The 56,747-nt window shown below is 71.3% G+C and carries 46 protein-coding genes, 2 tRNA genes, 1 other RNA gene and 1 pseudogene (1 of these 50 running past the window's edge); 6 read left to right on the top strand and 44 right to left on the bottom strand.

Going from position 1 to position 56,747, the window contains the following annotated elements:
• From IT347_05430 to IT347_05380, 11 genes are all read right to left on the bottom strand, one after another.
• A protein-coding gene (locus IT347_05430; protein ID MCC6349016.1) for a leucine--tRNA ligase crosses the window boundary here: on the bottom strand, window positions 1-2,362 show its 5' portion. Its footprint begins 80 nt before the window's first position; only the first 2,362 of its 2,442 coding nucleotides appear in the window; it begins with the start codon at window positions 2,360-2,362; its stop codon lies beyond the left edge, outside the window.
• Between the two features lie 150 nt (window positions 2,363-2,512).
• A complete protein-coding gene (locus IT347_05425; protein MCC6349015.1) occupies window positions 2,513-3,463 on the bottom strand; it encodes a hypothetical protein in 951 nt (316 codons plus the stop codon).
• Window positions 3,464-3,521: 58 nt separating this feature from the next.
• Window positions 3,522-3,986, bottom strand: coding sequence for an LptE family protein (locus IT347_05420; GenBank protein MCC6349014.1), 465 nt, complete (start codon window positions 3,984-3,986; stop codon window positions 3,522-3,524).
• 58 nt (window positions 3,987-4,044) lie between these two features.
• Window positions 4,045-5,481 carry a sigma-54-dependent Fis family transcriptional regulator gene (locus IT347_05415; protein ID MCC6349013.1) on the bottom strand — a complete coding sequence of 479 codons (1,437 nt, stop codon included), beginning with the start codon at window positions 5,479-5,481 and terminating at the stop codon, window positions 4,045-4,047.
• Window positions 5,478-7,388, bottom strand: a complete 1,911-nt coding sequence (locus IT347_05410) for a PAS domain S-box protein (protein MCC6349012.1) — start codon at window positions 7,386-7,388, stop codon at window positions 5,478-5,480. The genes IT347_05415 and IT347_05410 overlap by 4 nt, the downstream gene beginning before the upstream one ends.
• A gap of 134 nt (window positions 7,389-7,522) precedes the next feature.
• On the bottom strand, window positions 7,523-8,644 hold the full coding sequence (locus IT347_05405) for a DegT/DnrJ/EryC1/StrS family aminotransferase (protein ID MCC6349011.1): 1,122 nt from the start codon (window positions 8,642-8,644) through the stop codon (window positions 7,523-7,525).
• A 35-nt stretch (window positions 8,645-8,679) separates the two neighbouring features.
• Complete coding sequence (locus tag IT347_05400) at window positions 8,680-9,438, bottom strand: N-acetyltransferase (protein ID MCC6349010.1); 759 nt, start codon at window positions 9,436-9,438, stop codon at window positions 8,680-8,682.
• Window positions 9,435-10,490, bottom strand: a complete 1,056-nt coding sequence (locus tag IT347_05395; protein MCC6349009.1) for a Gfo/Idh/MocA family oxidoreductase — start codon at window positions 10,488-10,490, stop codon at window positions 9,435-9,437. Before IT347_05395 ends, IT347_05400 begins: the two co-directional genes overlap by 4 nt.
• Before the next feature lie 80 nt (window positions 10,491-10,570).
• Window positions 10,571-11,581 (bottom strand): sensor domain-containing diguanylate cyclase, encoded by a 1,011-nt coding sequence (locus IT347_05390; protein ID MCC6349008.1) that lies wholly within the window; start codon window positions 11,579-11,581, stop codon window positions 10,571-10,573.
• A gap of 70 nt (window positions 11,582-11,651) precedes the next feature.
• Window positions 11,652-12,680 carry a ubiquinone/menaquinone biosynthesis methyltransferase gene (locus tag IT347_05385; protein MCC6349007.1) on the bottom strand — a complete coding sequence of 343 codons (1,029 nt, stop codon included), beginning with the start codon at window positions 12,678-12,680 and terminating at the stop codon, window positions 11,652-11,654.
• A 26-nt stretch (window positions 12,681-12,706) separates the two neighbouring features.
• Window positions 12,707-12,783: transfer RNA gene (locus IT347_05380), tRNA-Arg, on the bottom strand.
• Window positions 12,784-13,044: 261 nt separating this feature from the next.
• On the opposite strand from IT347_05380, the gene IT347_05375 reads away from it, so the two are divergent.
• Entirely contained in the window at window positions 13,045-14,454 is a 1,410-nt protein-coding gene (locus IT347_05375) for a nitronate monooxygenase (GenBank protein MCC6349006.1), read from the top strand.
• Between the two features lie 30 nt (window positions 14,455-14,484).
• On the opposite strand, the gene trpB is transcribed toward IT347_05375, so the two are convergent.
• From trpB to IT347_05320, 11 genes are all read right to left on the bottom strand, one after another.
• The gene (trpB, locus tag IT347_05370) at window positions 14,485-15,693 is read right to left on the bottom strand and encodes a tryptophan synthase subunit beta (GenBank protein MCC6349005.1); all 1,209 of its coding nucleotides are present in this window, start codon (window positions 15,691-15,693) and stop codon (window positions 14,485-14,487) included.
• Entirely contained in the window at window positions 15,668-16,324 is a 657-nt protein-coding gene (locus IT347_05365; GenBank protein MCC6349004.1) for a phosphoribosylanthranilate isomerase, read from the bottom strand. Before IT347_05365 ends, trpB begins: the two co-directional genes overlap by 26 nt.
• Window positions 16,321-17,151 carry an indole-3-glycerol-phosphate synthase gene (locus tag IT347_05360; protein MCC6349003.1) on the bottom strand — a complete coding sequence of 277 codons (831 nt, stop codon included), beginning with the start codon at window positions 17,149-17,151 and terminating at the stop codon, window positions 16,321-16,323. The genes IT347_05365 and IT347_05360 overlap by 4 nt, the downstream gene beginning before the upstream one ends.
• On the bottom strand, window positions 17,148-17,756 hold the full coding sequence (locus IT347_05355) for an RDD family protein (protein ID MCC6349002.1): 609 nt from the start codon (window positions 17,754-17,756) through the stop codon (window positions 17,148-17,150). Before IT347_05355 ends, IT347_05360 begins: the two co-directional genes overlap by 4 nt.
• A 14-nt stretch (window positions 17,757-17,770) precedes the next feature.
• Window positions 17,771-18,778 carry an anthranilate phosphoribosyltransferase gene (trpD, locus tag IT347_05350; GenBank protein ID MCC6349001.1) on the bottom strand — a complete coding sequence of 336 codons (1,008 nt, stop codon included), beginning with the start codon at window positions 18,776-18,778 and terminating at the stop codon, window positions 17,771-17,773.
• Window positions 18,775-19,365 (bottom strand): aminodeoxychorismate/anthranilate synthase component II, encoded by a 591-nt coding sequence (locus IT347_05345; protein MCC6349000.1) that lies wholly within the window; start codon window positions 19,363-19,365, stop codon window positions 18,775-18,777. Before IT347_05345 ends, trpD begins: the two co-directional genes overlap by 4 nt.
• Window positions 19,362-20,828, bottom strand: a complete 1,467-nt coding sequence (gene trpE / locus IT347_05340; GenBank protein ID MCC6348999.1) for an anthranilate synthase component I — start codon at window positions 20,826-20,828, stop codon at window positions 19,362-19,364. Before trpE ends, IT347_05345 begins: the two co-directional genes overlap by 4 nt.
• Window positions 20,829-20,900: 72 nt before the next feature.
• On the bottom strand, window positions 20,901-22,586 hold the full coding sequence (recN, locus tag IT347_05335) for a DNA repair protein RecN (protein MCC6348998.1): 1,686 nt from the start codon (window positions 22,584-22,586) through the stop codon (window positions 20,901-20,903).
• Window positions 22,587-22,621: 35 nt separating this feature from the next.
• Window positions 22,622-23,503, bottom strand: coding sequence for an NAD(+)/NADH kinase (locus tag IT347_05330; protein MCC6348997.1), 882 nt, complete (start codon window positions 23,501-23,503; stop codon window positions 22,622-22,624).
• A complete protein-coding gene (locus tag IT347_05325; protein MCC6348996.1) occupies window positions 23,500-25,392 on the bottom strand; it encodes a 1-deoxy-D-xylulose-5-phosphate synthase in 1,893 nt (630 codons plus the stop codon). The genes IT347_05330 and IT347_05325 overlap by 4 nt, the downstream gene beginning before the upstream one ends.
• On the bottom strand, window positions 25,389-25,841 hold the full coding sequence (locus tag IT347_05320) for a divergent PAP2 family protein (protein MCC6348995.1): 453 nt from the start codon (window positions 25,839-25,841) through the stop codon (window positions 25,389-25,391). The genes IT347_05325 and IT347_05320 overlap by 4 nt, the downstream gene beginning before the upstream one ends.
• A 185-nt stretch (window positions 25,842-26,026) precedes the next feature.
• Between IT347_05320 and IT347_05315 the strand changes: the two genes are divergently transcribed.
• Window positions 26,027-28,549, top strand: a complete 2,523-nt coding sequence (locus IT347_05315; protein MCC6348994.1) for a hypothetical protein — start codon at window positions 26,027-26,029, stop codon at window positions 28,547-28,549.
• A gap of 59 nt (window positions 28,550-28,608) precedes the next feature.
• Here the strand turns inward: IT347_05315 and IT347_05310 are convergent, their stop codons facing one another.
• The 14 genes and pseudogenes from IT347_05310 to IT347_05245 form a co-directional block, all read right to left on the bottom strand.
• On the bottom strand, window positions 28,609-29,526 hold the full coding sequence (locus tag IT347_05310; protein ID MCC6348993.1) for a polyprenyl synthetase family protein: 918 nt from the start codon (window positions 29,524-29,526) through the stop codon (window positions 28,609-28,611).
• Window positions 29,526-29,813, bottom strand: a complete 288-nt coding sequence (locus tag IT347_05305) for an exodeoxyribonuclease VII small subunit (protein ID MCC6348992.1) — start codon at window positions 29,811-29,813, stop codon at window positions 29,526-29,528. Before IT347_05305 ends, IT347_05310 begins: the two co-directional genes overlap by 1 nt.
• On the bottom strand, window positions 29,788-31,173 hold the full coding sequence (gene xseA / locus IT347_05300) for an exodeoxyribonuclease VII large subunit (protein MCC6348991.1): 1,386 nt from the start codon (window positions 31,171-31,173) through the stop codon (window positions 29,788-29,790). Before xseA ends, IT347_05305 begins: the two co-directional genes overlap by 26 nt.
• A 17-nt stretch (window positions 31,174-31,190) precedes the next feature.
• Window positions 31,191-32,111 carry a bifunctional 5,10-methylenetetrahydrofolate dehydrogenase/5,10-methenyltetrahydrofolate cyclohydrolase gene (locus tag IT347_05295; GenBank protein MCC6348990.1) on the bottom strand — a complete coding sequence of 307 codons (921 nt, stop codon included), beginning with the start codon at window positions 32,109-32,111 and terminating at the stop codon, window positions 31,191-31,193.
• A pseudogene (locus IT347_05290) lies at window positions 32,106-32,882 on the bottom strand (TIGR00282 family metallophosphoesterase). The gene IT347_05295 and the pseudogene IT347_05290 overlap by 6 nt, the downstream one beginning before the upstream one ends.
• Window positions 32,883-32,894: 12 nt before the next feature.
• The gene (rny, locus tag IT347_05285) at window positions 32,895-34,445 is read right to left on the bottom strand and encodes a ribonuclease Y (protein ID MCC6348989.1); all 1,551 of its coding nucleotides are present in this window, start codon (window positions 34,443-34,445) and stop codon (window positions 32,895-32,897) included.
• A gap of 57 nt (window positions 34,446-34,502) precedes the next feature.
• Window positions 34,503-34,687: non-coding RNA, 6S RNA (gene ssrS / locus IT347_05280), on the bottom strand.
• 35 nt (window positions 34,688-34,722) lie between these two features.
• Complete coding sequence (locus IT347_05275) at window positions 34,723-35,070, bottom strand: cell division protein ZapA (GenBank protein MCC6348988.1); 348 nt, start codon at window positions 35,068-35,070, stop codon at window positions 34,723-34,725.
• A gap of 112 nt (window positions 35,071-35,182) precedes the next feature.
• Window positions 35,183-35,482 carry a hypothetical protein gene (locus tag IT347_05270; GenBank protein ID MCC6348987.1) on the bottom strand — a complete coding sequence of 100 codons (300 nt, stop codon included), beginning with the start codon at window positions 35,480-35,482 and terminating at the stop codon, window positions 35,183-35,185.
• Window positions 35,479-37,920: a phenylalanine--tRNA ligase subunit beta gene (locus IT347_05265; protein ID MCC6348986.1), complete on the bottom strand. Its 2,442-nt coding sequence runs from the start codon at window positions 37,918-37,920 to the stop codon at window positions 35,479-35,481. Before IT347_05265 ends, IT347_05270 begins: the two co-directional genes overlap by 4 nt.
• Window positions 37,921-37,938: 18 nt before the next feature.
• Window positions 37,939-39,081: a phenylalanine--tRNA ligase subunit alpha gene (gene pheS / locus IT347_05260; GenBank protein ID MCC6348985.1), complete on the bottom strand. Its 1,143-nt coding sequence runs from the start codon at window positions 39,079-39,081 to the stop codon at window positions 37,939-37,941.
• 12 nt (window positions 39,082-39,093) lie between these two features.
• Entirely contained in the window at window positions 39,094-39,450 is a 357-nt protein-coding gene (gene rplT, locus IT347_05255; protein MCC6348984.1) for a 50S ribosomal protein L20, read from the bottom strand.
• Window positions 39,451-39,531: 81 nt separating this feature from the next.
• Complete coding sequence (gene rpmI / locus IT347_05250) at window positions 39,532-39,729, bottom strand: 50S ribosomal protein L35 (protein ID MCC6348983.1); 198 nt, start codon at window positions 39,727-39,729, stop codon at window positions 39,532-39,534.
• Window positions 39,730-39,752: 23 nt separating this feature from the next.
• Complete coding sequence (locus tag IT347_05245) at window positions 39,753-40,394, bottom strand: translation initiation factor IF-3 (GenBank protein MCC6348982.1); 642 nt, start codon at window positions 40,392-40,394, stop codon at window positions 39,753-39,755.
• A gap of 356 nt (window positions 40,395-40,750) precedes the next feature.
• Between IT347_05245 and IT347_05240 the strand changes: the two genes are divergently transcribed.
• Complete coding sequence (locus tag IT347_05240; GenBank protein MCC6348981.1) at window positions 40,751-41,440, top strand: hypothetical protein; 690 nt, start codon at window positions 40,751-40,753, stop codon at window positions 41,438-41,440.
• 58 nt (window positions 41,441-41,498) lie between these two features.
• Here IT347_05240 and IT347_05235 read toward each other — a convergent pair whose 3' ends face one another.
• Both IT347_05235 and IT347_05230 read right to left on the bottom strand, forming a co-directional pair.
• The gene (locus IT347_05235; protein MCC6348980.1) at window positions 41,499-43,274 is read right to left on the bottom strand and encodes a threonine--tRNA ligase; all 1,776 of its coding nucleotides are present in this window, start codon (window positions 43,272-43,274) and stop codon (window positions 41,499-41,501) included.
• 92 nt (window positions 43,275-43,366) lie between these two features.
• Window positions 43,367-43,442 (bottom strand) — tRNA-Val (locus IT347_05230).
• A 130-nt stretch (window positions 43,443-43,572) separates the two neighbouring features.
• Between IT347_05230 and IT347_05225 the strand changes: the two genes are divergently transcribed.
• The gene (locus IT347_05225; protein ID MCC6348979.1) at window positions 43,573-45,111 is read left to right on the top strand and encodes a glycosyltransferase family 39 protein; all 1,539 of its coding nucleotides are present in this window, start codon (window positions 43,573-43,575) and stop codon (window positions 45,109-45,111) included.
• A gap of 7 nt (window positions 45,112-45,118) precedes the next feature.
• On the opposite strand, the gene IT347_05220 is transcribed toward IT347_05225, so the two are convergent.
• From IT347_05220 to IT347_05195, 6 genes are all read right to left on the bottom strand, one after another.
• A complete protein-coding gene (locus IT347_05220; GenBank protein MCC6348978.1) occupies window positions 45,119-46,210 on the bottom strand; it encodes a hypothetical protein in 1,092 nt (363 codons plus the stop codon).
• Window positions 46,207-47,220: a 3-deoxy-7-phosphoheptulonate synthase gene (aroF, locus tag IT347_05215; GenBank protein MCC6348977.1), complete on the bottom strand. Its 1,014-nt coding sequence runs from the start codon at window positions 47,218-47,220 to the stop codon at window positions 46,207-46,209. The genes IT347_05220 and aroF overlap by 4 nt, the downstream gene beginning before the upstream one ends.
• 222 nt (window positions 47,221-47,442) lie before the next feature.
• Window positions 47,443-48,765 carry a hypothetical protein gene (locus tag IT347_05210; GenBank protein MCC6348976.1) on the bottom strand — a complete coding sequence of 441 codons (1,323 nt, stop codon included), beginning with the start codon at window positions 48,763-48,765 and terminating at the stop codon, window positions 47,443-47,445.
• 123 nt (window positions 48,766-48,888) lie between these two features.
• Window positions 48,889-49,950, bottom strand: a complete 1,062-nt coding sequence (gene aroC / locus IT347_05205) for a chorismate synthase (GenBank protein MCC6348975.1) — start codon at window positions 49,948-49,950, stop codon at window positions 48,889-48,891.
• A gap of 1 nt (window position 49,951) precedes the next feature.
• On the bottom strand, window positions 49,952-50,392 hold the full coding sequence (locus IT347_05200) for a hypothetical protein (protein ID MCC6348974.1): 441 nt from the start codon (window positions 50,390-50,392) through the stop codon (window positions 49,952-49,954).
• 124 nt (window positions 50,393-50,516) lie between these two features.
• The gene (locus IT347_05195) at window positions 50,517-53,813 is read right to left on the bottom strand and encodes a glycosyl hydrolase (protein ID MCC6348973.1); all 3,297 of its coding nucleotides are present in this window, start codon (window positions 53,811-53,813) and stop codon (window positions 50,517-50,519) included.
• A 203-nt stretch (window positions 53,814-54,016) separates the two neighbouring features.
• Here IT347_05195 and IT347_05190 point away from each other — a divergent pair, with 203 nt between their 5' ends.
• Complete coding sequence (locus IT347_05190) at window positions 54,017-55,435, top strand: APC family permease (protein ID MCC6348972.1); 1,419 nt, start codon at window positions 54,017-54,019, stop codon at window positions 55,433-55,435.
• A gap of 432 nt (window positions 55,436-55,867) precedes the next feature.
• A partial coding sequence (locus IT347_05185; GenBank protein ID MCC6348971.1) for a lamin tail domain-containing protein occupies window positions 55,868-56,747 on the top strand: 880 nt, incomplete at its 3' end.

Below are 56,747 nucleotides of genomic sequence, written 5' to 3'. Positions count from 1 at the left end.
GCCGGATGCGCTCGTCGGCCAGCGCGGCGGCCTGAACGGCATCCTGCGCCGATCCTCGCGGCAGTTCGAGCGTCGCCCGCAGTCTGCCGTTCACCTGGATGGCGACCGTGACCGTTTCCTCGACGCACAGGGCCGGGTCGTGGGCCGGCCACGGCTCGTAGGCGATCGAGCCCGGATGCCCGAGCCGCGACCAGAGTTCCTCACCCAGGTGAGGCGCGAACGGGGAAATCAGCTTGAGGAACGGTTCGAGCAGCGCCCGCGGCCGCGTGCCGAGCGGGTTGACCTCGTTGACGAACACCATCATCTGCGCGATCGCCGTGTTGAACTTGAGCGCCGCGACGTCGTCGCCGACCTTGCGGATCGTCCGGTGAAGCGTTCGCAACGCCGCCTCGGGCGGCGCATCGTCCGTCAGCGTGAGCGAGCCGTCCTCGTTCAGGTACAGCCGCCAGACGCGGTCCAGGAACCGGGTGATGCCCTCGACGCTCTTCGAGCTCCACGGCTTCATGGCCTCCAGCGGGCCCATGAACATTTCGTAGATGCGCAGCGCGTCGGCGCCGTACTGCTCGATCATGTCGTCGGGGCTGACGACGTTCCCCCAGCTCTTCGACATCTTGCGGTTGTCCTCGCCGAGGATCGTGCCCTGGTGCACCAGCTTCATGAACGGCTCGGGCGTGCTCACGACGCCGATGTCGAACAGGACCTTGTGCCAGAAGCGCGCGTACAACAGGTGCAGCACGGCGTGCTCCGCCCCACCGACGTACAGGTCCACCGGCATCCAGTACTTCTCCTTCGCCGGGTCCACCAGGGCGTCGCGGTTCCCCGGGTCGAGGAAGCGCAGGTAGTACCAGCACGAGCCCGCCCACTGCGGCATGGTGTTCGTCTCGCGCCGGGCCGGCCGGCCGCTGGCCGGGTCGGTCGTCGCGAGCCAGTCGGTCGCGTTCGCGAGCGGGCTCTCCCCCGTACCGGACGGCTTGAAATCCTTGAGCTCGGGCAGTCGAACGGGCAGCTGCTGTTCCGGCAGCGGCCGGTGCTGCCCGTCCACCCAGACGATCGGAAACGGTTCGCCCCAGTAGCGCTGGCGTGAGAACAGCCAGTCCCGGAGCTTGTAGTTGACCGCCCTGCGCCCGACGCCTCGCGCTTCCAGCCAGGCGGTGATCTTGCGCCGCGCCGCCTCGGGCGCCAGCCCGTCGATCGAGAAGGAGCCGTCGGGGGTCGTGGAGTTCACGGCCGTGCCGGACTCGTGGTCGCAGTAGGCCGCCTGCCCGACGTCCCCGCCGGCGACCACCTCGCGAATGGGCAGTCCGAACGCGCGCGCGAACTCCCAGTCGCGCTCGTCGTGGGCGGGCACGGCCATGATGGCGCCGGTCCCGTAGCCCATCAGGACGTAGTCCGCGATCCACACGGGCAGCTTCTCGCCGTTGACCGGATTCACCGCGTGACCGCCGGTGAACTCTCCCGACTTGTCCTTCTCCTCCTGGCGCGCGAGGTCGCTCTTGTGCGCGGCCGCCGCGCGGTAGGCCTGGACCGCCGCGCGGCGGTCCGGCGTCGTCACGGCATCCACGAGCGGGTGCTCGGGCGCGAGCACCATGTAGGTCGCGCCGAACAGCGTGTCCGGCCGGGTCGTGAAGATGCGCAGGCTGCCGGCGGCGCCGTCGATCGGGAAATCCACCTCGGCGCCGATCGAGCGGCCGATCCAGTTCTTCTGCATCTCGAGCGTGCTCGCCGGCCAGTCCACGAGCTTCAGGTCGTCCAGCAGCCGGTCGGCGTACTCGGTGATCTTCAGGACCCATTGCCGCATCGGCCGGCGGACCACCTCGAAGCCGCCGACCTCGCTGCGGCCGTCCACGACCTCCTCGTTCGCGAGCACGGTGCCGAGCTCGGGGCACCAGTTGACCGGGACCTCCGCCACGTAGGCGAGTCCGCGCTCGTACAGCTTGAGAAAGATCCACTGCGTCCAGCGGTAGTAGTCCGGGTCCGTCGTGTCCACTTCGCGGTCCCAGTCGTGGGACAGGCCGGCCCGACGCATCTGCTTGCGGAAGTTGTCGATGTTCTGGCGCGTCGTGATCGCCGGGTGCACGCCGGTCTTGACCGCGTATTGCTCGGCGGGCAGCCCGAAGGCGTCCCAGCCGGTGCAGTGCAGGACACTGAAGCCCTGCATGCGCTTCATCCGGCACAGGATGTCGGTCGCCGTGTAGCCCTCGAGATGTCCGACGTGCAGCCCCGCGCCCGAGGGGTACGGAAACATGTCGATGCAGTAGAACTTCTCGCGGGCGGGATCCTCCACGGCGCGGAAGGTCTTGTTCTCGACCCAGTACCGCTGCCAGCGGGGCTCGACTTCCGAAAATGGATAGCGATTGCTCATGGGGCCCTGATCGTGGGTCCGAAGTGGAAAGCGGGGCCGCAGGATAACGGACCTGCCCGGCGAGCGTCACGCGGCGGCCGGCCGGCCGGCGGGCCGAGGCGGGCGAGCCTGCTCCCGCGAGCGCGGGGGCGGCGCGCGATCGTGCGGCGGCTACCCTCCCGCGACCGCCCGCGTCGCCTGCTCGAGCGCCGCGATCGGGTCGGCGCGACCGCCCTTCCACGCCGCTTCGGCGCGATAGATCTCGTCGAGAGCGTGCGCCAGCTCGCGCGGCGAGCGACGGCGCATGAGCTCGGCCGAAGCCGGCTTCCAGCGCGCCCAGCCGCCGAGCGCGCCGCCGACCAGGTTCGCGAGCGCGAACATCAGTTCGCCCTCGCTCTCGCGGGCGGCGAGCAGCCGGCCGAGCCGCTTGCCGGCGAGGGCCGCGTCGCCCATCGCGACGGCCAGCAGGTACTGCGGCAGCTCCGATCCGAGCACCGGACGGGCGAGGGCCAGCACGTCGGCCCGGGTCACCCTCCCGCCGGGTCCCGCCCAGCCCGCGAGCTTGGAGAGCTCGCTGAAGAAGGAAACCGACTCGGCTTCGCACACGCTGACCAGCGTCTCGAGCGCTTCGGCCTCGACGGCGATGGACTCCGACGCCAGCCGGCGTCTGCCCCATTGCGCGAGGGTGCGCGTGTCCGCGCCCGCGGCCTCCCAGGTGTTCGCGCAGGCCGACTGCAGGGGCGCGAGGGTCTTGCGGGGCTTGTCGGCCGCCGCCTCGATCAACACGATGCGCGACTCCCCCCCGGGCCGGCCGAGCCCCGCTGCCAGCTCGTTCGCGCGCTTCTCGCTGCGCGCCAGCCCCTCGACCCCCATCACCAGCGTCAGCTCGCGCGGCGCGAACAGCGAGACGCTCTGCCAGGCGTTGAGCACCACGTCCACGTCGTCCTCGCCCGGCCACAGCACGCGGGCCGCGGCCGACTCGGGCACCGCCAGCGCCCAGGCGCGGCGGTACTCGCCGAGGAACGCCGCCTTCAGCGCTTCGTCGGGACCGTGGACGTACAGCGACGGCGGGAAATCGCCGGCGAAGGCGCGTTCGAGCAGCGCCGGGCCGTCGGCCGGCACCGCCGCGCGGGCCTTCGTCGCGGCGCCGCGGCGGGCGGGCGCGCGCGCGCCCGCGTCGTCACCAGCCTTCGACCGAGCGGGTGAGGATTTCGTCCGCGATCTTGTCGATGGCTTCCTTGCGTCCATCGCTCTCCGTCTTCGCCGTCTGCCCCGGCACGTCCTGCACGTAGTAGTTCGCGGTGCGGACGATCTCGTCGCTCCACAGCTCGCGATTCTTGACCAGGTCCTTGAACGTCACCTGCACGGCGATCGTGACGCGGTACTCCTGCGCGGTCGAGGCGTCGGTGAAGCCGAAGACCGCGTTCTTGTACTGCGTGATCCTTCCCCGCACGACGCAGTTCGCCGACTTCTCGTCCACGACCTTGAGATGGTTGTCGCGCACGAAACGCTGGACCACGGCCTGCGAGATCTCCTGGTCGAGCGTGTACTCGGTGGTCGCGTTCTCGAACGTCGGGATCGCCACCGACTTGAGGTGCGACGGCAGCAGCGCGGGACTGCTCGTGTAGGCGCAGGAACAAAGCACGAGCCCCGCGGCCGTCAGCGCGGCCGCGAGGGCCGCGCGCGGGGCGCGGGGCTCGGTGTCAGGCAGCCGAAGAATGGTCCTGGGCCTCGTCGTCGCCCTTCGACTGGATGCCGAAGAGCTTCATGCGGTAGCGGAGCTTGTCGCGCTTCAGGTTGAGGAGTTCCGCCGTGCGGCTCTGGTTCCACTTCGTAGCATACGAAGCTCGCAGGATCAAGGCCCGCTCCAGTTCCTCGACGAGCGATTCGAACGGAATGCCGGTGGACGGAATCGGCCCGGTCACGACCTCGTCCACGCGCTGGCCGATCGAGGCGTCGCCGGAGGCGCGGACCCTGCCCGCGAGCTTGAAGTGCGGAGCGTCGAGCACCTCCCCCGACTCCAGAAGCACGGTGCGCTCGAACAGGTTCCGCAACTCGCGGATGTTTCCGGGCCACGGGTAGTCGAGCAGCAGGCGCTGGCCCGCCGTGGACAGGTCGCGGAACGGCTTCTTGAACTGCTTCGCGAAGCGTTCCATGAACAGCCGGGCCAGCGGGACGATGTCCTCCCGTCGTTCGCGAAGCGGCGGCACGTAGAGCGGCACGACCTTGAGACGATAGTAGAGGTCCTCGCGGAACGAACCTTCCTTCACCATCTTCTCCAGGTCCTGGTTGGTCGCCGAGATGATGCGCAGATTGACGGCGATGTCCTTGGTGCCGCCGACACGCTTGAAGGTGCGGCGCTCGAGGACACGCAGCAGCTTGACCTGCAGCATCGGCGACATCTCGCCGATTTCGTCGAGGAACAGGGTGCCGCCGTTCGCCAGCTCCATGAGCCCGAGTTTCTGGGCACGCGCATCGGTGAACGCGCCCTTCTCGTGGCCGAACAGCTCGGATTCGAGCAATTCGCTCGGGATGGCCGCGCAGTTGATTTCGACGAACGGCTGGGAGTGCCGGGCGCTCATGCGGTGGATGAGGTTCGCGAAGTATTCCTTGCCGGTGCCGCTCTCGCCCTCGATCAGGACGCTGGTCGTGTCGCCGCGCGCCACCTGCTCGGCGATCGCGTAGGCCTCCTGCATCGCCGGGCTGGACGAGTGCAGGTAGTCCTCGTCCGCGAACGCCTGGTTGCGCAGGCGGCGCAGCTCGAGCCACAGCTTCTGCGACTCCATCGCCCGCTGGGCCAGCGCCAGCAGCTCCTCGTTCTGGAACGGCTTCTTCACGAACCAGAAGGCGCCGGCGCTCATGGCCTCGACGGCCGTTTCCAGCTCGCCGAAGGCGGTCATGAGCACGACCGGAACCTCGGGCTGGACGCGCTTGATCTCGCGCAGCAGCTCGATCCCGGTGCCGTCGGGAAGTTTGAGGTCGAGAAACGCCAGGTCGGGCATGTCCCGCTCGATGGCCTCGCGGGCCTCGCGCACGGAGGCCGCCGCGAGGACCGTGTAGCCGTCCTCCTCGAGCGCCTGGCTGACGAAGTGTCGGATCGAATCCTGGTCGTCCACGACCAGTACGTTCGCCTTGCTCATGATCGTCCTCCCTGGGCATCCAACGGCAACTCCACGCGGAACGTGGCGCCGTGGCCCGGTTCGCTGTGGACGGACAGGTTTCCGCCGTGTCGCTTGACGATGTCGTGTGAGATGTACAACCCGAGGCCGGTGCCTCCGGGCTTGGTCGTGAAGAACGGCTCGAACAACGTGCGGCAGGTCGCTTCGTCGATTCCGTGGCCCTGGTCGGTGACCGTCGCCACGAGGCTGACGGGCGCGCCGCGCCCGCCGGCCGGCCGCTCGCTGGCGAAGCGCACGGCGATGCGGCTGCCGGCGGGCGACGCCTCGGCCGCGTTCTTGATGAGGTTGATGAACACCTGCTGGAGCTGGTCGGCGTCGTGCGGCGCGTCCGGCAGGCCGTGGGGGGAGTCGAAGAAGACCTCCACGCGCCGCTCGCGAAGCACCGGCTCGAGCGACTGGTGCGCGCGCCGCGCCGTCTCGAGCAGCGGGCGCGGCCGCAGTTCCAGGCGGCGCGGGTGCGTGACGTCGAACAGGTCCTGCACGATGCGGTCGAGGCGCTTGATCTCGCCGAGGATGAAGTCGACGCTGCGCCGCTGCGCCGGATCCTCCCCCAGCGCCCGCGACAGGTGTTGGACGCCCATGCCGATTCCGGTGAGTGGATTGCGGATCTCGTGCGCGACGCTGGAAGTGAACCGCCCGAGCGCGGCCAGGCGGTCGAGGCGCCGGGCGTTCTCCTCGGCGCGCTTGATCGGCGTCAGATCGAGGAAGGTGGCGATCGCCCCGTAGACGACGTCGGAATCGTCACGCAGCCGCGAGGTCGTGAGCTGGACCGGCACGGCCGATCCGTCGCGTGCACGCACCATGGCTTCCTGCCGCTGGGCGTCACGGCCCTGATCGAGCGTGTCGCGCACCAGCAGGTCCACGTCCTCGCCCAGCACCTCGGCGGCCGGCCGCGTGAGCGCCTCGGCCTCGGGCCAGCCCAGGAGATCCTCGGCCGCGCGGTTGAGGCTCAGGACCTCGCCGTCGAGGTTCACGGCCACGAGCGAGCTGACGATGCCGTCGAGCACGTCCTGCTGGAATCGCTCGCTCCGTCGCAGATCCTGCAGGAGCCGGGCGTTTTCGACCATCGGCGCCACCGACAGCGCGATGGATTCGAGCAGCGTGACGTCGCCGGCGGTCAGCGGCGGCGCGCCGGCCGAGCGGGCGGCGGCGATCACGCCGAGGGAGGCGAAGCCGCCGCAGGCGAGGCAGCGCTTCTGAGCGGCCTCGGTCTCGCCGGGCCACCCGTCCGCGGCCGGTCCCGGAGGCGGCACGAGCAGGCGGGCATCTCCGAGCAGGCAGCCCTCGCACGCACCGGCCGCGCCCCCCGAGGGGCTGCGCTGCAGCGGCACGCTCGCCAGCGAGCCGATCTGCTGGAAACGTTCGTAAAGCGGGTGACCTTCGGCGAGGAAGACGGGCGGATGCCGGCGGCCGTCCTGGTGGAGCAGCGCGCGGTTTCGCCACACGGTGCGCGCGAGGGCGCCGCGCTCGCCGATGAGCGGGCATTCCAGCGTCTCGCCGGGGCCGGAGGCGCCGGTCCACGCGCCCGTGAGCCGCCCGCGCTCGCGATCCACGAGCAGCAGGCCCACCTGCTCGAAGCCGAAGGCGTGCTGCAGGTAGCGCGCGACCGTGCGGGTGGTCTCGCCAGTGTCCACGGTGCGGCTCAGGCTGCCGGCCACCTCGCGCAGGGAGACGAGCTGGACGTTCGTCTCGATCAGGCGCCGATGGCTGCGCTCGAGCTCTTCGACCAGCTCCGAGAGCGTGCGCACGAGCGTGTCGGAGTCGTCGAGCCCCGCCGTCGCCGTGGTCGCGGCGCGATCGGAAAGCCCCCGGACTTCGTCCACCCTGCGCAACAGGGTGCGCAGCGCTTCGCTGTTCGCTTCGGTCATGGACCCGCGTCACCGCCGGGCCAGGGGTTGCTCGGCGGGGTTCGTCGAACCGTCGGAAGCGCGCCGCCGTGAGGGCGGGTGGGCGGCGCGCTTCGGTGATCCACGTCCTGCGGGCGCGATCGCGCCCGCTGGTTTCAGCCTTCCACGAACTCGCGCACGGACTGCGCGACGTGGCGAATCATGTCCTCCGTCAGCTCGGGATAGATGGGCAGGGCCAGCGTCTCGTTCGCCGCCGCCTCGGAGACGGGCAGGTCGCCCGGCTTGCCCCCGAGGTGGGCGAAGCACTTCTGCAGGTGCAGCGGCACCGGGTAGTAGACCTCGCAGCCGATGTTCCGCTCGGCCAGATGCTTCTTGAGCTCGTCGCGGCGGGCCACGCGGATCACGTACTGGTTGTAGATGTGGCGCGTGCGCGGGTCGTGGTGGGGCGTGCCGACCTTCGAGCCCTCGAACAGGCGGTTGTAGAGCGCGGCGTTCTTCGCCCGGCCCTCGCTCCAGCGGTCGAGGTGCCGCAGCTTCACGCGCAGGATGGCCGCCTGCAGGGCGTCCAGCCGCGAGTTGGTCCCGACGACCGAGTGGTAGTACTTCGGCCTCGCGCCGTGGTTGCACAGCAGCCGGACCTTGTCCGCCAGCTCGGCGCTCTGGGTGACGATCATCCCGCCGTCACCGGCGCCGCCGAGGTTCTTCGAGGGGAAGAACGAGAACGTGCCGAAGTCGCTCATCGAACCCGAGCGGCGGCCCTCCCACTCCGAGCCGATGGACTGCGCCGCGTCCTCGATCAGGTAGAGCTGGTGCTTGTCGCAGATCGCCTTGAGCGCCGGGATGTCCGCGCACTGGCCGAACAGCGAGACCGCCACGACCGCCTTGGTGCGCGGGGTGATTGCCTTCTCGAGCAGGTGCAGATCGAGGTTGTAGGTCTTCGGGTCCACGTCCACGAACACCGGGGTGGCGCCGTTGTTGGCCACCGTGCCGGCCGTGGCGAAGAACGTGTAGGTCGGGCAGATCACCTCGTCCCCGGGACCGATGTCCAGGGCCCACAGCCCGAGCAGGATCGCGTCCGTGCCCGACGCGCAGGCTACCGCGTGCGAGGTCTGCGAATAGCGTGCGACCTCCTGCTCGAGCCCCGCGATCTCGGGCCCGCCGATGAAATGGCAGCTCTCCAGGACGCCCCGGACGGCGGCGTCGACCTCGGGACGGATCGTGTCGTACTGCGCGCGCAGGTCGAGCAGCGGCACCTTCGCGATGGTGTTGGTCGGCATGGGGCTCTCCCTCGGTCGATTCCGGGCGGCCGCGGCTACGCGTCCGCCCATCCCTGGTTCTCGAGCAACTGTTCGACGGGCACCGGCCGCAGCGGACGCGCCGGCTTGCCCATCACGATCATGCGCGCCTCGACGTCCTTCGTGACCGTCGAGCCGGCGGCGACGAGGGCGTCCTCGCCGATGGTCACGCCCGGCAGCGTCACGCTGCCGGCGCCGACGCGGCCGCCCTTGCGGACCGTGACGCCCTTGAAGTGCTTGAAGCGCTCCTGCGTGCGACCTACGAAGTTGTCGTTCGAGGTGACGACGCCGGGGGCGATGAAGACGCGGTCCTCGAGCGTCGAGTAGGCGGTGATGTAGCACTCGCTCTCGAGCTTGCAGTAGCGGCCGACGGTGCAGAAATTCTCGACCGTGACGCCGCGCCCGACGATCGTGCCGCGCCCGATGGTGACGTTCTCGCGGATGGTCGCGAGGTCGGCCATCAGGACCTTGGCGTCCACGGCGGCGCCGCGATAGAGCACGACGCCCGTGCCGACGATGCTCAGCTCACCGACCGTGAGCGGCGGCAGCTCCTGCTCCTTCGTGGTCGCGGAGTTCGCGGCCTTCATGGGGCGCTTGCCCAGGGAGGCGTGGTCGTCGATGCGGACGGTGCTCCCCACCACCGTGTCCTCGTGGATCACGACGTGATGGCCCAGCCGGCAGCCGGCCCCGAGCACGACGTTCGCCCCGATGACGCAGAACTCGCCGAGCGTCGTGCCCTCGCCGATGCGCGCGGTCGGATGGACGACGCTGGTCACGCGACCTCCTGGGGCAGCGGCTGGATCGCCACCGGAGCGCCGCCGGACCTGAGCGACTTCTGGGCCGCGTCCAGGACCTTGACGACCCGCAGCCCGCCGAGCCCGTCCGTGAGCGGGGTCTTGCGATCGCGGACGCACTCGACGAAGTGCAGACACTCGAGCCGCAGCGGCTCCTGCAGCGAGATCTTCGGGATCAGGATGTCGCCGCTGCGCACCGTGAGCGCGTCGCCGTACGACACGATCTGTCCGGCGCGGTCCACGCCCTTGTCGTAGATCCGGATCTTCTCGCTGGCCTCCATGTCGTCGAACACGACCATCTTCTGCGAGCCCACGACGGTGAACTTGCGCAGCTTGTGGGGATCGAGCCACGAAACGTGCACGTGCGCCAGCTTGCCGCCGGGGAACTTCATGTCCACGAACACGACGTCCTCGACGCCGGACTGCAGGAAGTCGGAGCCGCGGGCGACCACGTCCAGCGGTTCGGCTTCGAGCAGGTGGAGCACGACCGACAGGTCGTGCGGCGCGAAGCTCCACAGCGCGTTCTCGTCCCTGCGGACCTTGCCGAGGTTGACGCGCTGACAGTAGATGTAGAGCAGGTCGCCGATCGATCCGTCCTGCACCATCTTCTTCAGGTACTGGACGCCCGGGTGGTACAGGAGCAGGTGCCCGACCATCAGGACGCGGCCCTTCTGCTTCGCCAGCCGGCAGAGCTCCTCGGCGTGCGCGACCTCGAGCGTCAGCGGCTTCTCGACGTAAACGTCCTTGCCCGCCTCGAGCAGCGACTTGGCGAGCGGATAGTGGCTCACCGCCGACGCCGCGACGACCACGCCCTGGATGTCGGGGTCGGCGGCGACCTGCGCGACGTCGGAATACGCCTTCGTGCCCGCGTACTGCGCGGCCGTCTTCTCGAGTCGCTTCGCGTCGGCGTCGCAGACCGCGACCAGCCGCGCGCCGGGCAGATTCGAGAAGTTACGGACCAGGTTCGCGCCCCAGTCCCCCGTTCCCACGACCGCGATTCCGATCCGATCCGACACCGCTTCCTCCCATTCCATTTCCGCGCGAACATCCGGGATCCCAAGTGCGAACGCGCGAAACTAACCCGCGCGCCGCGAAGGGGTCAACGCACGGCGGCTCAGGCCGCCATCGGCTCGATGCCCTCCACCCGGTTGCGCCCGTTCCGCTTCGCGGTGTAGAGCGCCCGATCGGCCGCCTCGATCAGCGAAGCGACCGTGTCGCCGTCGTCCGGGTAGCAGGAGATGCCCACGCTCACCGTGATGCTGCCGGTCGGCGCCAGCGGGAAGGTGTGCTGGGCGATGCAGGCGCGCAGCCGTTCGGCGACCGAGGCGGCGCCGACGCGTTCCGTCTGCGGAAGGATCACCGTGAACTCGTCGCCGCCGTACTTGGCCACCAGGTCCCACGAGCGCACCTGCCGGGTGAACAGCTGCGCGATCTCCTTGAGCAGGAAGCTGCCGCGCAGGTGCCCGTTGCGGTCGTTGTAGGTCTTGAGGTTGTCCACGTCCACCATGAGCAGCGTCAGGCTCTGGCGGAAGCGCAGCGCGCGCTTGATTTCGCGGCGCAGGGCGGTCTTGAGGTAACGATAGTTGTAGACCTGCGTGAGGTCGTCGGTCACCGCCATCTTCTCGAGGTTCTCGCCGATGCGCAGGTTCTCGAACAGCGCGGCCGCCCACGAGGCGAGCAGCATGAGCGCGCGCGCGTCGCGGAACTGGAAGCGCGGCGACTGCCGGCGGCGGTAGACGGCCACGTGCCCCATCTCGTGTTCCCTCAGCCGCAGCGGCACGAACAGCGCCGGACCCGAGTCGAGTCCGGGGCAGCCGGCCTCCCGTGCCGGCGGGCGCGCCTCGGAAAGGTCGGCGAAGACGCGCGGCCCTCCCCCGGTCAGGAACGAGCGGTCGAAGCTGGTGGGGGCGCACGCCCCTTCGGGGGCGTCGGGGTTCGGTTCGCCCCGCCGCAGCGTGAATCGCTCGAGGTGACGCCCGGTCCCGACGAGCAGCGTCGCACCGTCGGCATCGGTCTGCAGGAGCGCCTGCTGGAGCAGCGCCGCGATCAGTTCGGTCCGCGAGCGCGGGGCCGAGCGGCCGGTCAGGTCCATGAGTGCGGCGAGGAGTTTTCTGCGTCCCAGCATGTTGGCTCCGCGGCGTGTGGGGCAAATCCCACGCAAAGGTGGCAATGCCTGTGCCACGACGCGAATTCGGTCAGCGCCTCCGCGCGCCGGCCAGCAGGCGCAGCACCAGCCAGGCGCTGCGGAGGCCGAAGATCACCGTGCCCGCCACGATCAGCACCCAGCCGAGCGCGCGCTGGGCCTGTGTCAAAGGCAACTCGTGATTGAGTTTGCTCCAGACGATGAGCGCCCAGAGAAGGGCCGCGAAGAGCGACACCGAGAACACGGCCCGGGCCGCGAGCCAGCCCTCGGGCGCGCCCAGCGCCAGGTCGGGGCCCCTGCCGGCATGCGCGATTTCGCCCGAGGGACCGCGTGCGGAATGCACGGGCTCCGGGGGCGCGGTGGGATTTTGACCAACCTCTCCGGCCCGTCGGGCAGCCCACAGCCGCGCGGCCCCGAGCAGGAACGCCCGCCGCGCGCGGACCTCGAAGCCGGCCGCGGCCAGCTCGCGCTCGAACTCGGGCCCGCTGCCGAACTCGAAGATGGACCGACTCAGGTAGCGATAGGCGCTCGGGTCGGGCGACAGCCGGCCGAGCAGCGGGATCCCGTGGCGGACGTAGGTCGCGAGCAGCGGGCGAAGGGGGCCCTCCGCCGGCGCGGTCGCTTCGAGCACGCACAGCACGCCGCCCGGACGCAGCACCCGGGCGATCTCGGCGAGCGCCGCGCCGCGCGGGCGCAGGTTGCGGATGCCGAAGGCGATGGTCACGGCGTCGAGCGAACCGTCGCGCAGCGGCAGCCGGAAGCCGTCCGCGCACGCGAAACGAGGCGCCCAGCCGGTGGCCCCCTGCGCCTCACGCGCCGTCTCCAGCATGCGCGCGCTGACGTCCATGCCGAGCAGCAGCCTTCCCGGCCGGCGCAGCCCGCTCAGCGAGACGCCGCTGCCGGTGCACAGGTCGAGGACCGAACGCGCGTCCGCGGGAACCGCGCGCCACATCGCCTCGCGCCAGGCGCCGTCCTGCCCCAGCGTCATGAGCCGGTTGAGCAGGTCGTAACGCCCCGAGACGTCGTCGAACATCGATGCCATCGCGCGCGAGGCGTGCGGCTCGAATCGGTCGGAGGTCATGCGCAGGGCCCGTGCAGCGCGAAGGGTGGTGCGCCCGACAGGAATCGAACCTGTAACCTTTAGCTCCGGAGGCTAACGCTCTATCCAATTGAGCTACGGGCGCACGGCGGGCGAGGTTTATAGCACAGCGCCCGGTGACTTTCACGCGCGAGGCGTCGCGGTCTCCCTCGCGACTTTTCGGCGCCGGCCCGCAGAAAGCAGGCGCAATCCTCCGCGAGCGATGCTACGTTGAGGCGAATGCGCCGGCGCCCCGCGGTGGTTCACGCGGCGCCCGCGCGCGAAACCCGTTCCCGCAAGGAGTTCCGTGAGCGTTCATGCCGCGCAGGTCATGGGCGGTCCCCTGCCCCCCATCATCCAGGGCGGAATGGGCATCGCGGTGTCCAACTGGCGGCTCGCGCGTGCGGTCGCGAGCCTCGGGCAGATCGGCGTGGTGTCGGGAACCGTGATCGACACCGTGCTCGTGCGGAGGCTGCAGGACGGCGACCCCGGCGGACATGTGCGCCGCGCGATGACGCACTTCCCGATTCCCGGCGTCGCGGCGTCGGTGCTCGAGCGGTTCTTCCTGCCCGAGGGTGCGCGCGGCAGCGCACCCTACGCGCTGCTGCCCATGTACCAGCAGGTCGTGACGGCGGCGCGCGAGCAGCTCGCGATGCTCGCCGCCTTCACCGAAGTCCGGCTCGCCAAGGAAGGCCACGACGGCCTCGTCGGCATCAACCTGCTGACCAAGGTGCAGATGCCGAACCTGGCGCTGCTCTACGGGGCCCTGCTCGCCGGCGTTGACTTCGTGCTCATGGGCGCCGGCATTCCCCGCGACATCCCCGCCGCGCTCGACGCTCTGGCGCTGCACCGCCCGGCGGAGATCCGGCTCGACCTGGAGCAGGCGTCCGCGGGGCGCGTCGAGCTGCTGCGGCTCGACCCCGCGCGCCACTGGTCGGCGCTTCCCGCGCCCCTTGCGCGTCCGCGCTTCCTGCCCATCGTCGGCAGCCATTCGCTCGCGATCATGCTGGCGCGCAAGACGCCCGGCATAGACGGGTTCGTCGTCGAGGGTCCGACCGCGGGCGGCCACAACACGCCTCCGCGCGAAAAGGGCGTCTTCGACGAGAACGGAGAGCCGGTGTACGGACCGCGCGACCTCGCCGACCTGGAGAAGATCCGCGAACTGGGCCTGCCCTTCTGGGTCGCGGGCGGCGGCGGCTCCCCGGCGGCGCTGACCGCGGCCCGCGCCGCGGGCGCGGCCGGCGTGCAGGTCGGGACGCTGTTCGCCTACTGCGAGGAGTCGGGTCTCGACGAACGCATCCGCGGCTCCGTGCTGGCGAGCGCCGCGCGCGGCGAGGTGCGCGTGCGGACCGACTCGCGCGCCTCGCCCACGGGATTTCCGTTCAAGGTCGTGTCGTGGCCGCAGGCGCCGGGGGCGGACGCTCCGCGGAAGCGCATCTGCGATCTCGGCTACCTGCGCGTCGCCTACGAAAAGCCCGAGGGCGGTGTCGGCTACCGCTGCGCGAGCGAGCCGGAACGCGACTACCTCGCCAAGGGAGGCGACGCCGCCGAGCTCGACGGGCGCCGGTGCCTGTGCAACTCGCTGCTCGCCACCATCGGCCTCGCGCAGGTGCGCGAGGAAGGGCTCGAGCCACCGCTGCTGACGAGCGGCGACGACGCGGCCCATCTCGGCGATTTCCTCGCCGGCCGGACGCGCTACGCGGCCGCCGATGTCGTTCGCTGGCTGCTGGGAGGGTCGCGAGTCGCGGCCAACGGCGCGGCCGCGGCGCACGCCTGAGCCACGCGAGCCTCCCGCGTCGCGCGCAGGTCAGCGGGTTTCCGGACGCTTCCCCGTCACCCGCAGCACCTCCGCCACGTCCTTGTCGCCGCGGCCGGAGAGATTGACGACGACGCGGCGGTCGCGTCCGAGCGAGCGCCCCTCGCGCAGCACCCAGGCGAGCGCGTGCGAGGACTCGAGCGCCGGCAGGATGCCTTCGAGCCGGCACAGCGCTTCGAAGGCGGCGAGCGCCTCCTCGTCGGTCGCGCTCGAGTACTCGGCCAGCCCCTGATCGAGCAGCCACGCGTGTTCGGGGCCGAGCGCCGGGTAGTCGAGTCCGGCCGAGACCGAGTGCGTCTCGCGCACCATGCCGTGCTCGTCCTGCAGGATCAGCGTGCGCGTGCCGTGCAGCACGCCGGTCGTGTGCTCGGGCACGCGTGCGGCGTGCTTTCCGCTCGCCAGGCCCAGTCCGCCGGCCTCGACGCCGACCTTGCGCACGGCCGCATCGCCGAGGAACGCGTGGAAGAGCCCGATCGCGTTGCTCCCCCCGCCCACGCAGGCGACCAGCACGTCGGGCAGACCGCCGGCGAGCGCCGCGAACTGCGCGCGCGCCTCGAGCCCGATCACGCGGTGGAAGTCGCGCACGAGCCGCGGGAACGGGTGCGGCCCGAGCACCGAGCCGAGCACGTAGTGCGTGTCGCGCACGCGCGTCACCCAGTCGCGCAGCGCCTCGTTGATCGCGTCCTTGAGCGTCCTCGAGCCGGCGTCCACCTCGCGAACCTCGGCGCCCAGGAGCTTCATGCGCTCGACGTTGAGCTTCTGGCGGCGGGCATCCTCGACGCCCATGTAGACGACGCACGCGAGCCCGAAGCGGGCGGCCGCGGCGGCGGTCGCGACGCCGTGCTGGCCGGCGCCGGTCTCGGCGATGACCCGCGGCTTGCCCATGCGGCGGGCCAGCAGGCACTGGCCGATCGTGTTGTTGATCTTGTGCGCGCCGGTGTGGAGCAGGTCCTCGCGCTTGAGAAAGACGCGGCAGCCGGCCGCCTCCGAAAGGCGAACGGCCTCGATCAGCGGCGTCGGCCGGCCGGCGAAGTCGCGCAGCGTGTCGGCCAGCTCGCGGCGGAAGCCCTCGTCGGCCTGCGCGCGCTCGTACTCGCGCTCGAGCTCGTCCAGCGCGTGCACGAGCGTCTCCGGCACGAACCGCCCGCCGTAGGGGCCGAAGTGCCCGCGGGCGTCAGGCGGAACGGGCGGCGCCGGCATCGCACTCCCTCACGGCGGCGACGAAGCGCCGGACGCGATCAGGGTCCTTGAGTCCAGGGGCGCGCTCGAGCCGCGAGGCCGCGTCCACGCCGAACGGGCGCGCCGCGGCGATCGCGGCGGCGACGTTGTCCGCGGCGAGCCCGCCGGCCAGCATGACCGGCCGGCTCGCGGCGAGTTCGCGCGCCGACGTCCACGGGAACGACTCGCCCGTACCGCCGGCGAGCGTGGCGTGCGCGGTGTCGAGCAGGATCAGGTGCGGTTCCGCGGGCAGCGGGTCGCGGCGCAGGCCGTCCGCGCCCACGCGCGCCGAGAACGCGCACGGCAGCGGAAAATCCACCGGCCAGCGGTCCGGATCCACGCGATGCAGCTGGACGCGCGCCGCGCCGGCCCGCTGCGCCAGCGCGAGCGCCTGTTCGGGGCCGACCCCCGCCATCACCGCGACGGCGACCGCGCCGCCGAGTCCGGCGACGATTTCGCCGGCGAGCGCGGCGTCCACGCGGCGGGGGCTGTCGGCGTGGAGCACGAATCCGAGCCAGTCAGCGCCGGCCGCGAGCGCGACGCGCGCATCCTCGGCGTTCGTCACGCCGCAGACCTTGACGATGGTGTGGCCGCCGGAAGCCACGGTTCTCACCGCCCTTCCCCCGCCGCGGACGCGAGCATCGAGAGCGTCGCCGCGGGGTCGGCGCTGGTCATGAACACCTCGCCCATCAGCACCGCGTCGCAGCGCGTCGCACGCAGGCGCGCGAGATCCTCGGGCCGCGAAAGGCCGCTCTCGGCGACGGCGGTGACGAGCGGGGGAACCCTGGGCAGCAGCGCGAGCGAAACCCCGAGGTCCACCTCGAACGTGCGCAGGTCGCGGTTGTTGATGCCGACCAGGGTCGCGCCCGCGCGCAGGCTGCGGATCAGCTCGGGCTCGTCGTGCACCTCGACCAGCGCGTCCAGCCCGAGCAGCCGGGCCTCGGTGATGTAGCGCTGCAGTTCGGTCTCCGAGAGCAGCGAGGCCAGAAGCAGCACGCCATCGGCCCCGCGCGCGGCCGCGTCGAGGATCTGGTAGGAGTCCACGACGAAGTCCTTGAGCAGCAGCGGCAGCGCGACGGTGGGGCGCACGGCGTCCAGCCATGCGAGGTCGCCGCCGAAGTGGTCGGGCTCGGTCACGAGCGAAACGGCGGCAGCGCCGCCGGCGGCGTACAGCCCGGCCATCGCGACGGGGTCCACGTCCCCGCGCAGCACCCCGCGCGAGGGCGAGGCGCGCTTGACCTCGCACAGCAGCCGCAGCGGGTTTCCGGCCGGGCCGCGGCGCAGGGCGCGCTCGAGCCTGCCGGCGGGCTCGGTCCGCGGCAATCGCGCGCGCAGGACGTGCGGCGGGACCGCCTGGTGCATCGCCGCGACGCGGCGGCGACGGTCCCCGGCGATGCGCACGAGGACGTCGGGGACGCCTGCCGCTCCGCCGGACATCACGCCGGGCCCTGATGCGCGGCGCCGGCTTCGGGCGAGCGCACGACCAGGCAGCCCGCCACCAGGTCGTGAAGCGTCTGTCGCCTGCGGGTCCACAGGTTGAGCAGGTAGCCCAGCCCGCAGGTCATGCCCGACAGCCATTGCGCCCAGTTTCGGCCGGTCGCCCGCAGGAACGAGATGCGCCGCATCCGGTCGTCGCACACGCGCAGCCCGAGGAGCTGCTGACCGAGCGTCCCCTGGGCGCGGGAGGACTCGAGGACCGCGCAGTAGAGCCAGTAGAGCAGGAGGTTGATCACCCCGGCGCGCAGCAGGGCGGCATCCATCGGGTTGCCGCTCCCCCACGCATCCATGCCCGAGAGCACGCGAACGATGGCGGTGGGAAAGAACAGCACCAGCGTGTCCACGATTCCGCTCGCGAAGCGCCGCCAGAAGCCGCCGGGAATCATGGCGTCCGCGGCGTGGGCGACGGACGGAGGATGGACCGCGGTCGCGGGCTCCGGGAGGGCCGGGGCGCTCACGCCGGCGGCGCCGCCGTGCACGGGCGCTCCGCAGCGCGAACAGACCGCCTCGCCTTCGGAAAGCCACTGGCCGCATTGCGCGCAGAACATGCCGGCCCCTCCCTTCAGCCCCGGAACGCGGCGAGGTCGGCGAGCTTGCGGGCCGCGTCGCCGCTGTCAATGGCGCGCTGCGCGCGGGCCACGCCCGAGGCGAGGTCGGCCGCCGCGCCCGCGACGACCAGCGCGGCGCCGGCGTTGAGCACGACGATGTCGCGTCCCGCGCCCGGTTCGCCGCCGAGGATCGACCGCACCCGGGCGGCGTTCTCCGCGGCCGTTCCGCCCGCCACGCCGGCGCGATCGGTGTGCGCGAGCCCGAACTCGGCCGGGTCCACCGCGAACTCGCGGATCCTGCCGTCGTGCAGTTCCGCGACGTGGTTGTGGGCGAAGACCGTCAGCTCGTCCATGCCGTCGTGCCCGTGCACGATCATCGCCCGCTCGCTGCCGAGCACGAGCAGCACCTCGGCGATCGTGCGCACCAGCGAGTCGGAATAGACGCCCAGCAGCTGGCGGGTCGCGCCCGCCGGATTGGTCAGGGGGCCCAGCACGTTGAAGACGGTGCGCACGCCCAGCTCACGCCGGGGCCCGACCGCGTGCCGCAGCGCGCCGTGGTAGTTGGGCGCGAACAGGAAGGTGATGCCGAGCGCGTCGATCGAGCGCGCCGCGTCGATGGGCGCGAGATCGATGCCCACGCCCAGCGATTCGAGGACGTCGGCCGAACCGGTGCGGCTCGAGACGGCGCGATTGCCGTGCTTGGCCACCGCCACGTCGCAGCTCGCCACGACGATCGCGACGGTCGTCGAGATGTTGAACGTGCCGGCGTTGTCGCCGCCGGTGCCGCAGGTGTCGAGCAGCGGCTTGCGCTTGGTGTGCATCGGCGGCACCCGCCCGCGCATCGCCTCGGCGAAGCCGGCGATCTCCTCGGTCGTCTCCCCCTTCATGCGCAGCGCGATCGCGAGGCCCGCGATCTGCGACGGCGTGGCCTCGCCGGCGAGCACCTGCTCCATGGTGGCGCGGGACAGCTCGCGGGACAGGTCCTCCCTCACGACGGCGCGGGCGATGGCGGTCTGGATCAACTCGCGACTCTCCTTTGCTGGCGGCACAGCGTGAGGAAGTTCTCGACCAGGCGCAGGCCCTGCGCGGTGAGCACGGATTCGGGATGGAACTGGACGCCCCACGTCTCGTGCTCGCGGTGCTTGACGCCCATCAGCTCGCCCTCGGGCGTCCAGGCGACCGGTTCGAGCACCTCGGGCAGCCCGTCCTTCTCGACGATCAGTGAATGGTAGCGGGTCGCCTCGAAGGGGTTGTCGAGCCCGGCGAACAGGCCGCGGCCCTTGTGCAGAATCGGGCTCGTCTTGCCGTGCATGAGGCGCGGCGCGCGCACGACGCGCCCGCCGAAGACCTCGCCGATGGCCTGGTGGCCGAGGCAGACGCCGAGGATCGGCACCTCGCCCGCCAGCGCGCGGATCGCGGCCTCGGAGACGCCCGCATCGCCCGGCACCCCGGGACCGGGGGAGATCACCAGCCCGTGCGGCGCCAGCGCCTTCAACTCCTCGACGGTGATCGCGTCGTTGCGCCGCACCTGCACCTCGGCGCCGAGCGAACCCAGGTACTGGACGAGGTTGTAGGTGAAGGAGTCGTAGTTGTCGATGACGGCGATCATCGCGCCCCCCGCTCGGCCCGCTGGACGGCCAGCCACAGCGCGCGTCCCTTGTTCATGGTCTCCTCCCACTCCTCGGCCGGGTCGGAGTCGGCGACGATGCCCGCGCCGACGCCCCAGTAGGCGCGGCCGTTGGCGTAGACGAGCGTGCGGATCGCGATCGCGAGGTCGAAGTTGCCGTGGTAGTCGAAGTGCCCGATGGCGCCGGCGTAGATGCCGCGCCGCACCGGCTCGAGGGCGTCAATGATCTCCATGGCGCGCACCTTCGGTGCGCCGCTGACGGTGCCGGCCGGGAACGTCGCGCCCACGACCGACAGCGGCGCGAGGTCGGCCCGGACGCGGCCGCGGACGTTCGAGACGAGGTGCATGACCTGTGAGTAGCGCTCGACGACCATGTATTCGTTGGTCTCGACCGTGCCGAACTCGGCGACGCGTCCGACGTCGTTGCGGCCGAGGTCCACGAGCATCAGGTGCTCGGCCCTCTCCTTCTCGGAAGCCCGCAGCTCCTCCTCGAGCTGGCGGTCCTCGTCGGCGGTGCGGCCGCGCGGCCGGGTGCCGGCGATCGGCCTGACCTCCAGGGTCGTGTCCGTGCGGCGCACGAGCACTTCGGGCGAGCTGCCGACGATCGTGAAGTCGCCGAGGCGCAGGTAGTACATGTACGGCGAAGGATTCGTGATGCGCAGCGCGCGGTAGCCCTCGAAGGCGGGCTGCGAGACGGCGGCGCTCATCCGGTGGCTGAGCACGACCTGAAAGATGTCGCCGGCGCGGATGTGCTCCCGGGCGGTCTCGACGGCCGCCATGTACCGCTCACGCGAAACCGTCGAGACGGGCTCGCCGGCCTCGCCCCAGGCGGGCGGCTCGATCCACGACAGCGGTGTGCGCAATCGCTCGACCTCGGCGTTGAGCCGCGCCACCGCCGCGTCGTAGGCCTTGTCCGGATCGCTCCCGCCCCGCGCGTGCGTGACGACCTTCATCGTGTGCGTCAGGTTGTCGAACACGCTCACGACGTCGCCGAACAGGAACACCGCGTCGGGCAGGTGAAGTTCGTCGGCGGCGTGCCCGGGCAGCTTCTCGAACCAGCGCACGGTGTCGTATCCGAGATAGCCGACCGCTCCGCCGCAGAAGCGCGGCAGGCCGGGCAGCGCGACCGCCTGGTTCTCGCGCAGCAGCCGGGCGAGTTCCTCGAGCGGGTGCCCGGCGCAGGCCGTCACCTTGCCGCCCGCGTGGATCTCGCATCGCTCCCCGCGAGCCACGAAGACCATCGAGGGCCGGCTGCCGAGGATCGAGTAGCGCCCCCACTTCTCGCCGCCCTCGACGCTCTCGAGCAGGAACCCGTACGGTCCGTCGTCGATCTTGCGGAACGCCGACACGGGGGTGTCGTGGTCCGCGAAGACCTCGCGGTAGACGGGCACGAGCTTGCCCGTGCGGGCCAGCGCGTGGAACTCGGATCGGGTCGGCACGAGCATCGGATGGTCGGCACCGCCACCGGCGGCGCCCTGGCTCCATGGAATCGGTGTGCGGCGCTGCCGCGCCGTTCGTCAGCGCTCTCCGGCGGGCGCCGACAGCAATTCGCGCGCCTGTCGGCGGGTGGTCTCGGTCACCCGCTCGCCCGCGAGCATTCGCGCCAGTTCCTCGACTCGCTCCCCGGGCTCGAGCGTGTGCACGCGGGCGATGGTGCGCCCGTTGGCGACCTGTTTCGAGACCGCGAAGTGACGCCGTCCGAGCGCCGCGATCACGGGCAGGTGGGTGACGCATACGATCTGGCGGTGCTCCGCCAGATCGCGGAGTCTTTCCCCCACGGCCTGAGCGACGGCACCGCCGATGCCGGAATCTACTTCGTCGAAGACGAGAAGGTCAACGCGGTCACGGGTTTGCAGCGCTGACTTAAGCGCCAGCATGACCCGGGAGAGCTCGCCCCCCGATGCGATCTTCTGCAGCGGCCGCGCGCTTTCGCCCGGATTGGCGGCGAACTGCAGAAGCACCTCGTCGAGACCCGCGGGTCCGGGGCGCCCATCGGGCAGGGCCATGACTTCGAACGCCAGCGTCGCGCGCGGCAGGCCGAGCGGCTCGAGTTCCCTCGAGAGCAGCGTGCTCCACTGAAGGGCGGCCGACTTGCGGGCGCGCGTCAGCGCCTGCCCGAGCGCGCGGGCGGTCGTCCCGCGCGCGGCGACGCGCTCCCGGGCTTGTTCGAGCGTGCCGTCGGCGTCCGCTCCCTGTGTGAGTTCGGCGCGCAGCTCCTCGCGCCAGGCCAGCAACCCCGGTACGTCGCGCCGGTACTTGCGTGTCAGCCGCGCGTACAGCTCGCGCCGCGCCTCGATCCGCTCGAGCGCCGCCGGATCGGAGTCGAGCCGCTCCAGGTACGCGGACAGCGAGCGGGCGGCGTCCTCGGCGGCGATCGCGGCCTCCTGCACGGACCCGAGCGTATCCTCGAGGGTCGCGTCCAGCGCCGCCGCCTGCTCGAGCGCGCGCCGCGCCGCGCCGAGCGAATCGGCCGCGGCGCCCTCGCCGTCCGAAAGGCGTTCCAGCGCGCCCGCGGCCAGTTCACGCAGGCGGTCGGCGTGAGCGAGGCGCGCGGCTTCGAGGCGCAGCGCCTCTTCCTCGCCCTGGGCGAACTTCGCCTCGTCCAGCTCGCGCGCGGCCGTCTCGAGGTGGTCGCGCCGCTCGGCGAACGTGGCCAGCGAATCCGCCAGCCGCTCGAGATCGCCTTCGGCCTCGCGCAGCGAAGCGAGCGCTTCTGCGAACGCCGCGCGCCGGTCCTCGAGCGCGCCCAGACGGTCGAGGGTGGCGAGCGCGGCGCCCTCGCGCAGCAGGCTCTGGTGCTCGTGCTGGCCGTGCAGGTCCACGAGGCCCTCGGCGAGGCGCCTGAGCGAGGCGACGGTCACGCTCGCGTCGTTGACGAACGCGCGACTGCGGCCCTCGGCCGAAAGTTCGCGGCGGACCAGCAGCGTCTCGCCGTCGAACTCGACGCCCCACTCCGCGAGCAGCGCGTTGGCGCGTCGCGCGCCGTCGCCGCCGAGGCGGAACTCGGCCACGACCACGGCCGCCTTCGCGCCGGTTCGCACGAGGCCCGCATCCGCGCGGCCGCCCAGGGCGAGCGCCAGCGACTCGACGAACAGCGACTTGCCGGCGCCCGTCTCGCCGGTCACGACGTGCAGGCCGGGGCCGAACTCGATCTCGGCCCGTTCGACCAGCGCGACGTCGCGGATGCTCAGGCGGTCCAGCATGGCGGTTGCTCCGGGGCGCGGTCCGGGGCCGCGCGCTACAGACTGCGCTTCTCGCTGCCCTGCCAGCCCAGCTTGCGCTGCAGCGCGCGCAGGAACGGACGCTCGGGGTTCTGGTAGACGCGCACGACCCTGCGCGCCAGCGTGATCTCGACCTCGTCGTGGCGGGCCAGCTCGACGGCTTCCTGGCCGTCCAGCACCAGCAGCGCAGGCCGGTTCGTGAGCACCCTGGCCTTCAGGACCGAGCCGGGCGCGAGCACGAGCGAGCGGCTGGCCAGCGAGTGCGCGCAGGCCGGGGTCACGACCAGCGCGTCGAGGTCGGGCGCGACGATCGGCCCCCCCGCCGAGAGCGAGTAGGCGGTCGAGCCCGAGGCGCTCGCGGCGATCAGCCCGTCGGCGACCAGGTGCCCGAGGTCGAGTCCGAGCGCGGTGACGCGCAGGTGCACGGCCGAGAACGAGGTGGCGCTCCGCACGACGACGTCGTTGAGGGCGAAGCCGCGCGAGCGCCCCCGGCCGTCGCGGTGGCGCCGCAGCGCGGTCTCGACACCGGTGCGCGCCACCACCGGCCAGCGTCCCGCGAAAGCGGCGGTGACCGCCGCGGCCAGCTCGCGTTCCTCGGCCGCGGCGAGGAAGCCGAGGCCGCCGAAGTTGACGGGCAGCAGCACGCCGCGGCGGCCCGCGAGCGCGCGTGCCGCGTGCAGGATCGTGCCGTCTCCGCCCAGCGAGATCATCGCCTCGCACCACCGGCCGAGCTCCCGCATCGGCTCGCCGGCGACCCCGCAGGCGGCGGCCAGCTCGCGCTCGATGCGGACCTGCGCGCCGGATCGCCGCAGGCGGGCGTGCAGGCGCAGCGCCTCGCGTCGCACCGACGGCCGGCCCGTGTGGCCGGCGATGGCGATGCGGCGCGGGCGCGGGCTCACGTGAGCTGGCGCTGCGACTGCCGCACGAACGCGAGAGTTTCGCGCGCGATGCCCTCGGCATCGAGCCCGGCCGCGCGCAGCAACTGCTCGCGCTTGCCGTGCAGCACGAACTCGCGCGGCAGCGCGATGCGGCGCACGGGCACGTGCGCCAGCCCCATGCGGTCCAGCGCCTCGCTCACGGCGCTGCCGAAGCCGCCCATCGGCACGTTCTCCTCGACCGTGACGATGCGACCGACGCTGCGCGCGAGCCCCGCGAGCATGCGTTCGTCGAGCGGCGCGGCGAAGCGGGCGTTGACGACCGTGGCCGAAACTCCGTCGCCCGCGAGCCGCTCGGCCGCTTCGAGCGAGGGTTGCACCATGGTGCCGAGCGCCCAGATCGCCACGTCGCCGCCGGCCCGCATTTGCTCGGCGGCGCCAATTTCGAGCAGGCGCGGCTCGCGCTCGGGCAGCGCGTCCTCGGGAATCGGCGAGCGCGGGTAGCGCACGGCGATCGGACGGGTGCCCGGCCAGTGGGCGGCGGTCCACAGCATGTCGCGCAGCTCCTCGCCGTTGCGCGGCTGCATCACGACCGTGCCCGGAATCATGCGCAGGTAGCCGACGTCGAAGCAGCCGTGCTGCGGCGCGCCGTCGTCCCCGACCAGTCCGGCGCGGTCGAGGCACAGGACGATCTTCAGGTCCTGGACGGCGCAGTCGTGGATGATCTGATCGAAGCCCCGCTGCAGGAACGTCGAATAGATGGCGGTGAGCGGCGTCAGGCCTTCGGCCGCCAGCCCGGCCGAGAACGTCACCGCGTGCTCCTCGGCCATCCCGACGTCGAAGAAGCGTTCCGGGAAGGTCTTCGCGAACCTCGTCAGGCCGGTGTTGTCGGTCATCGCGGCGGTCACCGCCACCGCGGTGGGCATCCGCTCGCCGATCAGCACGGCCGTCTCGCCGAAGACGTGCGAATAGGTCTTCTTCGCGCCCTTCGAGGCGACGCCCGATTCGGGGTCGAAGACGCCGACGCCGTGGAAGGTGGTGCGATCGGACTCGGCCGGCAGGTAGCCCTTGCCCTTGCTCGTGACGACGTGCAGGAGCACCGGCCCCTCGAAACGCTTGAGGTCCGAGAGAGTCTCCTCGAGCACGCCGAGGTCGTGACCATCGATCGGCCCGAAGTACTTCAGGCCCATCTCCTCGAACAGGATCGTCGGCGCGACCATGTTCTGCAGTCCTTCCTTGACGCGGCTCGCCCCCTGCTGCGCGCGCAGCGCCTTCGGCAGCTTGCCGAGCAGGTCCCAGACGTCGTGTTCGAAGCGCCGGTAGATGCGGCTGGTCGTGAGCTTGGTCAGGTAGCGGTGGATCGCGCCGATGTTGGGCGAGATGCTCATCTCGTTGTCGTTGAGGACGAGGATCAGACGCTTGCCGAGCTCGCCGGCGTTGTTGAGCCCCTCGAACGCCATGCCGCCGGTGAGCGCCCCGTCGCCGATGACCGCGATGACGTGGTGATCCCCGCCCTTCAGGTCGCGCGCGGCCGCGAAGCCCAGCGCCGCCGAGATCGAGGTGCTGCCGTGGCTCGTGCCGAACGGGTCGTGCTCGCTCTCGGCGCGCCGCGGATAACCGGCGATGCCGTCCAGCTGGCGCAGCGTGTGGAAACGCTCGAAACGCCCGGTGACGAGCTTGTGCGGGTACGACTGGTGGCCGACGTCCCACAGGATCCGGTCGCGCGGCGAATCGAAGACGCGGTGCAGCGCCAGCGTCAGCTCGACCACGCCCAGGTTGGGAGCCAGGTGGCCGGCGTTGCGGGCGACCGTCTGGATGATGACGTGGCGGATCTCGGCGGCGAGCAGCGGAAGCTGTTCGCGCGAGAGGGCACGCAGGTCGGCGGGCGAATGGATACCTTCGAGCAGGCTCATATCGGATGGATCCGGTTCCAGAGGAGGGCGCTGAGGACGCCCAGCGAGGCGCCGACAAAGACTTCGAAAGGGGTGTGGCCCAGCAGCTCCATCAGTTTCTGCGTGTCGCCTTCCGGGTGCTTGAAGTGACTTTCGATCAGGCGGTTGAGCACCGTGGCCTGGCGGCCGGCGGCGCGCCGCAGCCCGGCCGCGTCGTACATCACGATGAGGCTGAAGTAAAGGGTGACGCCGAAGAGCGCGGACGTGAACCCCTGCTGCAGCCCGACCGCCGTGCTCAGGGCGGCGACCGCGGCCGAGTGCGAGCTCGGCATGCCGCCCGTCTGGACGAACCGGTGCAGGTTCCAGCGACCGGTCACGAAGTACTGCGAAATGCCCTTGTAGAACTGCACGACCAGACCCACCAGCAGCGCGATCCAGAACGGTTCCGTAACGACCTCCTTGCCGGCCAGCGAACGGCTCCCTCCGGAGCGCGCCCTGCAGGAGCGCGGCGGATGGTGCGGTCGCGGAGAGCCGCTTGTCAACGGCGGCGGGGGGCACAAGAAGGAGGTTGCGGTCGCCGACCGGGAAGGTGCTAGTCTGACGGCCTCGTCACCCCCCGAGTCGTTCCCGGCCCTCTTCTTCCGAGGAGCCGCCCATGCCGCGATTTGCGCATCGAGTCGCCCTGGGCGCCGCGTGGACGATCGTGTCCGCGCTCGCGCTGCCGCCCGTCCCTCCCGCCTTCGCGCTCACCGGCGCAGCCCGTGTCGCCAGCCTCGCGCGCGCCGCCTCCGATCCCGGCCTCGCCGAGTGGCAGCGCGGGTTCTACCGCGAGCGCCTCGACGAGGCGCTCGCGCCGCCCGCGCCCGCTCACGACGAGATCGCGACGCCGCTCGCGGCGACGGATACGCCGCCGATCTGGAGCGTGCTCGCCGACACACCGCGCCGCCAGGGCCAGTCGCTGGTGCTCGACGCCACCACCGGGAGGCTGTTCGCGTTCGGCGGACGCAACGGCACCGACGTGTTCAACACCGTCTTCGTGCTGGAGCCCGACGGGGCGCGCGAGTGGCACGCGCTGGCCGTCTCGGGATCCGCGCCGCCCGCTCGCCTCGCGCATGCCGCCGTGATCGATCCGGTGAATCGCCGGATGCTCGTCTACGGAGGGGCGGACGCGGATGGCAGCTATCTCGCGGACCTCTGGGCGCTGAACCTCGACGGCCCTCCGGTGTGGACGAGCCTGTCCCCCGCGGGCGACGCGCCGTGGGCCCGGGCGAACCACTTCGCGGTCGTGGACACGGCGCATGCGCGGATGATCGTCTTCGGCGGCGGAAACGGCGGGTTCTCGCCGCTCGCGGACCTGTGGGCTCTGTCGCTGGACGCCAGTCCGGCGTGGACGCCGCTCCACCCGGGAAACGCGTTCCCCGCCTCGTTCGCGCCGCAGGCGATGCTCGTCGACGAAGGCCGCCAGCGGCTCGTCTTTCCCGGTCTCCAGACCGTGAACTACTCGCCCAGCTGGGTGCTCGCGACGCTGTCGTTGATGGTGCCAACGCCGAACTGGACCGTCCAGGCCACGCCCTACACCAACGGGCCGTCCGCCTATCCGAGCGTCCCTCCGACGTTTTCGATCGACGCGACCGGGGACCGGCTCGTGTGCGTGCAGGCCGACTACTACAGCTACACGTACGCCCTCGCGCTCGGTGGGTCGCCGTCCCAGTGGACGCAGGTGCTGGGGATGGGGGCCACGCCCCCGTTCCGCTACGGACGCGCGAGCGCGCTGGACGCCCCGAACCGGCGCCTCTACTTCGCCGGCGGCGGCCCGGGAAGTTACTCTTCGGTGCGCTTCTCGAGCGACCTGGCGTCACTTGATCTCGTCGGGCTTTCGGCCTGGACCAACGTCGCCGGCGATCCGCCACCGCGCGGCGGACACAGCCTCGCGCTCGATCCTGCGCGCGGCGTCCTCCATCTCTTCGGGGGCGCTTGCGACAGCACCGGATCGGGATATGGAAGCATTCTGACGAACACGCTCTGGAGACTCTCGCTGGGTTCCGCATCGCCGGCGTGGTCGCCGGAGATTTCGGGCGGCGGACCGCTGCTGCCGCGGCGCGACGCTTCGCTGGTGGTGGATCCGGTGCGGGATCGGCTTCTGCTCTTCGGCGGCGCCGACGGCACGGCGATGACGAACGAGCTGTGGCAGCGCCCGCTTTCGGGCGACGGGACGTGGTACCCGCTGGCGATCGGCGGCATTCTGCCGCGACAGCGCGCAAACGCGGCCGCGGCGTACGACCCCGAGGGTGATCGGCTGCTCGTCTTCGGCGGTTACGACTACAGCTCGGGCACGGGCTTCTATCTCGCGGACCTCTGGTCCCTGTCGCTCGGAGCGACACCGCAGTGGACGAAACTGGAACCCGCGGGTGAGCGCCCGGCGGGACGCATGGACGGGGCGCTGGTCCTCGATCCGGTCCGGCAGTGCGCCTACCTCGTGGGCGGGCGCTCCACCAGCTTGAACGACTACTACGGCGGCAGCGTACGGCCGGACGAGGTCTGGCGGTTGTCCCTCTCCCCGGGACCTTCCTGGACGCGCCTCGCCGCCGGCACCCCGGCCAACTATGCCTACCCCGTGGTGACGGGGGCCTGTTTCTACGATGCCTCGCAGGGTGCGATCGTGCGTGTCTACAACTACGGCGGCTACATCTCGAGCGGCGAAACGAGGGTCGCACGGCTCCATCCCACAGGGGACACCTCGTGGACTGCCGTCCCATTCGGTGGAATGCCGCCGCCGGCGAGCAGCGATGCTAGGGGTGCCTTCGATCCGCAGCTGCGCCGGATCGCCTGGTTCGGGGGCGCTGCATACGGCAACGAGGGAACGTGGGCGCTCTCGTTCGGCGAAGCGCCGCTCGACGTGCCGCCCGGAAGCACGGGCGCGGTGGCCGCGTTTCGAATCGCCCCCAATCCGGCGCGCGGCGCGTGCACGGCGCGCTTCGCGCTCGCGCGGCCCGGGCGCGTGTCGCTCGAGCTGCACGACCTCTCGGGGCGCCGCGTGCGAGGTCCGGTCGCCGCCGACCTGCCGGCAGGTCCGGGAGAGTTGCGTCTCGCGGACCTCTTGGCGTTGCCGGCGGGAGTCTACTTCGCACGCCTCTCCGGCGCGCTCGAGCGGCGGGCACGGGTGGCCGTGGTGCACTGACGGTGGAGTTTCGCGTCTCGAAGGCGGTGCGGCGCCCAGCGCGCCGCACCGCCTCGGCCTCAGCGTTCCCGCTTCGCCGTCGCCTCGAGGATCTGCAGCAGCAGATCCGGCCGTTCGCAGGAGCGCGCGATCGCGGCGCGCACGCCGCGCACGAGCCGGGCGCACTCGGCGCGGGCGCGCTTTTCGCCCACCGCGACCGGGTAGGTGGCCTTGCCGCGGGCCGCGTCGGTGCCGGCGCGCTTGCCGAGCGTGCGCAGCGACGAACCGGCGTTCAGCAGGTCGTCGGTGATCTGGAACGCGAAGCCGAGCTGGATCCCGGCGGCCTCCAGCCGGTCGGCGGTGCGGGCGTCGGCATCGCCGGCGAGCGCGCCGATCGCCAGGCACGCTCCCATCAGCGCCCCGGTCTTGCGCACGTGGATGTCGCGCACCGAGGCGGCGCTCGCGCGCCGGCCCTCGGCCGCCAGATCGAGCGCCTGGCCGCCGATCAGCTGGTCGGCGCCGGCCGCGCGCGCCAGCCGGCGCACCGCGTCCACGACCCGCGCGTCGGGCACGCCGGCCTCGCGCAGTCGCGACAGCTCCTCGAACGCGAACGCCTGCAGCGCGTCCCCTGCGAGAATGCCGAGCGCCTCGCCGAACTTCTTATGCGTCGTCAGCCGCCCCCGCCGGTAGTCGTCGTCGTCCATCGCCGGCAGATCGTCGTGAACGAGCGAGAAGGCGTGCACGCACTCGACCGCGACCGCGGCCGGAAGGGCCCGCCGCCAATCGCCGCCCACCGCCTCGCAGGCGGTGAGGACCAGCATCGGGCGCAGGCGCTTGCCGGGCGAGAGTGCCGCGTAGCGCAGCGCCGTTCCCAGACGAGCAGGCCCGCCCGCGCGTTCGCGCACGGCGCGCGCGAGCGCCCGTTCGAACTCGGCGAGCCGCAGGCCCAGGTCGCGGCTGCCGGCGGAGAGCAGCGGCTTCGCGGTCGCTCGCGGCATCAGAACGGCAGCTCGCCCTCGGGCGCGCCCGGGCGCTCTTCGAGCTCGAGGGGTTCGGTGGACGTCTCGCCCGCCTCGTTCTCGGAGAGGCGCTCGATGCGCTTTTCGGCCTCGTCGAGCTGCTGCGTCAGCCTTCGCGAGAGCCGGGTGCCTTCCTCGTAGCGGGCGATCGAGTCCTCGAGCGAGAGTTCGCCGCCCTCCAGTTCCTCGACGATGGTCTCGAGGCGCTTGAGCGCCTCCTCGAACGACGGCTGCGGGCCGCTATCCGCGGCGGTCTTCTTCGCCATGCCTGCCTCCTTTGCGAACCATGCGCACGACCGTTTCGGCTTCGCCGCGCGCGAACTCGAGGGTGACGACGTCGCCGGCCGCGAGCCCGTCCGGCCCGCGCAGCAGCCGTCCGTCGGCCCCGCGGGCCAGCGTGTATCCGCGTTCCAGCACGTTGCGGGGAGAAAGCGCGCGCAGCTGGGCAAGCAGCGCCACGAGGCGCCGGCGTTCGCGCAGCGCGGCCTCGACGACCGTGTTCTGCATCCGCCGCGCGAGCCCGGCGACGTCGTCGCGGCGCTCCTCCAAGCGGCGGGCGAAATCGCGCAGCGCCCACGCCCGCACCAGGCGATCGGAGTCGAGCCGGGCTCCGCGGACGCGCGCCTTCACGGCCGTCTCGATGCGGCCGCGGGCGTCGTCAATGCGCTGCTGCAGGTTGCCGAACACGTCGCGCACGCGCCGGAACCCGTACTTGCCGTGCATCTCCTCGACACGACGGCGGTGGAGCTGCACGAGGCGCAGCACGTCGCGACGGGCGCGCTCGCCGCGCGCGACGACGAGGCGCCGCAGCTCGGCGGCGTCGCGCACCGAGAGCTCGGCCGCGTGGCTCGGGGTCGCCGCGCGCACGTCGGCGGCGAGGTCGGCGAGCGTCGTGTCCACCTCGTGTCCGACGGCGCTGATCACCGGGATCGCGGACGCGGCGATGGCGCGCACGACGGGCTCCTCGTTGAACGCCCACAGGTCCTCGAGAGAGCCGCCGCCGCGGCCGACGATCAGCAGGTCCACGCCGCCGTGACGATTGAACCGCCCGATCGCCGCGGCGATCTCCTGCGCCGCGCCGGCTCCCTGCACCTTGACCGGTGCGAGGACGATGCCGATGCCCGGCCAGCGCGCGCGCAGGACCTTGACGATGTCGCGGACCGCCGCGCCGATGGGCGAGGTGACGATGCCGACGCGCGCGGGGTACGGCGGCAACGGCCGCTTGCGGGCGGGATCGAACAGTCCCTCGGCCGCGAGCCGGCGCCTGAGCTCCTCGAGCTGCAGCAGCAGCGCGCCGAGCCCGGCCGGACGCATCGCCCGCACCAGCATCTGGCAGCGGCCGCTGGGCGCGTAGTAGTCGATCTCGCCGTAGGCCTCGACCTCGGCGCCGTCCTTCGGATCGAACGCGAGCTTCGCGGCCCAGTTGCGGAACATCGCCGCCTGCACCACCGCGGGTGTCGCGTCCTTGAGGCTGAAGTAGACGTGACCGCTGTCGTACCGCTTGACTCCCGAGAGCTCGCCCTTCACCCACACGGCCGGAAAGGAGGCGTTCAGCGTCTCCTTGAGGGCGCGCGCGAGCTCGCCGACCGTGAGGATGCGCTCGTCGGGCGTGGGCAGGGTCGCCATGGCCGTCCCGCGCGCCGTCAGGCGCGCACCTTCACGGCCTGCCGCTCGGCGGCGATCACCGTGTTCAGCACGACCATCGCGACCGTCATCGGGCCGACGCCGCCCGGCACGGGCGTGATCGCCGAGGCGACGTGCTTCACGCTCTCGAACTCGACGTCGCCCGTGATGCGGCCCTTCGTCTCGCCGGGGCCGGGCGGCACCCTGTGGATGCCGACGTCCACGACGACGGCGCCGGGCTTGACCCAGTCCGCCGTCACCATGTGCCGTCGCCCCACCGCCGCCACGAGGATGTCCGCTTCCCGCGCCATGGACTGCAACAGGGGGCCGCTCGCGCTGTGTCCGACGGTGACCGTCGCGTCGCAGCCCTTGCTCGACAGCAGGATGCTCATGGGCCGGCCGACGATGTGGCTGCGGCCGAGCACGACCGCGTGCCTGCCCTTCGTCGGGATCTCGTAGTGCTGAAGCAGGCGCAGAACGCCGAACGGAGTCGCGGGCACGAACCCCGGCAGCCCGAGCACGAGCCGGCCGGCGTTCTCGGGATGGAAGCCGTCCACGTCCTTGAAAGGCGGGATCGCCTCGAGCACGGCCTGGCCGTCGGCCGGCTCGGCCAGCGGCAGCTGCACGAGGATGCCGTGCACGCCCGGGTCCTCGCCGAGCGAGCGGACCTTGCGCACGACCTCGTCGGTCATGGTGCCGGCGGGGAACTTCACGCGCTCGGCGACGATGCCGGCGGCGACACAGGCCTCCCCCTTCTTCTTCAGGTAGACCTGCGAAGCCGGATTGTCGCCGACCGAGACGAGCGCGAGCCGGGGCTGGACGCCCTCGTCGAGCAGCGCCTTCGCGCGCAGGCGCGCCTCGATGCCCGCGCTCTCGGCCGGCTCGGCCCCGGTCAGCAGTCGCGCGGTGCCGCGGGCTCCCTCGCCGCGGGCGTAGGACATCTGCAAGCGCTGGATGGACTGCGCCCGGCCGGTCGTCTCGTCCACGCGGACGAGGATGGCGTTGAGCCGCAGGTCGCCGTCGGCGGGCTGCAGGCGTTCCGGCAGGAGCGTCAGGAAGCGGCGCAGCGCGGCGTCGCGCTCCATGCCGATCACCGAGTCGAAGCCGCCCGTCATGCCGGCGTCGCTCACGAACGCCGTGCCCCTGGGCAGCACCCGGTCGTCGGCGGTCTGGACGTGCGTGTGCGTTCCGACCAGCAGGCTCGCGCGGCCGTCGAGATGCCAGCCCATCGCCACCTTCTCGGCGGAAGCCTCGGCGTGCAGGTCCACGAGCACGATCTTCGCCTCGCGCCGCACGGCTTCGAGCGCGGCGTCGGCGGTGCGGAACGGGCAGTCGGCCTCGCGCATGAACACGCGGCCGATCAGGTTCACCACCGCCACCGGGACGCCGTTCGACGCCTTGAAGACGGCCCATCCCTGCCCCGGCGTGCCGGGCGGCAGGTTGGCGGGACGAACCAGGCGCGGCTCCTCGGCGATGTAGCCGACCGCGTCCTTCTTGTCCCAGAGGTGGTTGCCGCCGGTGAGCACGTCGCAGCCGGCGGCGAACAGGTCACGGGCGGTGTCGCGCGTCACGCCGTAGCCGGCGGCGGAGTTTTCGCAGTTGCAGACGACGAGGTGCAACTCGTGGCGCCGGCGCAACTCGGGGAGCAGGGCCTTGACGACCTCGCGCCCCGGCGAACCGATCACGTCGGCGATGAACAGCAGGTTGGTCATTTCCGTTCCGTCCTATTTCGCGTAGTCCACGGCACGCGTCTCGCGGATGACGGTCACCCGGATCTGGCCCGGGTACTGAAGTTCCTTCTCGATGCGTCTGGCGATCTCGCCGGCGAGGCCCTGTGCGCGGGCGTCGTCCACGCGGTGGTGCTCGACCATGATCCGCACCTCGCGTCCCGCCTGGATCGCGTAGCTCTTCTCGACCCCCGGGAACGCGTTGGCGATCTTCTCCAGCGACTCGAGCCGCTTGATGTAGACCTCGAGGCTCTCGCGCCTCGCGCCCGGGCGCGCGCCCGAAATGGCGTCGGCCGCGGCGATCAGCACCGGCCACAGGCTGCCGCCGGCGTAGTCGTCGTGGTGGAACCCGATCGCGTCGAGCACCGGCTGCGGCTCGCCGTAGCGGGCGGCCAGCTCCATGCCGAGCGCCGGGTGCGTGCCCTCCTGGTCGTGGTCAATGGCCTTGCCGATGTCGTGCATCAGTCCGCCGCGCTTGGCCGTCTTCTGGTCCATGCCGATCTCGGCGGCCATCATGCCGGCGAGGTGCGCGACCTCGATCGAGTGCCGGAGGATGTTCTGGCCGTAGCTGGTGCGGTAGTGGAGCCGCCCGAGGTAGCGCGCGAGCTCGGGGTGCACGCCGGCGACGCCGACCTCCAGGCAGGCGTTCTCGCCGAGCTCCTGGATCTTCCCGTCCACCTCGGCCTTCACCTTGGCGACGACCTCCTCGATGCGCGCCGGATGAATGCGGCCGTCGGCGACCAGCCGCTCGAGCGAAAGGCGCGCGATCTCGCGGCGCACGGGGTCGAAACCCGACAGGATCACCGCCTCGGGCGTGTCGTCGATGATCACGTCCACGCCGGTGATGATCTCGAAGGAGCGGATGTTGCGGCCCTCGCGGCCGATGATGCGACCCTTCATGTCGTCGCTCGGCAGGTGGACCACCGAGACGCTCGTCTCGCTGACATGGTCCCCGGCATAGCGCTGCAGGGCGAGCGCGATGACCTTGCGGGCCTCCCGCTCGGCGTTGCGGGTCGCGGTGTCGCGAATCTCGGCGGCGCGGCGGCCGGCTTCGGCGCGCGCCTCGGTCTCGATGGTGGCGATGAGCTGCGCGCGCGCGTCCTCCGGCGTCATGCCGGCGATGCGGGCCAGACGCTCGGTCTGCTCGCGGATCGCCTGGTCCAGCTCGCCGGTGCGGGTGGCGATGACGGTCTCGCGGGCGGCGACGTCCGTCTCGCTCCTGCGCAGGTCGCGCTCCTTCTTGTCGATGACCTCGACCCGGCGGCTGAACGCGGCCTCCTTCTGCTGAAACGCGCGTTCGGCCTCGAGCTGCGCGGCGCGGATCTGCCCGGACTCGCGCTCGACCTCCTGCTTGAGCCGAAGCGCCTCCTCGCGCGCCAGCAGGAGCGCGTCGCGGCGCGCGGCGTCGGCTTCGCGCCGGGCCTCCTCGAGCACCGACTGAGCACGCTGCTCGGCCGAGCGCAGCCGGGCACGGCCGAGCTGGGAGCGGACGAACCAACCCACTCCGAAGGCGACCACGGCCGCGGCCGCGATCACGACGGACAGCATGCCTGTATTCATCTCGTCCCCCGCGTCGCGGCTCGTGCCGCGACCGAGGCAGGAAAAAGGCTCCCCGCCGCTGCCGTGTGGCCCTCGTTCTTTGAGCCCTGGAATCAGGGTGGGCGCCGCTGGAGCCGGGTCGGTCCGTCGCGCGACCTTGCGGCTGCTGACGGACGTCGCCGGCATCGCGACACCCTTTGCTGCAGTGTTGGTTCAAGAACTCGGACGCATCACCAACAGGGCAGGGACTTCCATGCTCCGGAACGCCGTGGGAACGGCCGTCCGATCAGCGGGCCTCGTCGAGCAGCTGGTCGAGGCGGTGGATCACGGCGCTCAGGCGCCGCGCGTGATCGCCCTGATCGGCGCCGTCGCGTTCCCGCGAGGCGCGTTCCTTGAAGAGCTCATCGGCGATGTTGAGCGAGGCGAGGATCGCCACCTTGGACAACGACGCGACCGGGAGCTTCTCGGTGATCTCCCGCATCTTCCGGTCCACGTAGCCCGCCACGCCGAGGATGTAGGCCTGGTCGGCCTCCCCGCGGATGGAGAGCTGCTGTCCGAGGATCTGGACCTGCACGACGTTCTTGGCGTCGGGCCGGCCCTGCGTCGAGGCGGAGTCCGTGGTGGAGGCGTCCATCGTCGCTCTCTCCCGCCGTTTTCCCTGCGTTGTAAGTGACGTACGTTACCGGTCCGTCACGCTCGCCGAGAACGCCGCGGGGGCGGCGGGATCCGGCGTCGCGTGCCGGTTGCTAACCCTCGATCCGCTCCAGCTTGCGCAGCAGCGTCTCGATTCGAGTGGCGACGTCCTTGCGCTCGGCGAGCCATTCGCGCTGCTCCTTCTTGAGCGCGGTGATCTCGGCGAGCAGCGTCGTGGGGTCGTTGCCCTGAAGCTTGCCCGTGGTCTCCTCGAGCCGGCGCGCGATCTCGGCCTTCTCGGACTCGAGCTGCGCCTGCCGGGCGCGGAGATCGTGGATCACGGCTGCGGCCTTCTCGACGCGCTCGGCGAGCCGGTCGAGGTCGGTGGTCACGACGGCGGTGTCGGTCGTCATTGCTCCCTCAGTTGACCGCCGCAATCCCTCGCGACGGCCGCCACCATGCGGGCCTGGATCTGCAGGACTTCGGCTTCCGCGAGCGTTCGACCGGGCGAGTGCAGCTGCATCGCGAACGCCAGGCTCTTCATTCCCTGCGGAGTTCCGGGGCCCTCGTAAACGTCGAACAGTTCGAGCCAGCTCAGCGCCCCGCCGGCCGCGCCGACGAGGCTGTGATGCAACTGCGCGTGCGTCACGCTTCGCGGGACGAAGAAAGCGAGGTCGCGACGCACCGGCGGGAATCGGCCGGGCACCTGGGCGCGGACCGGTTGCGAAACGCCTTCGACGAGCGGATCGAGCGTCGCCACGAAAGCCTGGACGGGCGCTTCGATCTCCCACGTGCGAAGCAGCGACGGGCCCAGCGTCCCGGCCCAAGCAATGCGTGAAGCTCCGACCGCAACTTCCACACTGGCACCGGGTTTCCAACCGGCCGCAGAATAGGCTCGCCATTCGGGCGAGTCAACGCGCATCTCGCCCAGCCAGGCTTCCCAGAGCCCTTTCGCGTCGAAGAAGTCGAGCGCCGCGCCGCTGTCGTAGGCGTGCGCGGGCGCGCCCGGCTTCGGGTCGTGCGCGTGGCGCCAGCGCGGTCCGGTCGCGAGCGCCACGAGCAGCAGGCGCTCCTCGGGCAGACGCCCTCCCCGGTCGAGAAAGCCCGCACCGACCTCGTACAGCCGGACGGCGGAAGCTCCCTGGCGCAGGTTGTGCGCGAGAGCGCGCAGCATTCCGGCGAGCGGGTTCGGGCGCAGGACCTCGCTTTCGCGGCTGAGCGGATTGCTGAGGTGAACGAGCGGCGCGTCGTCTCCGAGCAGATCCCGGCAGGCGAGCGCCTCGGCCTCCGAGACGAGCGAGCCCGTCCACGCCTCGTCGAATCCCAGCCCCTGCATCGCCTCGCGCGCGCGGCGCACCGCCCGCTCGCGCGGCGTCCGCCGGGCGAAGCTGCCGCCCGTGCCCGGCGGCGTCTCGGGGATCCGGTCGTAGCCGTGAGCGCGCGCGACCTCCTCGACCAGATCGTCCTCGAGCGTCACGTCGGGTCGCCAGGTCGGGACCGTGACGATCAGGTCGTCGGTCCCGCGGCGGACGCCGAACTCCAGGGACGCCAGCAGTTCCTGGCAGCGCTCGCCGGTGAAGGGAAGGCCGATCAGCCGGGAGCAGCGCGCGGGGCGAAGCCGCAGCTCGCGCTGGGTCGGCGCGGTGTGACGAAGCCGCGAGTGCCCGAGCGCCGCGCCCGGGCACAGTTCCAGCAGGAGCGCCAGGAAGCGCGCGGCCGCCGCCGCGCCGACGCCCGGATCCACGCCGCGCTCGTAGCGTTTGCTGGCCTCGGTCGAAAGCCCGAGCAGACGGGCGCCGCGGCGGACGCGCCGCGGATCGAACCATGCGCACTCGAGCAGGAGGCTGGTCGTGCTGGCGGTGACCTCGGAGTCCGCGCCGCCCATCACGCCCGCGATCGCCACCGGTCGCTCGCGGTCGGCGATGACGAGATGCTCGCCCGACAGCTCGCGCGACCGGCCGTCGAGCGTCACCAGCGACTCGCCCTGGCGCGCGCGACGCACGTGAATCGCCGGACCCGACAGGCGGTCGAGATCGAACGCGTGCAGCGGCTGGCCGAACTCGAACAGCACGAGGTTCGTCAGGTCCACGACGTTGTTGATCGGGCGCTGGCCCATCGCCTCGAGCCGGCGAACGAGCCAGTCCGGCGAGGGACCGACCCGGACGCCGAGCACCGCCTGCGCGAGATAGCTGGGACAACCTTCGGGATCCTCGATGACGAGGTCGAACGTCTCTCCCGCGCCGGCCCGGGCGGAGCGCAGCGACTTCGCAGCCGGCGTCCAGTTCCCGCCGAGGGCCGCCTTCACCTCGCGCGCGAGGCCGACGACGCCCATCCCGTCGGGCCGGTTGAAGGGGATCTCCACCTCGAGCACCGAATCCGGCTCGGGCAGGTATTCGTCGAAGGGACGGCCGATTTCGAGCTGCGCCTGCGGCAGCATCTCGCGCAGGTCGAGAATGCCGCTGTGGTCCTCGGACAGCCCGAGCTCGCGCCCCGAGCAGAGCATGCCCTGGCTCTCCTCGCCGCGAATCTTCGCCGCCTTGATGACGAGCCCGCCGGGCATGACGGTTCCGAGCGTGGCGAGCGGCACGATCATGCCGGCCGTCACGTTGGGCGCGCCGCAGACGATGCGCAGTTCGCCGGCGCCGCCCTCCACGCGGCACAGCTTGAGCTTGTCGGCGTTGGGGTGCTTGTCCGCCTCGAGCACCTTCGCGACGACGATGCCGGGATAGCGGCGGCCATGCTGTTCGAGCCCTTCGACGTAGAAGCCGCGCGTGGTCAGCGCCTCGGCCACGCCCTCGGGCGACGCATCCACCTCGACCCACTGGCGCAGCCACGAGATCGGGAGCTTCATGGAGAACCTTTCCGCGGCCTAGAACTGACGCAGGAACCGCACGTCGTTCTCGAGGAACAGCCGGATCTCGGGGATGCCGTGACGGCCCATGGCGATGCGTTCCAGTCCCATGCCGAAGGCGAAGCCCGTCCACTGCTCGGGATCGAGGCCGACCGCCCGGAAGACGTTCGGGTGCACCATTCCGGCGCCCAGGACCTCGACCCACTTCGTGCCCTTGCACACCGGGCAGCGCTTCTCCCCCTCGGCGTCGGTCGTGTGGCCGGAGCCCGCGCAGCGGACGCACTGCACGTCCATCTGCATTCCCGGCTCGACGAAGGGAAAGTAGATGGGAACGATGCGCGTGGGAAGGTCGGCGCGATAGATGGCGCGCGCGAAGGTGTTCAGGGTCGCCTTGAGGTCGGCCATCGAGACGTTCCGGTCCACGAACAGGCCGTCGATCTGGTGGAACTGGTCCATGTGGCTCGCGTCGGTCGCCTCGGCGCGATAGACGCGGCCGGGGAACACGAGCCGCAGCGGCGGCTTTCGCTCCTCCATCGCGCGCACCCAGCCGGGCGACGTGTGCGTGCGCAGCACGACGTCCGGACTCACGAAGTAGGTGTCGTGCGCGTCGCGCGCCGGATGGTCCGGCGCGAAGTTGAGCTTGCCGAAGTTGTACTCGTCGAGTTCGACCTCGGGACTGGTGTAGACGGAGAAGCCGAGGCCGTGGAACAGGTCGAGCAGGTCGTCGCGCACCTGGGCGAGGACGTGCGGGCGGCCCGTCCAGGGGCGGCGGCCCGGCAGCGTCACGTCGAGCGCGCCCGCGGACTCGCGCTCCCGTTCGAGCGCGTCGCGGCGGGCGTCGTGGACCTCGCCGAGCCAGCGCTTGACGAGGTTCAGGCCCCTGCCGCGCGTCCTGCGCTGTTCGGGCGGCAGGCCCGGCAGTCCGCCGAGCGCCTGCGTCACGATCCCGCGCTCGCGACCGAGCAGCGCCGTATGGCGCTCGCGCAGGGCGTTCGCGTCCGGCGCCCCGGCCAGCACCGCGGCGCCGCGCTCGTAGAGCGCGGCGAGTGCGCCGTCGAGCTGCCGCAATTCGGCGAGCCGGGCGGCATGGCCGGCCGTGAGCGTGGCCGGATCGGCCTCGCTCCAGTCGGCGGCGATGGATGCGAGTTGCGCGTCGGACATGCGGTCCGACCGCTACGCGGTCGCGCCCTTCGCCACCTCCGCGAGCTTCGCGAACGCACCCGCGTCGCGAACCGCGAGGTCGGCGAGCAGCTTGCGGTTCACTTCGACATTCGCCTTCTTGAGGCCGGCGATGAGCGTGCTGTACGAAAGTCCGTTCAGGCGCGCGGCCGCGTTGATGCGCGTGATCCACAGGCGGCGGAAATCGCGCTTCTTCAGCCGGCGGTGTTCCCAGGCGAACTGGCCCGCGCGCTGCACGGTCTGGAGCGCCGACTTGTACAGCTTGCGGCGGCCGCCGAAGTTGCCCTTCGCGGCCTTGAGAACCTTCTTCCGGCGCGCGCGGCCGGGAACGACGGTCTTGGAACGAGGCATGTTCTTATTCCTCCTGCCCTGCTCGCGGCGCCAGCAGGAACGCCGGGGCGAGGGTCGGGCGTGTCGGGTCGGTCGGGGTCGTCAGCGCTGGCCGAGCATGCGGAGCACGCGGGCCTGGTCGGGCTGGGCCACGACCACCATTCCGCCACGCTTGCGCTTGCGGTTGCGACTGTCGGCGATCATGCCGTGGCGCAGATGCGACTGGGCGCGCTTGGCCTTGCCGGTGCCGGTGATCTTGAAGCGCTTGCGCGCGGCTCGGTTCGACTTCTGCTTGGGCATGGGTCTCCTCGTTTCCTCTCGATTCAGGACGCCGCGCTGGCGTCGGGCGCCGGCTTGCCCGCGTCCGACGACGCGGCCTTGCCGGCCGGCTTGCCACCCGTGATCGGCTTCGGCGACACGACCATGGTCAGCGTGCGGCCCTCCGCCCGCGCGGGCGTCTCGACGACCGCGATCTCGGCGAGGTCCACCAGGATCTGCTCGATGATCTTGTAGCCCAGCTCCATGCGGGCCATTTCGCGGCCGCGGAAAGTGATCGTGAACTTCACCTTGTCCCGCTCCGCCAGGAACTCTCGCGCGTGACGCAGCTTGAAGTTGTAGTCGTGGTCCTCGATCTTGGGACGCATCTTGACTTCCTTCAGCTGCATCTGGTGCTGGTTCTTGCGAGCCTTGCGTGCCCGGAGGTTCTGTTCGTACTTGAACTTTCCGTAGTCCATGATGCGGCACACGGGCGGACGCGAGGCGGCCGCCACCTCGACCAGGTCCAGTCCCTTCGACTGGGCCATCGCCAGGGCCTCGCGGGTCGTGAGGATGCCGATCTGCGAGCCGTCGTCGCCGATCACGCGGACCTGGGGAACGCGGATGCGCTCGTTGACGCGAGCTTCCTGCTGCTTGCCGGGAATGGTAATGGCGCTGTCCTCCGTCGCCTGTGGAACCGTGGCCCGCATGCGTTCCGCGACCGAAAAAAAGAACGCCGGGCGGGATGCAGCCTCCCCGCCCGGCGTGTCGGATGGACGTGCCGGAACCTTCCGCGGCCGCGATGATGTGGTTGCGGCCCGACCCGTCGCGAGACCTCGAAGGTCCGCTGGGGTGAGAAGCGCGGGGCTTCTGCTTTCGAACGCGCGGCATAGTAAAGGAAGGCCCGCCCGGACCGCAACCGTGCCTCAAGCGACGATCCGCGGCCCTGCGAACGCGGCCGGCGCCGGCCGCGCGGCGAACGCACCGGATTCGGCGACTTTGCCGCCGCGCGCGGTCGGGAGGGCGCTATGCTGGCAGCCGGCGGCCGCGCACGGGAGGAGCTGGAATGACTCGAAACGCACTGCTCATCGTCCTGCTGCTGGGGTTCGCGCCCGGCGGAGAAGTCCGCGCCTCGGGAGTGGACCTCGGTGAGGCGGTCGGTGCGAAACGGGACAGCACACGATTCCTGCCGCCGTGGTTGTACGCGACGCTCGAAGCGGGCGTCTCGTGGATGCAGTCGCCGCGCGAGGTGAGCGACCGCTACAACGCGGGCGTCGCCTTCGGGGGCGGGCTCGTCGCGAAGGCGGCGCCGCGGCTGCGCTTCGCGGTCCGTCTCGCCTACCTCGACCTGCCCAACGGCGCCAACGGCTATCTCGGCAGCTACAGCACCTCGAACGGCCAGGTCGTCGTCGCGCCGGGAGCGAACTACGACGCGATCTCGGGTGGACACGCGATCGAAGGACTCGCCTCCGCCGGCCTGCGCGCGTGGCGCGACCTGTGGCTCGAGGGCGGCGGCGGGTACGGCTACTTCGCTTCCGGTTACGGGAGCCTGCGGTTCTACGACGGCGTGACCGGGGAACCCGTGGACGTGCCCGGCCAGTCGGGCTGGGGCGCGGCGTGGACCGCCGGCCTGCGCTACGACTTCACCGTGCGCCGGCGGGAGCGGCTGTTCGTCTCCGCGGGCTGGACGCGAATGGAGCGCGAAGGCCTCGCGCTCGACTTCGTGCCGCTGTCGATCGGCTACCGCTTCGAGTAGCCGTCCACCCCGCGCCGCCGGTGGCCGTCGGGACACGGCCCGCCGGCCGGCCGCGCGCTCAGTGGACGCGGTCCCGAATCTCCTGCGTGATGCGCGAAACGAATTGTTCGCGTGGCATCGTGCCGAGGTCGCCCTGCCCCTTGCGTCGCGGCGCGCACGTGCCGGCTTCGGCGTCACGCGGGCCGACCACGACCATGTACGGCACCTTCTGCAGCTCGGCGTCGCGGATCTTGGCCCCGAGCTTCTCGTCGCGGGTGTCCACCTCGACGCGCACCCCGGCGGCGGCGAACAGCGCCGCGGTCTGCTGCGCGTACTCGTGCGCCTTCGGGTGCACGGGGATCACCATCGCCTGAAGCGGCGCCACCCAGACCGGGAACTCGGCGCCGGTGTGCTCGATGAAGATGCCGACGAAGCGTTCGAGCGAGCCGTAGAGCGCGCGGTGCAGCATGATGACTTCGTGCTCCTGGCCGTCGGGCGCGGTGTACACGACGCCGAAGCGCTTCGGCAGGTTCAGGTCCACCTGGATCGTCGGGCACTGCCATTCGCGACCGAGCGCGTCGCGCAGCTTGACGTCGATCTTGGGCGCGTAGAAGGCGCCGCCGCCCTCGTCCACCTCGTAGGGCAGGCCGCGGCTCTCGAGCGCCTGCCGCAGCGCCTCGGTGGCGAAGGTCCACTCGGCGTCGCTGCCCAGGTACTTGTCGGCCGGCCGCGTGGCGAGGTAGCAGCGGTATTCGTAGCCGCAGGTGGTGAGCAGCAGGTCCATGAGCTTCAGCACGCCGACGATCTCGGACTGCAGCTGGTCGGGCGTGCAGAAGATGTGCGAGTCGTCCTGGGTGAAGCCGCGCACGCGCTCCATGCCGTGCAGCACGCCGCTGCGCTCGTAGCGGTACACGGTGCCCAGCTCGGCGAAGCGCACCGGCAGCTCGCGGTACGAGTGCTTGCGGCTCTTGTAGATCATGATGTGCATCGGGCAGTTCATCGGCTTGGCGCGGTACGCCTGCTCGTCGATGAGCATGGGCGAATACATGATGTCGGCGTAGTTCTCGAGGTGCCCGGAGATCGTGAACAGCTTCTCGCTCGCGAGGTGCGGCGTGTAGACGAGCTGGTAGCCGGCCTTGAGGTGCTCCTCCTTCCAGAACCCCTCGAGCACGTGTCGCACCATGCCGAGCCGCGGATGCCAGTGGACCAGCCCCGCTCCGACCTCCTCGTGGATCGAGAACAGGTCGAGCTCGCGTCCGAGCCGGCGATGGTCGCGCTTGAGCGACTCCTCGATCCGCTTGAGGTGCTCGTCGAGCTCCGCCTGGGTCGCGAACGCGGTTCCGTAGATGCGCTGCAGCATCTCGTTCTTCTCGGAGCCGAGCCAGTAGGCGCCGGCGACGTGCGTCAGCTTGAACGCCTTCAGCGTTCCGGTGCTCGCGACGTGCGGGCCGCGGCACAGGTCGAGAAAATCGCCGTTTCGATAGGTGGTGATCTTCGCGTCCGCGGGAATCTGCGAGAGGAAGTGGAGCTTGTACTTCTCGGCTCTTCCCTCCCACAGCCGGCGCGCGTCCTCGCGGCTGATCTCGGCGTACTCGAAGGGCTGGTCGAGCGCGACGATCTCGCGCATGCGCGCCTCGATCCGCTCGAGGTCCTCGGGGGTGAACGGGGTCGGCCGGGCGAAATCGTAGTAGAAGCCGTTCTCCACCGGCGGCCCGCCGGCGACCTTCACCTCGGGAAACAGTTCGGTGACGGCGGTCGCGAGCACGTGCGCGGCCGAGTGGCGCAGCCGATAGAGCGCCTCCCCGCCGGGGTACTGCGAGAGGTCCGGGCCCGATGCGGCGGCGCTCGAGGACATGACCGACCCTTTCCCGCGGCGCCACCCGGGCGCCGGATGCGAAAACGGGGCGGCGCGCCGGCTCGGCCAGGCGTGCGCGCCCCTGATCAAGATGGTGGGCGATACTGGACTTGAACCAGTGACCCCTTGCTTGTCGAGCAAGTGCTCTACCAGCTGAGCTAATCGCCCTCGGGGCCGCGGAGTAAACGACAAGGGCGTGCGGGGCGTCAAGCATGCGCTCGCGGTTGACGCCGGCCGTTGCGGCTCGGCATCGTGCGGGCTCGGGCCCGGACCCTCCGGGCAACTTCCCGGAGCGTTCATGAGCCGCCGCAGGCACGTCACGACCAGGGCCACGAAGCGCGCGGGCGGCTCCGAGCCGCGCGCCTCCCGGCTCGCCGCCGTCGTCGCCGCGCTGTCGCTCGTGTACGTCGCGATGGTCCTGTGGGTGTGGGTGCGGCGCGGGGCGTATCCCTACGAACTCGAATGGCTCGAGGGCATCGCGCTCGAACACGTGCAGCGGCTGCGCGCCGGACTGCCGCTCTACGTGGCGCCGTCGCTGGTGTGGGTGCCGCTCAACTACGCGCCGCTCTACTTCTGGCTCTGCGCGCTCGCCAGCCTGGCGTTCGGCGAGTCGTTCCTGGCCATGCGCCTCGTCTCGATGCTGGCGGCGCTGGCCGCCGGCTGGGCGATGTGGAAGCTGGTGCGCCACGAAACGGGCCGGGCCGCGCCGGCATGGCTCGCGGTCGGGCTGTTCGCCGCGGCCTACCGGCTGGGCGGAGCCTGGCTCGACGTGGCGCGCGCCGATTCGCTGCATCTGGCGCTGCTGCTTCTGGGGGCGCTGGTGGCCCGCACGGACCCCTCGCGCTGGCGCATGCCGGTCGCCGCGGGCGCGCTGTTCGCGCTCGCGCTGCTCGCCAAGCAGTCGGCGTTCGTGGCCGTGGGCCCGCTCGTGCTGTGGCTGGTGTTCTCCGATCGGCCGCGGGGGCTGGTGCTCGCGGCGGTCTTCGCGGCCCTCTCGGGCGCCGGCCTGCTGGCGCTCGATGCGGCGAGCGGCGGCTGGTTCCGCTACTACGCGTTCACCGTCGCCGCCTTTCATCCGCGCAGCCTGTCGCTGATCTGGCAGTTCCCGGTGCAGGACGTGCTGCGCCACTTCGCGCCGCTGCTCGCGCTTCTCGCGCTGGCGGCCCGGGCCCCGCGGGAACCGGGTCCGGGCTCGCGGCGGGTCTTCCCCGTCGCGCTGGCGTTCGGGTTTCTCGGGCTCGCGTGGGCGCTGCGCCTTTACCCGGGCGGCTACGACAACGTGCTGCTCACCGCGCACGCCGCACTCGCGCTGCTCGGCGCTCTCGCCTTCGGCGCGCTCACCGCGCGGCGTTCCTGGAGGGCCGCCGTGGCCGCCGGACTCATGGCGGTGCAGCTTGCCGTGCTCGGGTGGAATCCGGCCGCCCAGGTGCCGACCTTCGCCGACCGGAAAGCCGGAGACACGCTGACCTCGGGTCTCGCTCGTCTGCCGGGACGGGTCTGGTTCTCCTCCCACACCTACCTGCTCGCCCGCGCCGGCAGGCCGACGCACGCGCACGTCATGCCGCTCATGGACGTCATTCGTGACGGTCACGGCCCGCGCGAGCGGGCGCTGCTGGCCACGCTGCGCGACACGCTCGCGGCGCACGCCTGGAACCCGATCCTGCTCGACAACCGCGACTGGCTGATGGAGGAGTGCGTCCGCGCCGGTTACCAGCCGGTCTCCGGAGTGTTTCCGGACCCGCAGGTCTTCTGGCCCGTCACCGGCATGCGGACCAGACCGGAGTACCTGTTCGCGCCGCGCGCGCCGTCCGACTCGGGTTCGGCCACGGCACGCTGACCGCGGCTCAGGGAGCGCGCCACGCCTCCCACGAAGGCTTGGCCCGTCCGAGCGAGTCGCGCAACCCGAGCCCTCCGAGATAGCCGGCGAATCCCGGGCTCGTGCCGCCGTAGTAGGCGAACAGCCGGTTGAGCGTCGCCGAGGTCCAGTCGGTGAACAGGAAGTAGTTGGCGCCCAGCACCCGGTCGCGGGACTGGCGCGCGTGCCAGCGGCGGAAGCGCCGGACGAACTCGGCCTGCGCGGCCGGACTGCTGCCGCACGCGGCCGACGAGGAATAACCGACTTCCTGCAGCAGCACGGGGGTCGCGGCGCGCGCGACGATGGCGTCGAGGTCGCCGTCGAGCACGGTCGGCGGGCGGTGCTGGAAGTCGCTCGCCGGCACGAACGGGTAGTAGGTGTAGACGCGCACGTCGGTCGAAGCGTTGAGGGAGTCCCCCACCCACGCCGCCGGGTTGGCGGGCGGCGAGGTCGTGCAGCACGCGACCTTCAGCCCCGGGCGGGCGGCATGGACGCGCGCGATCTCGCGTCGCACGAGCGCGAGGTAGGCGGGGAACTCGGCCTGGTGCGCGGGCTGGCCGAAGTAGCCGTCCACCTCGTTGCCCAGCGACAGCGCGACGAACGGCCAGTTCGCCGCGACGGCGAGAAGCGTGTCCACCATCGCATCCACGCGGGCGAGCATCTCCGGCGCATCCCAGGCCGTGGCGGCGAGGTCGGCGGGCACGCCGCGCTGGTTGGTGTCCACGATCCGCAGGTTGTAGTACTGCGCGAGCCCGAGGGTCGCGAACACGCGCGCCTGGAACCGCACGCGTGCGCCGTCGATCGCGCCGGGCGTGGGCTCGAGCGAACTCCACAGATCGCCGCTCTGCGTGAAGTCCACGCCGGTGGATTGCAGGAGCTGGATCGCGGCGAGGTTCGAATCGGGGTTCGCGAAGTTGGCGTCCGTCGGATTCGGCACCAGCCCGAGGAACGGAAGCGGGCCGCCGCCCGGCGCGCTCGGGTGTCCGGTGCCGCCGCAGCCGCCGGCGAGAAGCAGGCCGCACAGTGCCCCGAGCAGGGCGACGGGTGCGCCTCGGTGCCGGTGCCGGGCGGCGCTCGTCACACCGAACGTCCCAGGACCTCGGCGATCGTGCGGATCTGGCCGACGAGCTCGTCGAACTGCCGCGGCCAAAGCGACTGCGGCCCGTCCGAGAGCGCGTGCTCGGGGTCGTTGTGGACCTCGATGATGAGGCCGTCCGCCCCGGCGGCGATCGCGGCGCGCGCCATGGGCGCGACCTTGTCGCGAATGCCGGTGCCGTGCGAGGGGTCGACGAGGACCGGCAGGTGCGAGAGCTCCTTCACGACCGGCACCGCGTTCAGGTCGAGGGTGTTGCGCGTGTAGGTCTCGAACGTGCGGATGCCGCGCTCGCACAGGATCACCTGCTGATTGCCCTGCGCCATGACGTGCTCGGCGGACAGCAGCCATTCCTCGATCGTGCTCGACAGGCCGCGCTTGATCATCACCGGACGGCTCGCATGTCCGACCTCGCGAAGCAGCGAGTAGTTCTGCATGTTGCGCGCTCCGATCTGCAGGATGTCGGCGTAGCGCGCGAGCAGCGCGACCTGCTGCGTGTCCATCACCTCGCTCACGACCGCGAGCCCGTGCGCGTCCGCGGCCCGGCGCAGGATCTTGAGTCCCTCCTCGCCCAGACCCTGGAAGGCATAGGGCGAGGTTCGCGGCTTGTAGGCGCCGCCGCGCAGCACGGTGGCCCCGGAGCGGGCCACGGCCTCGGCGATCGCGAACGCCTGTGCCTCGCCTTCGACCGAGCACGGGCCCGCCATGATCGCCAGCTGCCGGCCGCCGATGCCGCAGCGGCCGACCTGCACGATGGTGTCGTGGGGGCGAAATGCGCGGCTCGCCAGTTTGAAGGGGCGCGGCAGCTTGTGGGTGGACTCGACTCCGGGCCAGGTGGCGACCTCCGTCCAGTCCACGGCGCCCGTGTCGCCCACGGCCGCCACGCGGATGCGGCCGTCGTGATCGGTGCGATGGACGGCGAGCCCGGCCATGCGCAGACGCGTCATGACGTCGGAGGCGGCGGCCTCGGGTGTGCCGGGTTTGAGCAGGACGAGCATCGGGAGTACCGGGCCCTCGAAACGAGAAGCCCACGCCGTGCCGGCATGGGCTGGGAGATCAACGCGCTGGTGGACGCTTCAACGGGACGGCGCGGTCTCCCGGCTTCGCCACGCGAAGCCGTGCCAGTGCCTGTACCACGTTTCGTTGAGAAACCGCATGAAGCGCCCCCGTCGAGGTTCGAAACGCTGGAGAGCCTAGCATCCGCGCTTCGCGAGGGTCAATCACCTCGCGACGGCGAAGGCTCTTGTCCAGCGCCGGCCGTCCACGGTGAGGCACGCCCAGTACTGCCCGCCCGGCGGTCGGGCGCCCCGCGCGTCGAGCCCGTCCCACGCCAGGCTCGAGCGTCCGGCCGGAAAGGTCCCATCGGCGACTTCGCGCACGCGCCGTCCCGAGACGTCGAAGATCTCGAGGCGGGCGCGGCCACTCGCCGGCAGGTCGAACTCGAAGTGCGCGATCGAGACCACCGGGTTCGGCCGCGCGCCCAGGAGCCGGATCGCGCCCGGGACCGCCGCCATCGGCACCGACGTCAGGCTCGAGGGCGTCAGCGCGAACGCCCGTGTCTCGCCGTTCAGGATGCCTTCGCCGACGATGATCCCGTTCTCGTCGATGTCCCACGCGCGGGTCAGGAACCAGCCGCTGCCCTGCGGCAGCAGCGTGTTGAGGTCCGTGAGGGTGCCGGCCTTCCACCGGAACGCGACATACTGGCCGTCGGCACGCGAGGTCATCCCGACGATTTCATCGTGATCGTTGAGCGCGAAGCCGGCGCTGTACTCCCCGCCCGCGGTGCCGAGATCCTTCATCACCCCGTTGGCCCAGAAGAATCCGCGGCTGGCGGTCGGGCTCCAGCCCACCTGTGACCAGCCGCAGACGTGGCCGCTTTCGTTCACGTCGTAGGCGTGGCTGGTCTTGCCGCCCAGGGTGCCGAGGTCGTACAGGGGGCTTCCGGCCTTGCCGAAAAAGGCGTGGAAGCGATCGTTCGAGACCGGGGCGGCCATGCCGACGATGTCTCCCCAGTTGTTGATCGCGTAGGCGCGCGCCTGCGTTCCGCCGAGCGTGCCGAGGTCGTGCAGTGTGCCGTCCCAGCGAAACGCGCGCTCGAGTCCCTGCGCGTCGAACGCCGATCCGACGACGATGCCCGGATCGTTGACGTCGTGCGCGTCGGCGATCGGGCCGCCGAACGTGCCCAGATCCGTGGCGGCGCCGCCGCGCCACAGGACCGCGCGCTGCGCGGTCCCGCCGGCCGCGAACGCCCAGCCCACGATGTCGCCGGCCGAGTTGACCGAGCGGGCCAGGCTCTGGGTTCCGCCGAGGGTTCCCAGGTCGGTGAGCGTTCCGCGGTGATTGAGCGTCGCGTGCACGAAGGTCGAGCCCGAGACGAACGCGTACCCGACCGCGTCCCCCTGCCCGTTCAGCGCCGAAGCGCCGCTGCCGCGCGGGTTTCCCAGGCTGCCGAGGTCGCCGACCGAATAGAGCTCCTGCGCGCGCGAGGGCGTCGCGGCGAGCAGCACGGCAATGGCCGTCGTCCAGCGGATGCTTCGTGACATGGAGCGTGCGAGTCCTCCAGGTGACCGCGAGGCCCGGCCCGACGCGTGGACGCTAGCCCACCGAACCACAGGGCGCCACGCCGAAGTTGCCGGCCGGCGGCCGCGGGAGGCTTCGCACGGGGACTACCTGTCGCGTCCGCGAAGCGCCCGCTGGTGAAGCCACGCGTCCATGAGGGTCACGGCCATCATCGCTTCGGCCACCGGGACGACGCGCGGGCAGATGCACGGGTCATGGCGTCCCTCGATCGCCACGGTTTCCGTGCCTCCCCCCGCCTTCGCCATCGTCTGGGGTCGGCCGATGCTGGTCGCGGGGCGCACCGCGACGCGCACGACGATCTCGTTGCCGTTCGAGATGCCGCCCGAGATGCCGCCGGCGAAATTGGACTCGTAGGTCCGGCCGTCGAACACGTCGTTCGTCTGCGAGCCGCGCAGGAACGTCATGCCGAACCCGCCGCCGATTTCGACGCCCTTGGTCGCCGGGATGGAGAGCATGGCGGCGCCGAGCAGCGCGTCCATCTTTCGCATCGTCGGGTCGCCCCAGCCGGCCGGCACGCCGCGGGCGACGACCTCGACCACTCCGCCGACGGAGTCCTTCTCATCGCGCGCATGCCCGATGAGTTCGATCATGCGCGCGGCCGCCGCGGCGTCCGGGCACCGAACGGCGTTGCGCTCGACCTCGTCCCAGTTGCGGTGCGTCGCCTCGACCTCCCCGACGCGCACCGTCCCGCCCGCGATCGAGACGCCGGCGGTCGCGAGCGCGACCCGGGCGATCGCGCCGGCCGCGACGCGCCCGACCGTTTCGCGGCCCGAGGACCGGCCGCCGCCGCGATGGTCCCGGAACCCGTACTTCTGCGCGTAGGCATAGTCGGCGTGACCGGGACGGAAGACGTCCTTGAGCGCGTCGTAGTCCTTCGAGCGCTGGTCGGTGTTGCGCACCAGCATCAGGATCGGAGTGCCCAGCGATCGTCCCTCGTAGACGCCCGAAACGATCTCGACCCGATCGGCCTCCTGGCGCTGCGTGGTGATCGCGCTCTGTCCCGGCCGTCGCCGGTCCAGTTCGCGCTGGACGACGTCCGCGTCCACCGGCAGCCCGGCCGGAAGACCGTCCACGACGACGCCGACGCCCGCGCCATGCGACTCGCCGAACGTCGTGATCGTGAACAGGTGGCCGAACGTTGAGGACATTTCAGCCCTTGCGGGCCCTGCGGGGCCGGCTCGTGCCGCGCTGCATCGCCGCGTGTAGCTTCGCGCGGTACGCGACGTGGTCGGCGACGAGTCGCTCGAAGTTGCGCAAGTACGACGGCCGGATCGCAGCGCGCGCGCCGGCGAGCCATGGCTTGCACTTCTCCCAGGTCACGACGTCCTCGCCCGTGTGGTCGAAGAACAACTCGGCGTGGAGCACGCCGCGCTGGACCAGCGTCGCCACCATCTCCCAGTACGACGTGGTCTGGCGGAACCAGCGGTCCTCGTCGGTATGGGTCAGGTAGCGGCTCTGGATTTCCTCCCAACCGGCGGCCTGAAAGTCCTTGAGGAACCACTGGCGCGCCCTCCGCAGTTCGGGCTCCCGTCGCAGCTCGTAGAGGCGCAGCAGCAGTTCGGCGTCGGCGTGAGTCGGCTTGCGCGGCATCGGATCTCCTTGCGGGTCGGTTTCCGGACGCGAGGCACGTACCGTAGCAGATCGCCCGCGCCGCACGGTCCGTCACGATGCGCGGGCGCCCCGGACGACGCCGGGGCGCCCGCGCGGCAGGCACCTACTTCCAGACCGGCACGCGCCCGGGCGTCCAGGGTGCGCCGGCCGCTTCGGCCTTCGCCCCCAGCGCGTCGAGATCGGTCAGGATGCCCTGAAGCGTGGCGAGCGCCTTGCGGAACTCGCCATCCGCGATCTCGTAATTGCGCCGGTGGGTCCGGGTCGGTGGGCCGGTGTACTCCCAGGCTCCGTCGGTGATCTGGTTCACGCGCTCGACGAGCGTCGCGGGGGAAGGCTCGTTGAACTCCCGCCGCACGGCGTCGCCGCGCAACGACAGCGACAGATCGGCGAGCCGCCCCTGGAGCGCGCGGACTTCCTGGGCGAGCGACTCGTTGCCGCCCGGCGCGTCGTCCACGGCCTTCGCGAGCAGTTTCGCGCGCGACTGGGCGTCGTCGAACACCCGCAGCGCGCCCTGCACGGCGCGCGAGAGGTCGGACACCTGTCGCTGGAACGCGGCCGTCGCCGCGCGATCCGGCTCCGGCAGGGAGACGTCCGTCACGGGAGCGAGATCGAAGGCTTGCGGCTGCGAGAGGGCCACCAGTTTCCCCTCGACGCGCTTCGCGAGCGAAACCCGGTAGCTGCCGGGTGCGGCGAGCGGGCCGCCGCCGATGCTCTCGAACTCGCCCCGGGTGCGGGGAGCGAGCGACGTGGGCGCGGGGTCGAACGTGCGGAAGTCCCACGCGACCCGCTGGAAGCCCGAACCGACCGGCCCTTCGAGCCGTCGCACGACGTTGCCCTGCGCGTCGCTCACGGTCAGCACGACGGACGGCGATTCCTCCCTCGCCTCGGCCCGCAGGCTGTCCCAGCTCGGATAGAAGACGTTCCCGCCCTTCTTCTCGATCGCGCGTTCCGAGTCCCGGCGACGGTCCTTCAGGGACTCGAGGGAGTTCTTCAGGTAGTACGTGAAGGTCACGCCATAGGGTGGGTTCGGAGCAACGAAGTATCGCTCCCCCTGCGAGGCACGCCCGCGTCCGCCGAGCTGCGCGGACTGCACGTACAGCAGCGCGTTGCGCACCGGCAGGAGGACCGCCTCCTCCGCGAGTTTCGCCTCGCTCGCCATCAGGCGCAGCGGCGCGAGATCGTCGAGGACGTAAAAGCCCCTCGAGAACGTCGCGACGACCAGGTCGTCGTCGCGACGCTGGATCGCCATGTCGCGGATGCAGGCGACGGGGATCCCGGACTTGAGGGCCAGCCACTTCGCACCGCCGTTCGGAGTGAAGAACACGCCGAACTCGGTGCCGGCGAAGAGCAGCTGCGAATCCTTCGTGTCCTCGACGAGGCAGTACACCGAGCCGTTGGCGGGCAGGTCCCCGGTCGCGCTGGTCCAGGAGCGGCCCTGGTTCGTGCTTTTCAGCACGTACGGCCGAAAATCTCCCATCTTGTGGCGGTCGAGGGTCGCATACAGGGTGTTGACGTCGTGGCGCGACCAGACGACACGCGAGACGTAGGCGTACTCGCCGACGCCCGGGAAGGTGTCGATTCGGCGCCAGTGGGCGCCGGCGTCCTCGCTCACCTGCACGAGCCCGTCGTCGGTGCCGACGGCCAGCAGCCCTTCCCGGAGCGGGGACTCGTCGAGCGCGACGATGTTCCCGTAGAACGACGTGGAGGCGTTCTTCGCGATGGCGTCCACGCTCCACACGCGACCCATCATGGGCAGGCGGTTGCGGTCGAGCTGGCGGGTGAGGTCGCCGCTGGCGGGCGTCCACGAATCGCCACGATCGTCGCTGCGGAAGACCCGCTGCGCGGCGAACCACAGCCGGGTGTGCGAGTGCGGACTGATGACGAGCGGCGTGTCCCAGTTCCAGCGCAGCGGCGGATCACCCGGCTCGGCCTGCGGCTGGATGTCCACCGAGTTCCCCGAGCGCCGGTCGAAGCGGACGATTCCGGCGTTCTGCGACTCTCCGTAGACGATGTTCGGGTCCGTGGGGTCCACGCGCGGCTGGAAGCCGTCCCCTCCGACGACCGCGAACCAGTCGGAGTTCCGTATGCCGTTCACGCTGGTCGTCCGGGAAGGACCGCCCCAGGTCATGTTGTCCTGGGTGCCGCCATAGACGTTGTAGAACGGCGTCGCGTTGTCCACTTCGAGCTTGTAGAACTGGGTGATGGGCAGGTTCGGGAAGAACGCCCAGGTGGCGCAGCGATCGAAGCTTTCGTACAGGCCGCCGTCGCAGCCGACGAGCAGGTGCCGCGAGTCGGCCGGATCGATCCACACGACGTGGTTGTCCACGTGCTTGGACTTCTCCCCCGCGCGCCGCCAGGTGCGCCCGCCGTCGTCGCTCGTCTGGAGATAGGTGTCGATCTGGTACAGGCGGCCCGGAACGTTCGGGTCGGCGAACAGCTCCTGGTAGTACTGCGGACTGCCGGAGATTCGGTCGTTCAACTTCGTCCAATTGGCTCCGCCGTCGTCGCTGCGGTACGTGCCGTTGCCGTCACCGGCGGCTTCGACCGTCGCGACGATCGAGTTCGGCTCGAGCGGCGGCAGCGCGAGACCGATGCGGCCCATGTCGCCCGAGGGAAGCCCGCCCTTGAGGCGCGTCCACGTTTCGCCGGCGTCGGAACTCTTCCAGATGCCCGAGCCCGGTCCGCCGTCGATCAGCGACCACACCCGGCGCGAGCGCTGGTAGGTCGTCGCGTACAGGACGTCCGGGTTGCGCGGGTCGAAATGCACCTCGTTGGCGCCCGTCCACTCGTCCACCTTGAGAACCTGCTTCCAGGTGCGTCCGCCGTCGCCGGTCTTGTAGACGCCGCGGTCCCCCCCGCTCGACCACAACGGTCCCTGGGCCGCGACGAACACGACCTGGGAGTTCCTCGGGTCCACGAGGATGCCGCCGATGTGCTCGGAGGCCTTGAGCCCGACGTTCTCCCACGACTTCCCACCGTCCCGCGAACGGTACACGCCATCGCCCCAGCCGACGCTGCGCTGCGAATTGTTCTCGCCCGTTCCGACCCAGACGGTCATCGGGTCGCGCGGATCGAGCACGACGCAGCCGATGCTGGAGGTGCCCTGCGCATCGAAGATGGGCGAGAAGGTCGTGCCCGCGTTCGTGGTCTTCCAGACGCCGCCGTAGGCCGCCGCGACGTACCAGGTGCTCTTGTCCTTCGGGTCCACGGCGAGGTCGCTGATGCGTCCGGAGGAGACGGCCGGACCGATCGAGCGGAACTTGAGCCCGGTGAAGCTGGAAGCGGCGAGCTTCGAATCGGGCGCGGGGGCGGTGGCGCGCGCGGGCCTCGCGGCCTGCGCGTGCGGGACGAGAGCGAGCGCGAACAGGCTCGCGGCCAGTGCGATGAGCGGACGTTTCATCGGAAGGCGGATCTCCTCGGAGGAGGGCCTGCGGGGGGTGTCGCGGAACGCCCCGGGAGGGGCGCGGGAAGGCGCCACTAGAGCGCAGGGTGCCCCGGCCGTCAACGCCCCTCCCGCCGAGCGCGCCCGTGAAGGCGGCGACCGCGGCCCGCGTTCCGAAAAGCGCCTGCGACCGGGGATTCCGTTGCCTTAGGCTGCGGCGCATGGCCGACTCCGAATTGCGCCGGGAGCTGCGGGCGCGCGACGGTGCGCTCCTGACCGTCGGCGCCATGGTGGGCACGGGAATCTTTCTCGCGGCCGGCGACGTGGCGCGGGCGCTTCCCAACCCGTCGCTCATCCTCGGAGCGTGGATGGCGGGCGGCGCCCTGACGCTGACGGGCGCGCTCACCTACGCCGAACTGGGCGCCATGTTCCCGCGTGCGGGAGGTCTGTATCACTTCGTGCGCGAGGCGTGGGGCCCGCTGCCCGCGTTCCTCTACGGCTGGACCTGCCTGCTCGTCATCATGACCGGCGGAATCGCCGCGATCGGAGTCGGCTTCGGCGAGTACCTGGGCGCGCTGCTGCCCGCGTTCTCGAGTTCGAAGGTCGTGCTCTCGGTGGGAGATTGGCGAGCGACCGGCGCCCAGTTCGCGGGCGCCCTCGCGATCGTGGCGCTCACGCTCGTCAACCAGGCCGGAGTCCGGCACGGCGCGCGGGTGCAGAATCTGTTCACGGCCGCGAAAGTCGCGGCGATCGCGCTGCTCGCCGCGGTCGCCTTCACGCATCCTGGCGTCACGCAGCAGGCCGCCCGTTTCGTGATGCCCGCCGGGCTCGGGCCGGCCATCGGCATGGCCCTGGTCGCCGTGTTGTGGACCTTCGACGGGTGGTACGCCCTGACCTTCGCCGCCGCGGAAATGCGCGACCCCGCGCGCGACCTGCCGCGCGCGATCCTGGGCGGCGTCGCCGCGGTGACCGCGCTTTACGTGCTGCTCAACCTGGTCTACCTGCGCACGCTATCGCTGGACGTCTTCGGATCCGCCGCCCGTCCGGCGGAGACGGCGGCGCGCGTACTCATGGGCGACGCGGGCGCGACGCTGGTCACGGTCGCGGTCGCACTCTCGGCGTTCGGCTGCCTGGCCGCGACCGTGCTCTATGCCTCGCGCGTGTACGCGCCGATGGCGGATGACGGGGTTTTCCCGCGGGTCTTCGGCCGGATCCACGCGAAGAGCCGCACGCCGGCGGCCGCGCTCTGGCTGCAGTGCGCGTGGGCCGTCGCGCTGACGTTGACCAGCGGCTACACGTCGCTCTTCATCTACGTCACCTTCGGCTCGCTGCTGTTTCACCTGCTCGGCGCGCTGGCGCTCTTTCGCCTGCGAGCGACACGACCCCGTGCGGCCCGTCCCTACCGGGTGGCCGGGTACCCGCTGCTGCCCGCGCTGTTCGTCGGTGCGACGCTCTGGCTTGCCGGGGCGACCCTCGCAGGCACGCCGAGGGAGTCCCTGCTCGGACTGCTCGTCATCGCCTCCGGTGTGCCCGCCTACCTGGGCTGGCGCCGCGGCCGTCGCGCCGCAGGGCCCGATGAAGACCCGGACGTGTCGCCCTCGGAAGGCCGACTCGCGGAGCGTTTTCCGGGCGGACAGTGACCAGTTTGGTCTTGTCCCCCGGTCCGGCCTGCTCCTAGACTTTCCCTGACCCGATGAGGCGGGAGGAGTTCGATCCCGGTCGGACTTCAGAGCGAACCCGCTCGTCGCTGGAGCGGGCGAAGCGAACGGCGGAGGGCTGCCCGGACCGCTTCGGCGCCACCCGTGGACGAGAATCAGCAGCTGGCATCCCTGATCACCCCGGTAGATGCCCCCGACTCGTCCGGCCGCCTTGAACCCATCCCCGGCCCGTGCGCATGGACGCCGGGCAGCGAGGAAGGAGGCTCCCCGAGAGCGTCGGCGCGCCGCAGCGCCGACGACCTTCCCCCACATCAACGTTCAGGCGACTACGGCCCGCCCCCGACGTGCTCGTGCCGCACCTCAAAGGGTTCCGCATGCGCCGGCCCGATCCGGCGCGGTTTGAGAGGCCGAGACATGAACCACAGGGAAGCTCGTCTTACGCTCGCGCGCCTGCTGCTGGGGACGATCTCCGTCCTCACCCTCAGCTTCGCGCTTCCGCCCCGGGCCGCGCACGCGGCTTCTCCGGACCTGGTGATCAGCCAGGCCTACGGCGGCGGGGGAAACTCCGGCTCGGTTTACAAGAACGACTTCATCGAGATCTTCAACCGTGGCCCCTCCGCCGTGAACGTCACCGGATGGTCGGTTCAGTACACCTCCGCCACCGGGACGAGCTGGTCCGTGACCGCGCTGTCGGGTTCCATCCCGCCCGGCGGCTACTACCTGGTTCAGGAAGCGGCCGGAAGCGGCGGCACGACGAGCCTGCCGGCGCCCGATGCGAGCGGTTCGATCGCCATGAGCGCCACCGCCGGCAAGGTCGCTCTCGTCAACGGAACGACGGCGCTCATCGGCAGCTGCCCCAGCGGTGGCGGACTGGTGGACCTGCTGGGCTACGGCACGGCGAACTGTTCGGAGACCGCGACGATGGTCGCGCTTTCGAACACGACCGCGGGCCTGAGAACCAGCGATGGCTGCGTGGACACCGATGACAACTCCAGTGACTTCGCAGCCGGTGCAGCCACCCCGCGCAACAGCGCCTCCCCGACTCATTCCTGCCAGCACCTGCTGAACGTCACGGTTTCGCCGCTGGCCGGCGGGTCGGTCCTGCGCTCGCCCGACCAGCCGAGTTACGACAACGGCAGCACGGTCCAGCTCACGGCGGTGCCTTCCACCGGCTGGCACTTCACCGGCTGGAGCGGTGACGCGAGCGGGAACACGAACCCGCTGGACGTCACGATGGACGCGGACAAGAGCATCACCGCGACGTTCGCGATCGACCAGCACACGCTGGCGGTGG

Source organism: Candidatus Eisenbacteria bacterium (genome assembly GCA_020847735.1).
Taxonomy (GTDB): Bacteria; Eisenbacteria; RBG-16-71-46; order RBG-16-71-46; family RBG-16-71-46; genus CAIXRL01.
Note: the sequence above shows the minus strand (reverse complement) of the source record. Positions and strands in the feature narration are given on the sequence as shown.

What these genes read in the sequence shown, in the direction of transcription:
- IT347_05415 (MCC6349013.1), bottom strand. Translation starts at nt 5,481, where the DNA reads ATGAGCAAGGCGAACGTACTGGTCGTGGACGACCAGGATTCGATCCGA.
- IT347_05410 (MCC6349012.1), bottom strand. Translation starts at nt 7,388, where the DNA reads ATGACCGAAGCGAACAGCGAAGCGCTGCGCACCCTGTTGCGCAGGGTG.
- IT347_05405 (MCC6349011.1), bottom strand. Translation starts at nt 8,644, where the DNA reads ATGCCGACCAACACCATCGCGAAGGTGCCGCTGCTCGACCTGCGCGCG.
- IT347_05395 (MCC6349009.1), bottom strand. Translation starts at nt 10,490, where the DNA reads ATGGAATGGGAGGAAGCGGTGTCGGATCGGATCGGAATCGCGGTCGTG.
- IT347_05390 (MCC6349008.1), bottom strand. Translation starts at nt 11,581, where the DNA reads ATGCTGGGACGCAGAAAACTCCTCGCCGCACTCATGGACCTGACCGGC.
- IT347_05385 (MCC6349007.1), bottom strand. Translation starts at nt 12,680, where the DNA reads ATGACCTCCGACCGATTCGAGCCGCACGCCTCGCGCGCGATGGCATCG.
- IT347_05375 (MCC6349006.1), top strand. Translation starts at nt 13,045, where the DNA reads ATGGGCATCGCGGTGTCCAACTGGCGGCTCGCGCGTGCGGTCGCGAGC.
- trpB (MCC6349005.1), bottom strand. Translation starts at nt 15,693, where the DNA reads ATGCCGGCGCCGCCCGTTCCGCCTGACGCCCGCGGGCACTTCGGCCCC.
- IT347_05355 (MCC6349002.1), bottom strand. Translation starts at nt 17,756, where the DNA reads ATGTTCTGCGCGCAATGCGGCCAGTGGCTTTCCGAAGGCGAGGCGGTC.
- IT347_05345 (MCC6349000.1), bottom strand. Translation starts at nt 19,365, where the DNA reads ATGATCGCCGTCATCGACAACTACGACTCCTTCACCTACAACCTCGTC.
- trpE (MCC6348999.1), bottom strand. Translation starts at nt 20,828, where the DNA reads ATGCTCGTGCCGACCCGATCCGAGTTCCACGCGCTGGCCCGCACGGGC.
- recN (MCC6348998.1), bottom strand. Translation starts at nt 22,586, where the DNA reads ATGCTGGACCGCCTGAGCATCCGCGACGTCGCGCTGGTCGAACGGGCC.
- IT347_05325 (MCC6348996.1), bottom strand. Translation starts at nt 25,392, where the DNA reads ATGAGCCTGCTCGAAGGTATCCATTCGCCCGCCGACCTGCGTGCCCTC.
- IT347_05315 (MCC6348994.1), top strand. Translation starts at nt 26,027, where the DNA reads ATGCCGCGATTTGCGCATCGAGTCGCCCTGGGCGCCGCGTGGACGATC.
- IT347_05310 (MCC6348993.1), bottom strand. Translation starts at nt 29,526, where the DNA reads ATGCCGCGAGCGACCGCGAAGCCGCTGCTCTCCGCCGGCAGCCGCGAC.
- IT347_05305 (MCC6348992.1), bottom strand. Translation starts at nt 29,813, where the DNA reads ATGGCGAAGAAGACCGCCGCGGATAGCGGCCCGCAGCCGTCGTTCGAG.
- xseA (MCC6348991.1), bottom strand. Translation starts at nt 31,173, where the DNA reads ATGGCGACCCTGCCCACGCCCGACGAGCGCATCCTCACGGTCGGCGAG.
- IT347_05295 (MCC6348990.1), bottom strand. Translation starts at nt 32,111, where the DNA reads ATGTCCTACGCCCGCGGCGAGGGAGCCCGCGGCACCGCGCGACTGCTG.
- rny (MCC6348989.1), bottom strand. Translation starts at nt 34,445, where the DNA reads ATGCTGTCCGTCGTGATCGCGGCCGCGGCCGTGGTCGCCTTCGGAGTG.
- IT347_05275 (MCC6348988.1), bottom strand. Translation starts at nt 35,070, where the DNA reads ATGGACGCCTCCACCACGGACTCCGCCTCGACGCAGGGCCGGCCCGAC.
- IT347_05270 (MCC6348987.1), bottom strand. Translation starts at nt 35,482, where the DNA reads ATGACGACCGACACCGCCGTCGTGACCACCGACCTCGACCGGCTCGCC.
- IT347_05265 (MCC6348986.1), bottom strand. Translation starts at nt 37,920, where the DNA reads ATGAAGCTCCCGATCTCGTGGCTGCGCCAGTGGGTCGAGGTGGATGCG.
- pheS (MCC6348985.1), bottom strand. Translation starts at nt 39,081, where the DNA reads ATGTCCGACGCGCAACTCGCATCCATCGCCGCCGACTGGAGCGAGGCC.
- rplT (MCC6348984.1), bottom strand. Translation starts at nt 39,450, where the DNA reads ATGCCTCGTTCCAAGACCGTCGTTCCCGGCCGCGCGCGCCGGAAGAAG.
- rpmI (MCC6348983.1), bottom strand. Translation starts at nt 39,729, where the DNA reads ATGCCCAAGCAGAAGTCGAACCGAGCCGCGCGCAAGCGCTTCAAGATC.
- IT347_05245 (MCC6348982.1), bottom strand. Translation starts at nt 40,394, where the DNA reads ATGCGGGCCACGGTTCCACAGGCGACGGAGGACAGCGCCATTACCATT.
- IT347_05240 (MCC6348981.1), top strand. Translation starts at nt 40,751, where the DNA reads ATGACTCGAAACGCACTGCTCATCGTCCTGCTGCTGGGGTTCGCGCCC.
- IT347_05235 (MCC6348980.1), bottom strand. Translation starts at nt 43,274, where the DNA reads ATGTCCTCGAGCGCCGCCGCATCGGGCCCGGACCTCTCGCAGTACCCC.
- IT347_05225 (MCC6348979.1), top strand. Translation starts at nt 43,573, where the DNA reads ATGAGCCGCCGCAGGCACGTCACGACCAGGGCCACGAAGCGCGCGGGC.
- aroF (MCC6348977.1), bottom strand. Translation starts at nt 47,220, where the DNA reads ATGCTCGTCCTGCTCAAACCCGGCACACCCGAGGCCGCCGCCTCCGAC.
- IT347_05210 (MCC6348976.1), bottom strand. Translation starts at nt 48,765, where the DNA reads ATGTCACGAAGCATCCGCTGGACGACGGCCATTGCCGTGCTGCTCGCC.
- aroC (MCC6348975.1), bottom strand. Translation starts at nt 49,950, where the DNA reads ATGTCCTCAACGTTCGGCCACCTGTTCACGATCACGACGTTCGGCGAG.
- IT347_05200 (MCC6348974.1), bottom strand. Translation starts at nt 50,392, where the DNA reads ATGCCGCGCAAGCCGACTCACGCCGACGCCGAACTGCTGCTGCGCCTC.
- IT347_05195 (MCC6348973.1), bottom strand. Translation starts at nt 53,813, where the DNA reads ATGAAACGTCCGCTCATCGCACTGGCCGCGAGCCTGTTCGCGCTCGCT.
- IT347_05190 (MCC6348972.1), top strand. Translation starts at nt 54,017, where the DNA reads ATGGCCGACTCCGAATTGCGCCGGGAGCTGCGGGCGCGCGACGGTGCG.